General features: G+C 37.8%; 38 protein-coding genes. 19 read left to right on the top strand and 19 right to left on the bottom strand.

Annotation, left to right across the window (positions count from 1 at the left end; translation table 11 throughout):
• Positions 1–50: 50 nt before the first annotated feature.
• Positions 51–284: a hypothetical protein gene (locus CA730_RS24560; protein ID WP_157750003.1), complete on the bottom strand. Its 234-nt coding sequence runs from the start codon at positions 282–284 to the stop codon at positions 51–53.
• 13 nt (positions 285–297) lie between these two features.
• On the opposite strand from CA730_RS24560, the gene CA730_RS16190 reads away from it, so the two are divergent.
• The 7 genes from CA730_RS16190 to CA730_RS16160 all read left to right on the top strand — a co-directional run bounded on the left by CA730_RS16190 (position 298) and on the right by CA730_RS16160 (position 5106).
• A complete protein-coding gene (locus CA730_RS16190; RefSeq protein ID WP_027402869.1) occupies positions 298–510 on the top strand; it encodes a hypothetical protein in 213 nt (70 codons plus the stop codon).
• Positions 511–515: 5 nt separating this feature from the next.
• Positions 516–917, top strand: coding sequence for a pepsin/retropepsin-like aspartic protease family protein (locus CA730_RS16185; protein WP_096668828.1), 402 nt, complete (start codon positions 516–518; stop codon positions 915–917).
• A 305-nt stretch (positions 918–1222) separates the two neighbouring features.
• The gene (gene hisF, locus CA730_RS16180; protein WP_096671580.1) at positions 1223–1996 is read left to right on the top strand and encodes an imidazole glycerol phosphate synthase subunit HisF; all 774 of its coding nucleotides are present in this window, start codon (positions 1223–1225) and stop codon (positions 1994–1996) included.
• A gap of 99 nt (positions 1997–2095) precedes the next feature.
• Entirely contained in the window at positions 2096–2287 is a 192-nt protein-coding gene (locus CA730_RS16175; protein ID WP_096668826.1) for a hypothetical protein, read from the top strand.
• Between the two features lie 129 nt (positions 2288–2416).
• The gene (locus CA730_RS16170) at positions 2417–3103 is read left to right on the top strand and encodes a hypothetical protein (RefSeq protein WP_096668824.1); all 687 of its coding nucleotides are present in this window, start codon (positions 2417–2419) and stop codon (positions 3101–3103) included.
• Between the two features lie 85 nt (positions 3104–3188).
• Positions 3189–3962, top strand: a complete 774-nt coding sequence (locus CA730_RS16165; protein WP_096668822.1) for a DUF1350 family protein — start codon at positions 3189–3191, stop codon at positions 3960–3962.
• Positions 3963–3969: 7 nt separating this feature from the next.
• Positions 3970–5106 carry a PP2C family protein-serine/threonine phosphatase gene (locus CA730_RS16160; protein WP_096668820.1) on the top strand — a complete coding sequence of 379 codons (1137 nt, stop codon included), beginning with the start codon at positions 3970–3972 and terminating at the stop codon, positions 5104–5106.
• On the opposite strand, the gene CA730_RS16155 is transcribed toward CA730_RS16160, so the two are convergent.
• The 3 genes from CA730_RS16155 to CA730_RS16145 form a co-directional block, all read right to left on the bottom strand.
• Positions 5107–5433 (bottom strand): STAS domain-containing protein, encoded by a 327-nt coding sequence (locus tag CA730_RS16155; protein ID WP_096668818.1) that lies wholly within the window; start codon positions 5431–5433, stop codon positions 5107–5109. It lies immediately after the preceding gene.
• A gap of 194 nt (positions 5434–5627) precedes the next feature.
• The gene (grpE, locus tag CA730_RS16150; RefSeq protein ID WP_096668816.1) at positions 5628–6296 is read right to left on the bottom strand and encodes a nucleotide exchange factor GrpE; all 669 of its coding nucleotides are present in this window, start codon (positions 6294–6296) and stop codon (positions 5628–5630) included.
• Between the two features lie 52 nt (positions 6297–6348).
• On the bottom strand, positions 6349–6840 hold the full coding sequence (locus CA730_RS16145) for a Dps family protein (RefSeq protein WP_096668814.1): 492 nt from the start codon (positions 6838–6840) through the stop codon (positions 6349–6351).
• Between the two features lie 553 nt (positions 6841–7393).
• Between CA730_RS16145 and CA730_RS16140 the strand changes: the two genes are divergently transcribed.
• Positions 7394–8971, top strand: coding sequence for a SpoIID/LytB domain-containing protein (locus tag CA730_RS16140; RefSeq protein ID WP_096668812.1), 1578 nt, complete (start codon positions 7394–7396; stop codon positions 8969–8971).
• 75 nt (positions 8972–9046) lie between these two features.
• Here CA730_RS16140 and CA730_RS16135 read toward each other — a convergent pair whose 3' ends face one another.
• From CA730_RS16135 to CA730_RS16110, 6 genes are all read right to left on the bottom strand, one after another.
• Positions 9047–9346: a ferredoxin gene (locus tag CA730_RS16135; protein ID WP_096668810.1), complete on the bottom strand. Its 300-nt coding sequence runs from the start codon at positions 9344–9346 to the stop codon at positions 9047–9049.
• Between the two features lie 291 nt (positions 9347–9637).
• Positions 9638–9946, bottom strand: coding sequence for a 2Fe-2S iron-sulfur cluster-binding protein (locus CA730_RS16130; protein WP_096668808.1), 309 nt, complete (start codon positions 9944–9946; stop codon positions 9638–9640).
• A gap of 236 nt (positions 9947–10182) precedes the next feature.
• Entirely contained in the window at positions 10183–11592 is a 1410-nt protein-coding gene (locus CA730_RS16125; RefSeq protein WP_231939862.1) for an MFS transporter, read from the bottom strand.
• A gap of 409 nt (positions 11593–12001) precedes the next feature.
• Entirely contained in the window at positions 12002–12976 is a 975-nt protein-coding gene (locus CA730_RS16120; RefSeq protein ID WP_096668807.1) for a DMT family transporter, read from the bottom strand.
• A 975-nt stretch (positions 12977–13951) separates the two neighbouring features.
• On the bottom strand, positions 13952–20293 hold the full coding sequence (locus tag CA730_RS16115) for a non-ribosomal peptide synthetase (protein WP_096668805.1): 6342 nt from the start codon (positions 20291–20293) through the stop codon (positions 13952–13954).
• Positions 20294–20509: 216 nt separating this feature from the next.
• Positions 20510–21481, bottom strand: a complete 972-nt coding sequence (locus CA730_RS16110; protein ID WP_096668803.1) for a sterol desaturase family protein — start codon at positions 21479–21481, stop codon at positions 20510–20512.
• Between the two features lie 449 nt (positions 21482–21930).
• On the opposite strand from CA730_RS16110, the gene CA730_RS16105 reads away from it, so the two are divergent.
• A complete protein-coding gene (locus tag CA730_RS16105; protein WP_096668801.1) occupies positions 21931–22929 on the top strand; it encodes a Gfo/Idh/MocA family protein in 999 nt (332 codons plus the stop codon).
• 11 nt (positions 22930–22940) lie between these two features.
• Entirely contained in the window at positions 22941–23711 is a 771-nt protein-coding gene (gene map / locus CA730_RS16100; protein ID WP_096668799.1) for a type I methionyl aminopeptidase, read from the top strand.
• On the opposite strand, the gene CA730_RS25710 is transcribed toward map, so the two are convergent.
• The 3 genes from CA730_RS25710 to CA730_RS16090 form a co-directional block, all read right to left on the bottom strand.
• Complete coding sequence (locus CA730_RS25710) at positions 23642–23863, bottom strand: C1 family peptidase (protein WP_231940133.1); 222 nt, start codon at positions 23861–23863, stop codon at positions 23642–23644. The genes map and CA730_RS25710 overlap by 70 nt on opposite strands.
• A gap of 161 nt (positions 23864–24024) precedes the next feature.
• A complete protein-coding gene (locus tag CA730_RS25705; protein ID WP_231939861.1) occupies positions 24025–24297 on the bottom strand; it encodes a hypothetical protein in 273 nt (90 codons plus the stop codon).
• A 243-nt stretch (positions 24298–24540) separates the two neighbouring features.
• Positions 24541–25854, bottom strand: coding sequence for a pentapeptide repeat-containing protein (locus tag CA730_RS16090; protein WP_096668797.1), 1314 nt, complete (start codon positions 25852–25854; stop codon positions 24541–24543).
• Positions 25855–26520: 666 nt separating this feature from the next.
• On the opposite strand from CA730_RS16090, the gene CA730_RS16085 reads away from it, so the two are divergent.
• The 4 genes from CA730_RS16085 (at position 26521) to CA730_RS16070 (ending at position 29587) form a co-directional block, all read left to right on the top strand.
• A complete protein-coding gene (locus CA730_RS16085) occupies positions 26521–27264 on the top strand; it encodes a tetratricopeptide repeat protein (RefSeq protein WP_096668795.1) in 744 nt (247 codons plus the stop codon).
• A 48-nt stretch (positions 27265–27312) separates the two neighbouring features.
• On the top strand, positions 27313–28026 hold the full coding sequence (locus CA730_RS16080; RefSeq protein ID WP_096668793.1) for a 16S rRNA (uracil(1498)-N(3))-methyltransferase: 714 nt from the start codon (positions 27313–27315) through the stop codon (positions 28024–28026).
• The gene (locus CA730_RS16075; protein ID WP_096668791.1) at positions 28023–28676 is read left to right on the top strand and encodes a TIGR04282 family arsenosugar biosynthesis glycosyltransferase; all 654 of its coding nucleotides are present in this window, start codon (positions 28023–28025) and stop codon (positions 28674–28676) included. The genes CA730_RS16080 and CA730_RS16075 overlap by 4 nt, the downstream gene beginning before the upstream one ends.
• Positions 28677–28834: 158 nt before the next feature.
• On the top strand, positions 28835–29587 hold the full coding sequence (locus CA730_RS16070; RefSeq protein ID WP_096668789.1) for a WecB/TagA/CpsF family glycosyltransferase: 753 nt from the start codon (positions 28835–28837) through the stop codon (positions 29585–29587).
• Positions 29588–29602: 15 nt separating this feature from the next.
• On the opposite strand, the gene menH is transcribed toward CA730_RS16070, so the two are convergent.
• The 3 genes from menH to CA730_RS16055 form a co-directional block, all read right to left on the bottom strand.
• Positions 29603–30418, bottom strand: coding sequence for a 2-succinyl-6-hydroxy-2,4-cyclohexadiene-1-carboxylate synthase (gene menH, locus CA730_RS16065; RefSeq protein WP_096668787.1), 816 nt, complete (start codon positions 30416–30418; stop codon positions 29603–29605).
• Between the two features lie 14 nt (positions 30419–30432).
• Positions 30433–30648: an ATP-binding protein gene (locus CA730_RS16060; protein ID WP_231939860.1), complete on the bottom strand. Its 216-nt coding sequence runs from the start codon at positions 30646–30648 to the stop codon at positions 30433–30435.
• 113 nt (positions 30649–30761) lie between these two features.
• Positions 30762–31145, bottom strand: coding sequence for a metal-sensing transcriptional repressor (locus CA730_RS16055; protein ID WP_096668785.1), 384 nt, complete (start codon positions 31143–31145; stop codon positions 30762–30764).
• Positions 31146–31399: 254 nt separating this feature from the next.
• Between CA730_RS16055 and CA730_RS16050 the strand changes: the two genes are divergently transcribed.
• The 5 genes from CA730_RS16050 (at position 31400) to CA730_RS16025 (ending at position 37902) form a co-directional block, all read left to right on the top strand.
• Positions 31400–32611, top strand: coding sequence for an HhoA/HhoB/HtrA family serine endopeptidase (locus CA730_RS16050; RefSeq protein WP_096668783.1), 1212 nt, complete (start codon positions 31400–31402; stop codon positions 32609–32611).
• A gap of 74 nt (positions 32612–32685) precedes the next feature.
• Positions 32686–34785 carry a hydantoinase/oxoprolinase family protein gene (locus CA730_RS16045; protein WP_096668781.1) on the top strand — a complete coding sequence of 700 codons (2100 nt, stop codon included), beginning with the start codon at positions 32686–32688 and terminating at the stop codon, positions 34783–34785.
• 154 nt (positions 34786–34939) lie between these two features.
• Positions 34940–35620, top strand: a complete 681-nt coding sequence (locus CA730_RS16040; protein ID WP_053537507.1) for a Uma2 family endonuclease — start codon at positions 34940–34942, stop codon at positions 35618–35620.
• A gap of 72 nt (positions 35621–35692) precedes the next feature.
• Positions 35693–37243: a hydantoinase B/oxoprolinase family protein gene (locus CA730_RS16035; RefSeq protein ID WP_096668779.1), complete on the top strand. Its 1551-nt coding sequence runs from the start codon at positions 35693–35695 to the stop codon at positions 37241–37243.
• 395 nt (positions 37244–37638) lie between these two features.
• Positions 37639–37902, top strand: coding sequence for a glutaredoxin family protein (locus CA730_RS16025; RefSeq protein ID WP_053537509.1), 264 nt, complete (start codon positions 37639–37641; stop codon positions 37900–37902).
• A 65-nt stretch (positions 37903–37967) separates the two neighbouring features.
• Here CA730_RS16025 and CA730_RS16020 read toward each other — a convergent pair whose 3' ends face one another.
• The 3 genes from CA730_RS16020 to CA730_RS16005 form a co-directional block, all read right to left on the bottom strand.
• On the bottom strand, positions 37968–39224 hold the full coding sequence (locus CA730_RS16020) for a hypothetical protein (RefSeq protein ID WP_096668777.1): 1257 nt from the start codon (positions 39222–39224) through the stop codon (positions 37968–37970).
• Positions 39225–39489: 265 nt separating this feature from the next.
• Positions 39490–40230, bottom strand: a complete 741-nt coding sequence (locus tag CA730_RS16010) for a hypothetical protein (protein WP_096668775.1) — start codon at positions 40228–40230, stop codon at positions 39490–39492.
• Positions 40227–41136 (bottom strand): trypsin-like peptidase domain-containing protein (locus CA730_RS16005; protein WP_096668773.1); only part of this gene is annotated, 910 nt, incomplete at its 5' end. The genes CA730_RS16010 and CA730_RS16005, both read right to left, overlap by 4 nt.

The following is a 41136-nucleotide window of genomic DNA, read 5'->3' as shown; positions in this document are numbered from 1 at the left end:
AGTGTGACACTTGCGTAAGTCCTAATAATTAAATCAAATTTTAAATAAAATCAGCTAACTGACAAACAAGTGTTTGTGCAATTTTGGAGAGAGCGATCGCTTGTGGTGCGATTTTGGGGAGTGCGATCGCTTGTAGGATGATTCTGGGGAGTGCGATAGCGAAGCGCTCCGTGGGAATCGCTTAGGGGGTGATTTTGGGGAGTGCGATAGCGAAGCGCACCGAAGGTATCGCTATTAGATAAAATAGAATAAGATAATTCTGACTCTACATATCTCAAACACATCCAGTAGGAAAATATGACATTAACCGAGTTACTTCCGTCAATTAAACAACTTTCAGCACCAGAAAAACTCAAATTAATTCGCATCCTTGCAGAAGATTTGGACACTGCTGAAGACATTTCTCCATTAGAACCCTTTAAAACATATCACCTACCAACGCCTTATAATAACTTTGGTGCAGGAGAAATTCTCATGGAAGCACTAAATCAATCAATTTATAATGATTAAATTTTATGCGGTTTAAATATTCAACAAGCCACCCCAGCCAAAACGAATTTGATAGTTTACCAAGAGTTCCATTAGTTTTGCGTCGAGGAGATCAAATAGTAGAAGGACTTGGTTTAGTAGATAGTGGTGCGACTATCAACGTTTTACCTTATGAAATAGGTCTTCAATTAGGTGGAGTATGGGATGAAAGCAAAGCTATTATTCAATTAGCAGGTAATATCAGTCAAGCAGCCATGCCATTTTTCGTAAATGCTGAAATAGGTGAATTTCCCTTAGTTAGATTGGCTTTTGCATGGGTGAGTAAACCAAATGCACCTTTAATTTTGGGACAAACTAACTTTTTTATGGAATTTGATGTTTCTTTCTATCGTTCAAAACTTGAATTTGAAATCAAACCTAAATCTTAACAAAATCTCTCATGTATCGTTATTGGTAGTGTCTCATAGATAAGGCGATCGCTTGTAGGATGATTTTGGGAGTGCGATCGCACTGCGCTTCATTGACCTATCAATATGTACTCAATACTAAGATCCTCTCAAAATTGGTAAGACATCCTCAAGGTATGGTTATTTTATATGTTTCAAAGTATAGTTATTTAATTAGCTTTTCGTCTGGACAAAACCCATTATATATTGATCCTCTCTTGTCATCTATTTCCCAATTACCTTTACAATTAAAATTCCTAGCAATTACCGGGAGTAAAAAAGTCGTTATGTTGTCTAAAAGAATCTTACCTTGTTTAGATGTCAAGGCGGGCAGGGTTGTGAAGGGAATTAACTTTGTGGATCTCAAGGATGCGGGTGATCCTGTAGAACTAGCCAAAGTTTACAATGAAGCCGGTGCAGATGAGTTAGTGTTTCTGGATATTACGGCTACTCATGAAGACAGGGACACAATTATTGATGTGGTTTACCGGACTGCTGAACAGGTCTTTATTCCCCTGACTGTGGGTGGTGGAATTCAAACCTTAGAAAATGTTAAAGGTTTGTTAAGAGCGGGGGCTGATAAGGTTAGTATTAATTCGGCGGCGGTCAGAAACCCAGATTTAATTAATCATGCCAGCGATCGCTTTGGCAATCAGTGTATTGTTGTGGCTATTGATGCTAGACGTAGACTTGATCCTGAGAATCCTGGCTGGGATGTCTACGTTCGCGGTGGCAGAGAAAATACTGGTATTGATGCCCTTCGCTGGGCTGAGGAAGTGACAAAAAGGGGGGCTGGAGAATTGTTGGTGACGAGTATGGATGCTGATGGAACTCAAGCTGGTTATGATTTGGAATTGACAAAAGCGATCGCTAATGCTGTAGAAATCCCCGTCATCGCTTCTGGTGGTGCAGGGAATTGTGAACATATTCACACTGCTTTAACAGAAGGTAAAGCCGAAGCTGCACTTTTAGCGTCTTTGTTACATTTTGGGAAACTAAGCGTAGCACAAATTAAAACTTATTTGCAAGAACGCCATGTTCCTGTCCGTCTTCCTACTTGATATCAAATACAGCGACCAACTGCATCTATTGAAGACAAAACACAGTTATCCAAAACAGTGTTAAGATAATCGTACTTCTATGAAGAAATATTAAGAAATATGTTGATTCCTATTTTAATCTTTGATGTCGCACTTGTAGCATGGTCGCTACACCTAATGGAAAAAGCCTATCAGCATAAAGAATTTTCCTTCATGCTGGCTGGTATACTGGTGGCATTAGCCGCAGCAGCAATGCTAGTAGTTTACTTTTTAATGGGAAACTGTATGAGCTATTTGTTACAAGTAACTTAGTTTGGTAATTGGTAATTGGTCATGGGTAATTGGTAATTGGTAATTGGTAATTGGTAATTGGTAATTGCCATTTTGGAAATCTACTTGTTATATTAGACTAAATCAATAGTAGTTAAGGATTTAGCAACTGTGCGAGATGATTTACAGGGATTGGATATTAGTCATGATCAACTTCAAGATGCGACTAACTTACCTGTTGATAATAAATTAATAATTATTACTGATACTATCCAGCAATTTAGTATAAGGTTGCTAAAAAAAGCTCGAAAAACAGAAATTGCTACTGTGGTTTTCGCGGGAATTACTATTTCTGTTTGTACTTACCTATTAGTAAAACTATCATCTTGGCTATCATTAATTATTTTCATTTTATGGACAAGTGGGAGTATGCAAATATTATTATATTTATTATGGAGAGGTAAAAGTAAGTTTCTCAAGCAGAATATGACCAATTCTTTGCGGATTTTACTAAATGATGTGGAAAGATATAATTCCGTGATTAAAGCTATAGATATTAACGACCAAATTGAGGATGTTGGCAACTTAGGAGTCAGTATCCAAGAAAGAGAAAAAGTATTATTAGCACTCGAATTAACTAGAAATGATTTAATCCGCGCTTTAAAAACAGAGAGAATTTTGCGAGAAAATAAAAGTTTTATTATTACCAATACTGATTTATTTACCAATAATTTAGCCGCTTTGGCATCAATACAAATTACGGAAGAAGCCACAGAACATGGTAAATTATTAAATGAAGCTTTGCAAATTTCCCTAGATGTACAGCGGGAAATGAAAAATTTGCAAAGTCAGAGTTAATACTTAATATATATTTATAGCAGTATGCAATTGAATGAGATAAAATCAGCAAATCGTAAAGTCTTCTATTCTACAAACTTTGGAAATGAACTGGCAAGAAATTAGAGGCAATTGGGTACTTGTTCCCCGTAATCCTATCGGGATTATTCATTTTTTAGGTGGTGCATTTGTCGCCACTTTACCACATTTAACTTATCGTTGGCTACTGGAAAACTTAGCAGATAAAGGATATGTGATTATTGCCACACCTTTTGTGAATACATTAGATCATATAGCGATCGCTAAATCTGTCCTCCGTAAATTTGAATATACCCTAGAAAAGTTACAAGACTCTGGAAAACTCCGTAAAATTTATCTTCCCACCTATGGAGTCGGACATAGCATGGGTTGTAAACTCCATTTACTAATTGGTAGCCTGTTTCCCATCCAAAGGGCTGGTAATATTTTAATATCCTTTAATAACTTTGCCGCCAATGAAGCTATACCATTAGTAGAACAGCTAAATTCCCAGTTCAATTCCCAATTAGACATTGAATTTACACCCACACCCGCACAAACTAACCAAATAGTCCAAGACAGCTATCAGATTCGGCGAAATTTATTAATAAGATTTAATAAAGATAGCCTAGATCAATCAGCAAACTTAACAATAATTCTACAACAACTCTTTCCTGATATGGTGACAACACAAACTTTATCAGGTACTCATACCACACCTTTAGGACAAGATGTTAAATGGCAACCAGGAACTTCCTTTAGTCCCTTTGATGCTTTAGGACAATGGTTAAAGCAAGAAGTTTATCGAGATTTAAATCAATTAAAACAAGTTATATTGTTTTGGTTAAATCCCCTTTCTTAATAATCTCATGTTTGAAATCCTAATTATTGATGATGACCGATCCATCCAAATTTTCCTCAAAAGAATCTTAGAAAAACAAGGTTATCAAGTTATTACCGCGAGTACGGGAGAAGAAGGGATTTTAAGAACGCTGGATTCACCTCCAGCCTTAATTATATGTGATTGGATTATGCCGGGATTAACTGGGATAGAAGTATGTAATGTCATTAAAAAAGATCCCAAATTATCTACCACATTTTTTATTTTATTAACATCTTTAGATTCCGTTGCAGATCGAGTTAAAGGATTAGATGCTGGTGCTGATGATTTTATCTCCAAACCTATCGAACAAAACGAACTCCAAGCAAGAGTTAGAGCCGGTTTACGTTTACATCAATTAAGTCAGGATTTACAAACCCAAAAACTACTTTTAGAAACAGAATTAGCCGAAGCTACAGAATATGTAAAATCCCTTTTACCCCTACCTGTAAATAACCCTCTGAGTATTCAGTTTAAGTTTTTGCCATCCAGGCAACTCGGTGGGGATTGTTTGGACTATAATTGGCTGGATACTGATTCTTTAGCTATTTACCTACTAGATGTTGCTGGTCATGGACTGAAAGCGACTCTCCCTTCAATTTCTGTATTAAATCTGTTACGTTCCCGCGCTCTCAAGGATTTAAATTACTATCAACCTAGCGAGGTATTAGCGGCTTTAAATAATACCTTTCAAATAAATTATCAAAATGATAAATATTTTACGATTTGGTATGGAGTTTATAATCGAGTTAGTCGGCAGTTAACATACTCTAGTGCTGGACATCCACCAGCTATTATCATTTCTGGTAACTCTCCTACTAACACAGAAGTAAAAAGATTAAAAACTCCAGGAATGCCGGTGGGGATGTTTCCTGAAGCTAAATATGTTGATGCTTATTGTCAGATTGAAAAATCTAGTACCCTTTATATTTTCAGTGATGGTGCTTATGAAATCACTCAATCAAATGGGAATCTTTGGAGTTTGGAAGGTTTTACTCAGATTTTAATTAGCTTACAGTATTCTGTTGATAATCAACTTGATTATATACTGGATTACCTAATTAACTTAAACTCTAAAGAGATATTTGAGGATGATTTATCTATTCTTCAAGTTAAATTTGATTGATCAAGTGGCAGAAAGCAAAAGATTTTCAAATGCTTCTTGACTAGGAACAATTGTAAATTTGCTATCCATTCCAGTTAATTCAAATAGCATTCTCACTTGCTCATTAATTGAACAAATTACCATCTTTATACCTGATTCTTGTAAAGCTTTAAATGTTAAAACCAGAGTGCCTAATCCAGAACTATCCATAAAGGTAACATTATGACAATCAACTAACACAATTGACATTCCACTTTCCATTACTTCTGTAATACTTTGTCGAAAGCTTTGAGAGCTATTAGCATTGAAGATCCCACTAATGGCAATCACTTTCACCTGCTGATTCATAATATTCTAATTTTGATTTATTTAAGAAGGTTCTGTTTTTGATTTTATTAGTATATCTTAATGTTAAATTGGATAAAGACATTTTGTACACAAAAACATTGAGCAATTTTTCATAAGGCCTTTATTCCAGTTTCTCATAACACAAAATAGTTATCCTTTAGAGCATTTTTGGTAGATTGAGTCGCAACAAACAATTATATGGGACTGACTCTAGCTCGGTATAAAAGCTGATCGTGTTGCATATAACCTGGATAACGGACTTTAATGATTTCTCCTGGTTGTGCTGTTCCCTCCAATAATTGATGAAGTTGCGGATTATAAGGAATTTGCTCACCGACGGAAGCGATCGCTTGCACATCCCAAGTCTGTAATAATTTTTCTAGGGGTTTATCTACCAAAGGTAGTATTTTTACGGCTGATAACTGGTGATCCTCCCTGGCTCTCTGTGCTGCTGTTGGCCATTGTAATAGTAAGGATTCTAATATTTGTAAACTCGATCGCTGAAATTCCTGTTGTAATACTTCCCGTTGTTCTAACATTGATAATGTTAATCTTTCGTACTCAGATTGTAAATCCGTAATTTGTCTTAATAAGTTTATGTTTTGATCAGAGGAATGAGTGTTGTTGACACTTGAAAATAAACCATCAACACCGAAAGTTTCTACCAACTCAATCCAAGATATCTGTAAAATCTCTGACAGTTTTATCAATACTTCCATCCGCATCTGTCCGATTTTCCCCCTCCGCAACTGCAAAATTTGCCATTGGGAAACGCCAGCGGCACGACTTAAAGCGTTAAAACTATCACAACCAACTTTTTGCATTAAATTTCGCAAATTATCAGTCAAGTCAACTTGCGCCATAAAATCTGGAGTATAATATGTTGTTAGCTATTATACCCCTTTTCCAATTACACTATTCTTCTAGTAAACTTCTGAGCATCCAAGCAGTTTTTTCATGAACCTGCATCCGTTGAGTTAATAAATCGGCACTTGGTTCATCATTGACTGCATCTACTAGGGGAAAAATAGAGCGTGCAGTTCTCGTTACCGCTTCTTGTCCTTCCACAAGCAGCCGGATCATTTCCTTGGCTTTAGGAACTCCAGCGGTTTCGGGAATTGAACTAAGTTTGGCATATTCGCTATAAGTTCCTGGTGCAGGATAACCCAGTGCCCTAATTCTTTCGTCGATGAGATCCACCGCTAAAGCCAATTCTGTATACTGTGTCTCAAACATTAAATGCAAGGTTTGAAACATCGGTCCGGTAACATTCCAATGGAAGTTATGGGTTTTTAGATAAAGTGAATAGGTATCAGCTAATAACCGAGATAAACCATCGGCAATTTTGGCTCTATTGGCATCGTCAATACCGATATTTACATTTTTGATATTTGTTGAAGATAACATAATTTTCTCCTTTGCTCTAGAAAACTAAAAGATTACTGAATAAATCATACTCATAATGAGTTCGATTTGCAAGAGTGCCGAAAATCAAGACGTAATGGTATTATAGAAGCGCATAAGTGAAAAATATATATAGGGTTTGCTGAATAAGTTGTCTCTGAGGGGAGGTGCTACGCCACGGGGACAGGTGACATTGAAAATCGTCGTTATGGCAAGGCAAGAGGCAATCATGCAAGAGGCAAGAGGGTTTGGGCGATTTTACTTTTCTTTACACAGATTGGTTTTATTGTGTTCACCTACTTAAGGGAACACCAAAAAATAAATTACCCAATTTTGTGGGATGGGTATTCTTGCCCGTTCTTGATGATTAGCGGGCAATTCGTCCCGCACTACAAGAAATTTTTGGGTATTTTTTTAATTGGAAGTCCCTAAACTGGTGCAAATGAGTGTTTCTTATCTGTTCCCTGTTCCCTGTTCCCTGTTCCCTTCTTTTGTAAATTGAGTTAATTAATTTAAAACCTCTCCGACAGCATAAGGGCAATTAGAATTAGTTTTCATGAAAATATTTATTTGGCGTTGTTCCTACAGATTAATAACAACCTTGTGCTTATTGGGATTGACTGCCGCATCAGAACCCGTAAGCAAAAACCAGGATGTAAAATTGCAAATTGGTATTGTCCAACGATTTGGGGCTAAACCTACAGACAAGTTAGAATTATCTCCCACCAAAGGCGATCGCTTAACATTAAAATTTGCAGTAGGTAATCAGCAACAAACCCTAGTCACAGACAAACCCATCCAGTTAGTAACAGTCATGCAGCCCTTAACCCAAACAGTGGTTCAGGAAGTATTAGTGCTGGGTGACTTTCGCACCTTTGAAACAGCGGAAGATAACGCTAATCGCTGGCGTTCACTGGGGATAGAGGTGGAAATATCCCAACCAGAACGTTGGCAAGTATGGGCAAAAAGGGACGTTTACAGCACTCCTTTAATTCGCCGCTTGCTATTAAAAAGTATAGAAACATCTGGTGATAAAAATGCTTACTTAGCAACCAATATTTTATCAAAAGTCCCAAAAATTACTTGGATAGTCAATGGTAAAAACTATAGCCCCAATTATCTAGAAGTGACTGCGGGTAAAGAATTGGTCAAAGTCAGTACGGACAAAAAACTTGAATCAAAGCGTGTCTATCCCGGCAAAATAACCTTACAGCCTAACGCCTATGGGCATTATACCTTAGTAAATACCGTCCCCTTGGAAACTTATGTGCGAGGAGTTCTACCCCATGAAATTGGTACAAATGCGCCAATGGCAGCCCTAGAAGCACAGGCGATTATTGCTCGCACCTATGCTTTGCGGAATGTTCGCAGATTTGCGGTAGATAATTATCAGTTATGTGCTGACACTCACTGTCAAGTTTATCAAGGACTGAGCGGAATTGCTAAAAATACAGATCAGGCGATCGCCTCAACCAGAGGTCAGGTACTCACTTATAATAATCAAATAGTTGATGCTTTGTATTCTTCCACAACAGGTGGCGTTACCGCTAACTTTAGTGATATCTGGAATGGAGAAGATCGTCCCTATTTAAAACCGGTCATAGATGCTCCTAATCAAAATCTTTGGAACTTATCACGTCAGAATCTAGCAGATGATCAGAACTTTGAGAAATTCATTAATCTTAAAGCCGGATTTAATGAAAGTAAATGGGATGTCTTCCGTTGGCACAGAGAAACGGACATCAATAAAATTACCAAAGACTTGCAAAAGTTCTTAAAAGCAAAAAAAAGCCCCTATAGCAAGTTCAAAACAATTCAAGCCATGTCCGTCGTTCAACGCAGTTCCAGTGGACGGATTTTAAAACTGGCTGTGAAAACAGATATTGGTGTTTTTACCTTACAAAAAGATGAGGTTCGCAGTGCCTTTGCTGCCCCCATTAGCACGCTTTTCTACATTCAACCATTGAATAAAGGTCAACCCAATCTGTGGGGATATGCTTTTATTGGTGGTGGTTTAGGACATGGAGTGGGTTTAAGTCAAACAGGCGCTCAGAATTTAGCCAAACTGGGTTGGTCTAGTTCCAAGATTCTGGAGTTCTATTATCCGGGGACTAAAATTAAAGGGAATAGGTAATTGGGGAATTGGTACAACTTTTACTCAGTAGCCAATTCCCAATCCCCTTTGTGGAGTGGATTTTTTTACTAAAACTTAGTAAAGGTCTTCTTCTCTGTGGGTTTCGATAGTGACATCAGAAGTAGGATAAGCAACACAAGTCAATACATATCCAGCTTCAACTTGGTCATCATCTAAGAAAGACTGATCAGATTGGTCAATAGTACCGGACTTGATTTTACCAGCACAGGTTGAACAAGCGCCAGCCCGACAGGAGTAGGGCAAGTCAAGTCCAGCTTCTTCTGCTGCATCTAGAATGTAGGTATCTTCGTCAACCTCAATGGTTGTATTAAGACCTTCTGCTTCGTTGATGAGTGTTACTTTGTAAGTAGCCATTTAATTATCCTCTTTTGTGAAATCGGCAGTATAAGTGATGTTTCAGTCAATTTTACAGCTATTTTGATGGGATTAAGCGCTGCTTTTAATTTACTTCAGTTCTGAACCCCAGGAAAAGGTTACAAGGGGTGACAGAAAATTAACTTTGTGAGGTTGGTCTAGTTCCAAGATTTTAGAGTTCTATGATCCAGGAACTAAAGTTCAAGGAAACAGGTAATTGGACAATTGGTAAAAGTCCTACTTAGTCGCCCATTCCTAATCCCCTTTTTGAAGTGGATTTTTTACTAAAACTTAGTAAAGGTCTTCTTCTTTGTGGGTTTGGATGGTGACATCACCAGTAGGGTAAGCAACACAAGTCAATATATACCCAGCTTCAACTTGATCATCATCTAAGAAAGACTGATCAGATTGGTCAGGAGCAGCGCCAGAGACTAGTTTACCTGCACAGGTTGAACAAGCACCAGCCCGACAGGAGTATGGTAAGTCAAGTTCAGCTTCTTCCGCTGCATCTAGAATGTAGGTATCATCGTCGCAGTCAATAGTTGTTGTTGTAGTATTACCTTCTACTTCGCTGATTAGAGTAACTTTGTAAGTAGCCATTTAATTATCCTCTTTTGTGAAATCGGCAGTATAAGTGATGTTTCAGCAAAGATTACAGCTATTCTGATGGGATTAGCCGCTGGTTTAAATTTGCTTCAATTCTGATACTAAGGGAAAAGTTAAAATTTATGACAGAAAATTGACCCCGATTAGTAATGAAATTTAGTTACTTATTACCAATAAGTTTTTGTTATATGAAATACCCGCTGGGATAGATGTCAAAGTGCATCTTGACTTTATGAAATTTCTGGTTCATCAGGAATTGCATCAGGTAGTTCATTTTCTACGCAGCGCAGACGTGGATACAAGTAGGCCATCAAGGTGACGACTAGAGAAAATAGACCCAGGATGATAAACATTAAACCCATGCCGCGACCATGACCAACCCCAATAATCTGGCCAACGCTATTGGCTAAAGCCCCCTCTTTGTCCATGATTGGTTCAAAGAATTGATCAGCTAATGCGCCACAGGTCAGGTAGGCCAGTGGTAAAAACCCCTGAACGGCAGCAGCGCGAAAAGCAAAGACCCTTCCCTGTACTTCTGGTGCGACTTTTTTTTGATAGATGACTTGAATTGACCCATTAATAATGGGAAACATGAGAAATATCAAGAAATTGGCGATCGTAAATATAACTGTTGAAGCCGTCAATCCAGCTAATACATAGGAGATGCCCAAAAATGCCATAGACACAAATATGGTATTGATCTGGCGTTCTAGTCCGCCCCAAATGCTGATCACGGCACTGCCTAGTAATAGTCCAAAACTAGAAATAGAATAGATAGCCCCTAGCGATTGTGCGGAAGCAAAGGAAAGCACTAAGGGTGTAGTTAGAGCTTCTGCGCTACCAACGAGAAAGTTGATAACGGCAATGAACATGACTAATCCGAGTAGTCCAGGACGTACTACTAAGTATTTCCAGCCAAAGGTGATTTCTTGCCAAAATGAATCGGTTTCGGCATCGAGATTTTCTGTGGACGAAATTTCGGGAAATTTAACTACCAGCAAACAGATCAATGCCAAAACCAATGTGGATAAATCAATGATGACAATGCCTGAAAATTCTACAGTTGCTAATAAAGCTGCGGCTAATACAGGGGAGAGAATTTCGGCGATCGCTAATCTAATCTGTGTCATCGAACTGGCACGAGCAAGTTGTTCTTTTGGCACAAGTAATGTAGTCGCTGAGGAATAGGCTAGTCCCTGAAAAGCACTGAAACTGGAACTAATCCCACTGACTAGACACAGACTCCAAACTTCTAAGTGATTACTTATAAATAACCAAGCAATTAGTAAGGTACATAAACCTGCACAGAAATCACTAATAATCATGATCCAGCGCCGAGAAAAGCGATCGACAATCACACCAGCAATGGGGGAGATCAAAATTGTCGGTAGGGTTGTGGAGAGAATCAGCAGTGTAAATTGAATTGTGGAATTCGTATGTTGATAAATCCAAATACTGAGCGCAAAACTGGTTGTCCGTGAGCCAACTAGGGATAAAACTTGACCAAACCAGATCAAGATAAAAACGCTCATGCTTTGAGTTATCTCTCCTTCCTGACTGGAGAAATACTCAGTCCATCTCAATAAAGATGATCCAAATCTGGGTTGTTGTTTCAACTCTGGTGGGCTGTTTTCTAACATGGCAATAGTGATTATCCGTAAGTGGCAAAGCCTATATTTCAATGTAGCATTTATTTCTTATTTTTCCCTTACATAGCACTTGCTGAAAAAGTGCAAGGTTTTTGGGGTGTATAACATTGAACTATACCAACTGGCTAAAACCGTCACCTGTCACCTGCCATCACAAGAAGACTTTTATGGCTTACGCCACGCTTCTATCAGCAAACCCTAACTGAGTGATGATCCGCGAAATTTTGGTAATTCGGATTCAAATAAATTCAGCAGCAAATCAACATTTTCCACCGTGCTGTTATAGCCCTTCATTGCGGTTTTGGCTGACTTTCCATACAGGGTGGAGTGGGTAAACTCATGGTGGATTGGTGATCTAAAAATTAAAATGTTTGCAAAATTTTCTTACATTAATTTTTATTTATGGAGTTTTCTGAATATCAAGATTGGTTTTTTCTTCTATCTTTCCTGATCCAATGCTTAATTTTGCTATATATATACCGATCAAAACGATGATAAAGGCAAAACAGTTGAGAATACTTAACTTTTCTGCAAAAATTAAAAAAGCAAAGAAAGCTGTTAGCAAAGGTTCTAGAAGCATCAAGAGAGTGACAAAACCTGAAGAAAATTGTTTAAGATTATGAGTTAGCAATCCTTGTCCGATAATTTGACATAGAACTGCTAAACAAATTACTGCCACCCAGGTTTCCCAGGAATTTGGAAATAGTTGTGTTTTACTAGTTAATGCAATAAGGAAAGTAAAACATCCACTTAATGGGCAAGTAAACAATAATATAGTGGATGCTGAAAATTTGGAGCGTAATTTTTCCCTGGCTAGATAATTTAAGGCATAAAAAACAGCAGATAGGAGAGCTAAAGAGTCACCATAAAGGGAGTTAACCTCAGCTTGAAAATCTCCACTAGTAATGATAGCTATGCCAACAATTGCTAACATCATTCCTAATAAAAACTTATAGTCAAAACTTTGACCTAAGAACAACCAACCACCTAATACGGCAAAGATAGGGGTGACATTATGGAGCAAATTAGAAGTGGCAACGCTGGTTTGAGTTAATGACAAAGCCCAAAGAAAAACAGCAGCCGTCCCTAAGATTGATGATAAAAGAAAAACTCCCCAGTCTCGTAACTCAATGACTTGATTGGGTTGAGATGGATTGTTGATTCTAGATTGAACTGCTTGCCAAACAAATAAAACTACTGTAGCTATATAATAGCGATTAAAAATAGTTGCTGACGGACTCAGTTCATTTTCTGCCAGTCGAGTGAAAATTGCCGCAAAAGATAAAATGAAAACTCCCAGTAATAATGATAAGAAAGCTAATGGGAATGTATTGTTTTGGGTGGGTTTCAATGCCGTACTAAATTCCTGCACCATATATTTTGCCAGTAGATCCTTTTTTTGTATGAAAGATATGACTTACGCAACTGGCACATTGCTAGTGTGCATCAGAATGGATACCTGCAAATAAGCAGATTATTTATCTCTGACGCACCCTACAACAAATTTTTGGTGTGATACTTGCGTAATCAAAAGACTATATATTAACCACACCTATTCTAAGTAAAAAATTTACTAAAATTTAATTTATCATAAAAATATAGTATTTTGTGCCATTACCCACGACAAACGTGAGAATTTTGAGGTGATACAATGGCAAAAGTTTAAATCTCACCCGTGTTTAGTATATCAGCATCAATATTGAAAGACGAAAATAAAATTTATAAAATCAAGTCTGTTAGTTACTTTTAACGTCAATTCGATGAACCTCACCCCAACCCCTCTCCGACACGGAGAGGGGCATTTTAATCTCTCATTAGAATCTTAAAATTAGGTTTTTAGCCTCTCCAGTATTAAATTTATTCCTTTTCCCTCTCCTCTTAGGCTACGGTGTACACACAAGTCTTAAAATTCCCCCTATGACTTGGTTTCGTTATCTAATTTTAGGCTGTGCGATAGCGTTCGCGTCTCGAAGAAATAGCGCGACCTAGGAATCGCTCTGCAAGTCTTTCATTGCCTTCCCATAGCGTCTCCCACAGAGGAGGAATAACGAAGCGCTCCGTAGGAATCGCAAAAACCACGGGATTATATAATTACTTGCGCTCGTAATGACAATTTCAGGGGTCTATAACGCCTGAAACCCTTGCAGATACCACTTGTGTGTACACCGTAGCCTAAAAGGAGAGGTGCAAAGGAGAGGTTTACCAGAGGGGTTAAAAATTATTGGTAGAACTCACGTTACTTTTAAATAGAGAACAAATTAACGATTGAAAAGAATGTAATCAATCAAAGGCTTTGCCAAAGAAGCGATTAAATTATATCGAGTTCAAAACCATGATGTTTTGAGTTCTATTATTCAAATTCACAAACTTGACTAGTTGGATCTTCAATAAGCTGCTGAAGAATTTGCTGGTAATAGCTAAACAAAACCTCAATGGTTTCATTTGTAAATAACTCCGTGCTGTAGAAAACCTTAATTTCCATCGTAGGATTATTTACTGAGGGTGAAGAAACATAAATTTCTAAAGGAATTTCTCCATCCCACAAGTCGAGATCGCGCTTAATTGATACAAAGTCAACATCTAATATCCAATTATGCCAATTTTGTGGAGGTAGCATAGCCAGGGCTGCCGAGATATTCAATGGTTGTTTGCTGGTAATAGTATCAATGACTGTATGAGAAGCAATCTCTTTATTATTAATGGCTTCTGTGAGAGTTTCTTGGGCTTGTTCAAAAAGAGTCAGTCCAGTTTGTTCAGAGGAAAGATGCGATCGCAAAATGACATCATTGATGAAGCAACCGAGCATTTTTTCAGTTTCAACTGTACTCCGATTACCAATAGTTGTTATTACTAAAATATCGTTCTTACTACTGTATTTGAACAAAAGTATATTTAAAGCAGTGAGAATAATCGCAAAGATGCTGACCTTTTGAGAACGGCAAAGGGCTTCGATTGATGTCACAAGACTTGCTGGCAGAACCACAGAATAAATAGCTGCGCTAGTGCTTTTGTTACTCAACTGTAGCTGATTGCTAGATACCTGATCAGATTCTAGTGAAGTATTAGTTAGTTTTTGTAGCCAGTAAGCAAGTTGCTTTTCTATGACCTTTTCATTAAAGTATTGCCGTTGCCAGAGGGTAAAATCTGCGTACTGAACAGGTAATTCGGGTAGGGGTGAAGGTAAACCATTCATAAAGGCTGCATAGAGGATTCCTAACTCCTCCAACAACAGACCAAATGACCAACCATCTGTGATGATATGGTGCATATTGATTGTCAACCAATGCTCTTCTGGAGTTAGTCGAAATAAACTGGTTTTGATTAGAGGAACTAAAGCCAGATCAAAATGGTGATTATATTGCAATGCGGCTAGTCTTTCTGCTTCATATTTTCGCTCTATCAAGGGTAGGTTTTGTAAGTCTATAATCTCTAATGGGATAGCCAGAAATGGGGTAATTACTTGTACAGGTTGACCTTCTACTATAGTAAAAGCCGTGCGTAATATTTCATGACGACGAATAATTTCATTGAAACTGGACTCCAACGCAATTGCAGAAAGAGAGCCAGTGAAACGTAAAATAAAAAAGCTGTTATAGGCGCAACTTTCAGGAGCTAATTGTTGTAAATACCATATAGACTCTTGTGCAAAAGACAGGGGGATATATCTGTCTCGTGCTTGAGGGACAAGCGGTGGTAAGGTATCAACTGTTATGGCATCCAGTTGATGTGCAGTTATTACTTGACTAAGTTCAGCGATAGTCGGGGCTGTAAATAGAGAACGCAGAGGCAGAACTATGGAAAAATGTTCTTGAATGCGAGATATTACAGATGTGATCAGGAGAGAGTGTCCCCCCAATTCAAAGAAGTTATCATAGATGCCTACCTGCTCTCGATTTAATACTGTACACCAGATTTCGGCTAATTTTGTTTCTAGCTCAGTCCCAGGGGCAAAAAAAGCGGTTTCTAGAGCTAAATTGGTTGTTTCTGGCTTTGGTAAAATCCGCCTGTCAACTTTACCATTAGGAGTCAGAGGTAAGGCTTTGAGCATGACAAAAGCCGCAGGTATCATATATTCAGGCAGATTTCCTTTCAGAAATTGACGTAATTCGCTACTGGTCAATGTTTCTGTTTTGCTAACAATATAAGCCGTTAAATACTTGTTTCCTGGATGATCTTCGCGGACAATGACTACTACCTGCTGAACTTGAGGATGTTGGGTTAATACTGTCTCAATTTCTCCTAGTTCAATCCGAAAACCCCGAATTTTGACTTGATGATCAATGCGTCCCAGAAATTCAATATTTCCGTCTGGTAAATAGCGTCCTAAGTCTCCAGTTTTATAAAGTCGCTCATTTGCCACAAAAGGATTAGCAATAAATCGCTCAGATGTTAAGTCAGGACGATTTAAGTACCCTCTGGCTAAACTGAGTCCACCAATGTAGATTTCTCCATAAATGCCAATCGGTAGGGGTTGAAGATAGCTATCAAGAATGTAAACTTGAGTATTGGCAATAGGACGACCTATAGGTGGAAATTTACTATCTGATGCTTCTTGTAAAATTTGCCCAGAAGTTGTAACTACTGTATTTTCGGTGGGACCATAGTTATTAAAAAACTTAAATGGTAACTGATTTGATGGATAAGAATTAAGTCTATCTCCACCAGTTAACATAGTTCGCAAAGTTGTATTTTCTGACCAGGACAAAACACATAATTGTTCGGCTAAGGATGTGGGGATAAAACTAATAGTAATATTGTGTGATATCAACTTCTCTTGAAGTGTTTTTGCTGATAGCAGAAACTCTGATTCAATTAAATATATACTCGCTCCGACTACTAAATAAGGCCATAATTCCCAAACAGCAGCATCAAAGGCTGTTCCGGCTAAATGTGTAGCTCGATCTGATGATTTTACTTGAAAATTCTTTAAGTGCCAGAATACTAAATTTAATAGTGCTGAATGTTGAATTAGTACACCTTTAGGTCGTCCTGTAGAACCAGAAGTATAGATGACATAAGCTAAATTTTCAGGGGTGAAATTATGAATAGGATTATGAGAACTCTGACTGGCAATAATTTCAAAATCTTGATCCCAACAAATAATTTTAGTTTGGGGTTGCTCTAGGGTTAATGATAAATGTGGGAGTAATAAAGAATGAGTCAAGATGATGGACATTTGTGAATCTGCCACCATATAATTAAGCCTTTCTGGGGGATAGTTAGGATCAAGTGGCACATAAGCACCACCAGCTTTTAAAATCCCCAAAAATCCGACTATCATTTCCAAAGAACGTTCTAAATAAACACCCACTAATATTTCTGTTTCTACACCCAGAAATTGCAAATAATGAGCTAGTTTGTTAGCTTGTAAATTTAATTGTTGGTAGGTTAATTGCTGATCTTCAAATACTAATGCTACTGCATCAGGTGTTTTTTCTACTTGCTCCTCAAATAATTGATGAATGGATTTTTGGGGATAATTAGTTTGCGGATGATGCCATTCAACTAATAACTGATGTTTTTGGGATGCTGTTAGTAAAGGTAATGTCCTAATCCGCTCTTGAGGATCTGCCACAATTGCCTCAACTAAGCTGTGAAAACTCTCTACCATCCTGGCAATAGTATCAGCATTAAACAAATTAGCATTATATTCAAATGCACCTATTAATTCAGTTCCCGATGCTGAATCTTTTTCCTGCATTGATAAGGTTAAATCAAAAGTTGCCCCCGCTGTTGCTCTTGCTAATTCTATTTGTGTAACTTGCAAATCTCGTAATTCCAGTTTTGACACCGGAGAATTTTGCAATACAAACATGACTTGAAATAAAGGACTATGACTGAGATGGCGCTGAGGTTGGAGGGTTTCTACAAGTTGATCAAAGGGGACATCTTGGTGAGCATAAGCATCAAGTGCCATCTGTCGCACCTGTTGGAGTAATTCTATAAATGTGGGATTTCCTTCGAGACGAGTCCGTAAAACTAAGGTATTCACAAAAAAGCCGATTAATGGCTCTAATGCGACACGATTGCGATCGCTAATGGGAGAACCAATGACGATATCTTCTTGACCACTATAGCGAGAAAGTAAGATCACAAAAGTTGTGAGAAGTGTCATAAACAGGGAAGAACCCGATTTTTGACTGAGGTTTTTCAGTTTATGAGTGAGTTGGGAATCAAATTGAAATTTCTGGAGATCACCGTGAAAGGTTTGAATTGCTGTTCGTGATTGATCTGTAGGTAATTCAATCACTGCGGGAATATCTGCTAATTGTTGTTTCCAGTAATCAAGCGCGGGTTGATTTTCCAGCCATTGTCGTTGCCAATAAGCATAGTCGGCATACTGAATTGATAATTTGGGTAAGGGAGAAGGTAAACCCGCTGTCAAGGCTGAATAAATAACCGATAATTCTTGGAGAAAATTCCCTGCTGACCAGGCATCAGAAATGATGTGGTGCATGATTATTAATAACTGATGGGATTCTGCCGCTAATTGGATTAATGTCACTCTTAAGAGAGATGATTCCTTTAAATCAAAAGGGCGCAGATATTCATTAGTAATTAATCTTTGTGCTTCGGCATTTTTATCATCTTCTGCTAATTTCTTTAAATCTATTACAGGTAAGGTAAATGCTAATTTATCAGCAATAATTTGGATGGGTTTACCATCAGCAATCCCGAAACTTGTTCGCAGGGTTTCATGACGATTAATAATTGTAGCGATCGCCTGTTCAAGTGCTGTAAAGTTAAGCAGTCCTTGTAAATTGAGAACTCTGACAATATTGTAAGCAGGATTTGCCCCTTCCATTTGATCAAGAAACCAAAAACGCTGCTGGGTTAATGAAAGTGGTAATTCGCTATTTCGAGAAACTGGTTCTAAGGTTGGCAGTAAATTCTGGGCAGAAGATCCAATTTGTTCACTAAATGTGGCAATTGTTGGCGCAGCAAATAAACTGGCAATTGATAATTCTAGGGATAGTGCCTCCCGCAATCTTGATATAACTAAACTTGCTAATAGAGAATGTCCACCCAATTCTAAAAAATTATCATGGATACCAATTGTTTCGATACGTAAAACTTCTGACCAGATGTTAGCAATGATTTCTTGTGTAGGTGTTTGCGGAGGGACAAATTTATTTTGAATTGCTGATATATCAATTTCAGGTAAACTGTTACGGTCTAATTTACCATTAGGTAAAATTGGTAATTTTTCCATAACCATTAAGGTATATGGAATCATATAATCTGGGAGTTTACTAGCCAGAAAATTGCGTAATTCTCCCGAATTAAAATCTTGGTTATTGACTACGATATAAGCAACTAACCGCTGACCACCGGATACATATTCTTTGGCAGAAACCACAGCTTCTCGAATACTGGGATGGAGTTTAATTACTGCTTCAATTTCTTCCAGTTCAACCCGCATTCCTCGGATATTTACCTGAAAATCAATCCGACCAATAATTTCTAAATTTTGATTACTTGCATAACGAGCAACATCCCCAGTTTTAAAGAGTCTTTGTTGAGGATTAAAAGGATTAATAATGAATTTATCAACATTTGCCTCGGTGCGATTCAGATAGCCTCGTGCTAAGGTAGATCCCGCAATATGTACTTCTCCAGATTCACCAATTTTTACTGGTTCAAGTTGGGAGTTGAGTAAATAAATCTGCTGAATATCTGGGAGAGGATAACCAACTGGTACATATCCTTCTTCAAGGTTGCAGTCGTCGGGAATAGGATAAAAACCATGTCCAATACTTTCTGTTTGACCAAGAATATTAAAAAACTGGGGAGGTTTTTTAAACAGGTTGCGTAACTTTTTAATTAGTTGATAGGGTAGTAATTCGCCACCAAATACTATTAATCTTAATTTTGATTCACTCAAGGCTTTTGTATATTGTGGCTCTAAACTCTCTAAAGCAATTAGTCCATAACGCCATACAGAGGGTACACCGTCAGAAATGGTAACACCTCGTTTTTGAATTAATTCAAATAGGCTTAAAGGAGTTCTAGTTTGTTCACGAGTGGCAAGAATACTGGTTGCACCTTGGGATAAAGGTAAAAATAATTGTCTGACTGAAGCCGTAAAAGAAAAAGATGCTGTATGGAGATAAATATCGTGATGATTAACTGGTAATATTTTAGCGATCGCCTCCAGATAATTACAAATACTCCCATGAGGCATTTGCACTCCTTTTGGCTTACCAGTAGAACCAGAAGTATATATTAGGTAAGCAAGGTTTTCTGATTGGACTTCACTAATTGGATTTACTTGACTTTGTTTTTCAATCTCGTGCCAATCTGCATCTAAACAAATGACTGAAGCACTAATCACTGGCAGAATTTCTAGCCATTCTCCTTTAGTTAAAAGAATTGGTAAACTGGCATCTTCTAACATAAATGCTAGGCGTTCTTGAGGATAGGCAGGGTCTAAAGGAACATAAGCTGCACCCGCTTTGAGAATACCCAGAATGCCTATAATTAATTCGATAGAGCGCTCTACACATAGACCCACTAATACCTCTGATCCTACCCCCATCCCTTGCAAGTGATGTGCTAGTTGATTAGCTTTTGCATTCAATTCTCTGTAGGTCAATTGCTGGTTTTCAAATATTACTGCTACTGCGTCAGGTGTTTTTTCTACCTGCTTGGCAAAAAGGTGATGAATACACTTAGGTTGAGAGTATCTCATGTTGTTATATTTGAAAATCTTGATTTTATAAATCTGCTTTAGCTGAATTAGGAAAACTCGTAGTATAACCACACATTGGGTTATATGTAAGTTCCTTGCTTAATTGCTGGCATAATCAATTTTTATCGGCACTAACGCCTGGAGAACAACCATCCTTGATCAAATTTGGCAATTTTAGATAATTCATGATCAGTGTTTTTTCCGGGTTAATTTTTCCTAAGATATCACTTTTTTGCTAATTCTCTGCCCAATTGCTCTCAAAGGCTGTAACAACATATTGGTGACACTATTAAACAAATTCGATTCTCCATTTGCTAAACCAAAGCTGAGTTTTTCATAGTTCCTTGGTACATATAAAGTCCCAAATATCCAGTCCCAAAAAGACAGAATGTAACCAAAGTTCTTATCATAATGCTTTGGTTCAACACTATGATGAATGTGATGTTGGGCAGGACTCATCAACACATGACTAACCGCATAAGGGTAATTTAACCAAATATGAGAATGTCGTAAGTTAGCACCAGTTAAATAAAAGAGAAATATCTGCCAATCAACTCCATAAATGGATAAAGGGGAGACTTGATTACCAAATAAATAAACCCACATCCCTGTAGCAAAACCCAGCATTACCGTTCCTATGCTCATACTTAAAAGCAAATCAAAGGGATGAGAGCGATAAACAGTCATCGGAGTCAGTACATCCGCAGAATGATGGACTTTATGAAATTCCCAAAAAAATGAACTCCTATGAGCTAAATAATGGTAACAATAATAAGCGAAATCTCCAGCTAAAGCCACAAAAATACTCAATATAACATAATGATACCACTGAGGATGAGTAATTAAAAACGGTGTTGTTAGGTACGTAATTTCCGTTAAGTAATGACAAATGATATTTGCTAGATTTGGTAGAGATAATATAACTGGCAATATTACAAATATTTCCAAAAGTGAAGATAAAAAATAATACTTGTATTCAGCGATCGCTGAAGGATGTAAATAAACTGCTTTTGGCAAAAGATACTGTCTTAAATTTATCTGTTCGTCTTGTTGAGATAACCCTAATTTATATATAATCAAAGCTAGTAACAAAGCCGAAAGTATATATAACCAATAAATTTCCGATGAACTTATAAATGGCACTAGAAATGGATAAAAAATCCGCAGATTTTGTATTTGTGTCATCATCTTAGATATTAGGAAAACAGAAATCTGGTAGATACTTGCGAAAATTATCCAGGAATTTGATATTTAAAGGAGAAAATGCCCACATCTTATACACAAGATGTACAATTTATTGTTGGTGTTTTCTCATCTATGTACCATATCATATAAAACCCATAACATAACCTAATTATTTACAAATCCTAATTAATCAGAAATTAAGATAAAAATTCGTAAAAATCAGGATAAAACAGATATTAAAATTCAAAATCGTTTAATTACTTCTTTATCCTCAGCTTAATACCGCTTCTTACGCTGTATTACATTTATGGTATTGTTTCCAAAATCACCGCAATCTCAATAAAATTTTCCTTTCAGCGGTACTAGAGGTGTTAAATCCTAGTGTCGGCTTATTGATAAAATACTAATGGCATTAAACCCAAACAGTCTAACAATTGGTGATTAATAAATTCATGAACAATAACGAACTACCTTTATCCAAAAAGAGTCTGAGGGTGGGTTTAGTGGGAACAGGTTATGCAGCTAAACTCAGGGCTGAGGCATTGCAACAAGATCCCCGAACTGATTTAATAGCGATAGCCGGTAATCCCGAAAGGACGGCGGTTTTAGCCCAAGAATATGCAACTGTGGGGATGAATTCTTGGCAACAATTAGTAGAACGAGACGATTTAGATATGGTGGTCATCTGCACCATTAATCGAGATCATGGTAGAATTGCTCGTGCAGCTTTAGAATCGGGCAAACACGTTATTGTTGAATATCCCTTATCTGTGAATGTCAAAGAAGCGGAAGAACTGATTGCTTTAGCCAAAAGATTAAACAAGCTTTTGCACGTCGAACACATTGAATTATTGGGGGGTTGGCATCAAACTTTAAAACAACACTTAGACCAAATTGGTGATTTGTTTTATGTCCGCTATAGCACCCTAAATCCCCAGCATCCAGCCCCGCGGAAATGGACTTATAATCATGAGATGTTTGGCTTTCCCCTGATTGGGGCATTATCTCGGTTAAATCGGCTGATTGATTTGTTTGGTGAAGTATTGACTGTCAATTGTCACCAACGATATTGGCAAACGGAACCTAATTATTACCAAACCTGTTTATGTTCCGCCCAATTATGCTTTGAAAGTGGACTACTGGCACAGGTAATTTATGGCAAAGGTGAAACTTTGTGGCAATCAGAACGCAAATTAGAAGTCCAAGGTGAAAAAGGGGAGATAATTCTCGATACTGATACGGGAATGCTGGTGTCAGCAGCAGGCACAAAGTTGATTGAAGTGGGTACTCGTCGGGGTTTATTTGCTAAAGATACGACTATGGTATTAGATTATCTATGCGATGGTAGTCCTTTATATATCACCCCAGAACAAAGCTTGTATACTCTAAAGGTGGCCGATGCTGCAAGCAGGGCAGCGACAACTGGATTAACTATATTTTTAAAAGAGTAGATAGAAAATTGATGAAAACCGAAACCATAGTCATTTTATCCCAGCGAGAAATCGAAAAAATGCGCCGTGCTGGCAGTTTAGCGGCTAAGTTGTTACAACATTTAGAACCTTTAGTTAAACCGGGAGTTAGCACTCTGCAATTGAATGATGAAGCGGAAAGATGGACTCAAAAGCATGGAGCGAAAAGCGCTCCTTTAGGTTATAAAGGTTATCCTAAGTCTATTTGTACAAGTGTGAATGAGGTGATCTGTCACGGTATCCCCAATGCTAAACAAATTCTCAAGGATGGGGACATTATTAATATAGATGTTACACCGATTGTTGACGGTTATCATGGTGATACATCAAAAACATTTCTAGTGGGTAATCCTTCCCCCACAGCCCAAAAGTTAGTGGAAGTAACTCAAGAGTGTCTGCGGTTGGGAATTGCAGAGGTTAAACCAGGGGCAAAAATTGGGGATATTGGAGCAGCAATTCAAGAGTATGCAGAGTCTTTCGGCTTTTCTGTGGTGCGGGATTTTGTGGGGCATGGAATTAGTAATATTTTCCATACTGCACCGGATATTCCCCATTATGGCATTAGGGGGAGAGGTAAGAAACTCAGAGCCGGGATGGTATTTACCATTGAACCGATGATTAATGAAGGCACTCATGAAGCCCAAATGCTTGGAGATGGTTGGACTGCGGTAACAAGCGATCGCCTCCTGTCTGCTCAATTTGAGCATACCATTGCTGTCACCGAAGATGGTGTAGAAATTCTGACTTTACCAGACAACTTATAGAAGGAGTCAGGAGGAAGAAGAAGGAGGAGGGGAAAACGGGTAGCAAATGCCCAACAACTACCGCAACCTCCTTGGTTACGTACTGGGGTAACTTTATTGAAAGTCCGCCAGTCAAAGGATTTGGCTGAGGCAAAACAGCCACGAGCTTTAATTAATTGTAATTCAGGAATTACGCCGGGATTGATACGTTCAAATTTGTCACGTTCGGCGGAATCAAGATTTAAGATTTGTGCAGCAACGGCGTTTTGGATGTTAGCCTGTGTTGGTAAATCATCTGGTGCTTGAGTGGCGGCTAGTTGCTCTAGTTTATAATCTAAGGCTGTGTGTAACCTACCTGAAAAGTTAGATTTTTTGACTGGATATCGCGGCGTAATTCCAGTAGTTGATTTTTAATGATTAGGGGAGCTTTTTGTTCGCGCTCCAGATACAGGGGACTGATTTTTATTTGTGATAAGTTTTTATCTACAGTTTGAGATGCAGGGATTCTGATTTGGTTTTTAATTGGTTGAGCAAGAGCTATGTTTTGGAAGATTCCTAAACTCAATAAAGCCGTAGCAGATATTTGCAGAAATTTGGAACTTTTCATCAAGTTAAATGCTCCTTAAACTTGTTAGTTCTGTTTTAGTTCTGTTTTTTAAAGATTTTTTTACCCATTACAGGGTATTGCTGTTGACCTGTGGTTTATAGGTTTAGTTCCAAGATTTTTGAGTAATTGGTAATTGGGAAGAACCATGTTTTATTGATATTCTTACCCATTGCCTGTTCCCTGTTCCCTGTTCCCTGTTCCCTGTTCCCTGTTCCCTGTTCCCTGTTCCCTGTTCCCTAATTCTTATCTCCCTAATTTATTGGGAATTCCTTCACAACCACCGGGAACTGTGTGTCTGGTTTTTTCTCCACACCAACTACAGCAATAGTAACGGCTGGATTCAGACATTCTTTGGGCGTTGGTGAAGTCGGCATTTTCGATAACTGCGCCGGTGTGTTCTCCTGTTTCGTAGTTGGGTGGTTCGGTACGACTGCGGGGGGATGCCTGTTCAGGTAAACCATAAAATAGGCGTACTCCATTTAAGTCGGCGTTGCTCAAGTTGGCATCGTATAAGATTGTGCGGGCAAGGTTGGCTTTGACTAAATCGCAATTGCTCAGATTAGCACGAATCAGGTTAGCTTCACTTAAATCTGTCCAGCGCAAATCATTGTCAGCTAAATCTGCACCTGCTAACATGACACCTAAATCAATGACGCGCACTCCTTCTAAACGATCTTCGGCATAACCACCACTACCATCTAGAATAGCTCTTCCTAGTCGGCGATCGCGCTGGAGGGGAGAGAGTAATTTGGAACGGGAGAGAAATCGCAGGATTTTGGCTTTACCACTGCCATCTACACTACTAAATATAGCGGCAGTACGTCCTTCGGCGATCGCTCTTTCTTGTGGCCAATCTTCTAATAATCCTTCTTCATCTAATACTAGGTCGGAAATTCCTTGAAAGTAGGAATCTATGGTTTGCTGTTGGGTAATTATGTTCTGCTGTACAGTTAGCAGGTTTTGTTGAATGGTTAAATCTTTGGAAATTACATATTGTCGCCATGCTACATAAACGGCAATAATGGCAATGGCAATTTGTCCTAATGCTCCAAACCATTCTGCTAAAGTCCCAGAAGCATCCCAGTTAACTCTTTTTCCCCAACGCAATAAGCCACTACCCAAATTAGTAAATCTGAATAAGCCAATTATTGCTACTATTACTCCTATTAAGCCAATAAATACATTTCTATCTTGAGGTGAAAACCATTCTTGAATGACATTTTGCAGCCACGGAAGCAGGATTAACAGTGATAAAATCAATGTGGCTAAAGTTCCCACAATCCCCAGAAATGAGTTATTAATGACAATACTAATGATAGTTGTGGCGATCGCCAAACTGGTAAATAATAAAATTCTTGGGGTAATAGCAGTTTGCAAACTGGAGTTGCTTTCCACAAGAAACTCAGCCCCTTTGGTCATGTTCGCCTTGAATGCAGATTGTCCAAATATTTGTTTTTTCCCTAATCCTTCTGTTAGTAATGAGTGATCACTACCATCAATTGCTAATTCATCTGCTTGATTTATTTCTGAGTTAGATGAGTCAGGTTCAATAGTCATAGTTTTTAATTTCCTCCCATCGTCTCATTATCAATTTAACCGCTGTAAAAACACTTGGATTCACAGTATTATATAATTTTTATTCTCAATCTCAAATCAATCTGGATAAAATCAGATTTATCTGAATAATTGACCGCAGATAAACGCAAATAAACGCAGACAAATACGGATAATTATGATGCTGTGCAGTCGTAGATGAAATTTTTTGTCTCCACAAGCAACAAGCAGGTAATTTTATCACGAATCATTTATAATTTTTATGTGGGATGATTCTTTTTTTTTGACAATTCACCAAGTCAGAAGCGGAAGTGAGAAGAATATGACTCCACCACAATAGCTATAATCAAACCAGATTCCTATAGATTAGCTGAGTCTATATAGCAATTCTCAATGATTCATGAATACTTCTGTTCCCTGTTCCCTGCCAATGACTTACGTCACGCTACGCTATCACCGATAAGTTCTTAACTCAAATAGGATTGCTATACGTAGAGAAAAAAGTTGATCACAGATATGGTATGATATTCATAGTTTAAGAAAACTTACCCAAATCTTCATCTTTAGTTTACATAAACAAAAAACAATTAATAATAATTAGTTGATTTCGATACGACTTTAAATGTTCCATCAGTTTTAGGATAATTATATGATTTTTGTAGGTGCAATATGGTAGTTTGGCGACAATTAATTGCCTCTAGTTTAATTAGTTTTCTGGCGATTGGCTGTAGTGATTTGGCAAATTCTTCACCGGATAATACTAAACAAGTTGTCCAGGAAAGCAATGTTAATCAACTAATTACAGAGGTGCAAGATAGTCAAAAAGCTGAAAATTTATTACTACAAGGTAATGGTTTGTTGGATACCCATCGTTATCGAGAAGCTTTAAATGTATATAATCAGGTCATAGCTATTAAAACTGATAGTGCGGAGACTTGGGTAAATCGTGGTAATGCTTTAATTGCTTTGCAACAGTATCCAGAAGCGGTAGAATCTTATAATAAGGCGATCGCTATTCGCCCAAATAAAGATGAGGCTTGGTATAATCGTGGCAATGCTTTAACGGCTTTACGAAATTATGAAGAGGCTGTTATATCTTATGATGAAGCGATCGCTATTCACTCCAATAAACATGAAGCTTGGATTAACCGAGGCATTGCTCTGACTAAATTACAACGCTATAAAGAAGCCTTAGCATCTTACAATCAAGCAATTACTATTCAGCCCAATTTGCATCAAGCATATTATAACAAGGCTTGTAATTATGCCTTGCAAAATAATCTCGAACTAGCAATTGACAACCTCAAAAAAGCTATTCAACTTGTACCCAAAAAATATCAAGATCTAGCGAAAAGCGACCCAGATTTTGCTAAAATTCGCGGTGAACAGCGGTTTCAGCAATTGTTACAATAGTAGCAAGTAGTCCGACAAAATTTTTACCGCACTGACAAGTCAGCCCTTATGCTATCACTTTCCCAACTTCAGCGCATTACTATTCATTCCCAGCAAATTCAAGAAACCCATCTGCTATTAACACCTCAACAACAACATTATTTGCTGCGGGTATTGCGCTTGCGAGATAGCGATAAATTCATTGTTATGGATGGTATGGGGAAATGGTGGTTAGCGCAGTTAGCAGGGGAACAGGGAGAGGTTTTAGAACCGCTGGAGGTAAAAACTGAATTACCTGTAGCTATTACCTTGATGATGGCATTACCCAAAGGCAATGGATTTGATGAAATTGTCCGGTATTGTACGGAGTTGGGAGTAACTTGTATAGCACCTATTTTGAGCGATCGCACCCTATTAAATCCCAGTCCCCAAAAACTAGAACGTTGGCAGCGTATAGCCTCAGAAGCCGCTGAACAGTCAGAACGGGCTGTAGTTCCCACTATCCTCCAACCAGTAGCTTTCAACACCGCAATCAAAGAAAATATTGCCACTCATCGTTATATCTGTGAAGCTCGTGGAAATTACCCTCATTTACAGCAGATAATCAATAAAACCGCAAATGACATAATTATTGCCATTGGACCAGAAGGAGGTTGGACAAATCAAGAAATAGAAATAGCCAAAGAATCAGGATTTCAGCCCATTTCCTTGGGTCGTCGGATTCTTCGCGCAGTCACCGCACCCATAGTTGCCATATCTTTAATAGCCGCGAATTTTGAATGATATCTTGGAAACCATCAAAACAACACCTGATTATTTTTACCCGCTACCCAGAACCAGGGAAAACAAAAACCCGGTTAATACCTGCATTGGGTGATATTGGCGCTGCTAACTTGCACAAACAAATGACCGAACATACTATTTTTCAGGTCAAAGAACTGCAAAAGATCACCATAGTAACCGTAGAAGTGCGGTTCACAGGTGGTAATTTGGAAAAAATGCAAAATTGGTTAGGAAATGATTTAAGATATGAATCTCAGGGCGAAGGAGATTTAGGAGCAAGAATGGAGCGATCGCTCATCAATGCGTTTAATCAAAAAGCAGAAAAAGTTATCATCATTGGTACAGACTGTCCTAATTTAAACTCGCAAATTTTAACAATCGCTTTCGAGCAATTAGATGTTTTTAATCTTGTCCTGGGTCCTGCTCTAGACGGTGGTTATTATTTAATTGGATTACAACAACCAATAGCAGAACTATTCACAAATATTTCCTGGGGAACCGCTCAAGTATTCGCAAAAACAGTAGAAATTGCCCAGAAATTAAACTTATCAATGGGTTATCTGCAAACTTTAGCAGATATTGATCGCCCAGAGGATCTTACACCAGTTTCTGATGTTATGAGGTACAGTTTTTTATCGCAAAATCCGTAGGGGTGCAGTCCCTGCGCCCTCCATTGTATTTTCTGAAACCGATAATTGCTTTCACATCTAAACTGTTTGCCTTTACAAATTCTTGTTATTCATGCAGGAAAAAATTTGATACACTAACGTTCATCAAACCTCCTGCTAAAGTCTGATTTTAAAAAACTATGTTTAAATTCCCGCAAGCATTTCCCGTATTAGGTTTACCAGTGCATATCATCAGTAATTATCCAAACTGGTTATTAGATTGCTTAAAAGCAGGTAAAGGGACTCACGTAGTCACCCTCAACGCCGAAATGACTATGCAAGCAGAGCGCAATCTTCCATTGGCAAAAATCATTAAAAACGCTGAGTTAGTGATTCCCGACGGCGCAGGAGTAGTTCTCTATTTACAATATTTATTAGGACAAAAAGTGCAACGGTTTCCCGGAATTGAATTAGCCGAAAAACTTTTACAAACAATAGCTCAGGAACAAACATCTGCCTCAATATTTTTCTATGGAGGCGCACCAGGAATAGCCGACAAAGCCGCAGATTTATGGCAAAAACAACTTCCCACTCTCAAAATATCCGGCACACATTCTGGTTATCATTCCCCAGCAGAAGAAGAACAGTTATTGCAAACCCTCACCCAAATCCAGCCACAAGTAATATTTGTTGGTTTGGGAGTACCACGTCAAGAATTATGGATTGCTGAACACCGTCATTTATGCCCCCACTGCATTTGGATAGGTGTTGGCGGTAGTTTTGATATTTGGTCAGGCGAAAAAACTCGCGCCCCCCGTTGGTTGGCTAATAATAATCTAGAATGGCTATATAGACTATATCAAGAACCTTGGCGGTGGCAAAGAATGTTAGCCTTACCAGAGTTCGCCTTTAAATCTTTAATTTATCGTTGGACTAATAAATATGTCAAATGATGCGTTACGCTGTCGCTAACACACCCTACTAAGAAATTTTTGCATATTTTGCACAAATTCTACAGTGTTTTCTAGATGAATATTATGTCCAACCTGGGGAATTATTTGTAATTTAGCTAAGTTACATTTTTCAGTCATGGCAATATTAATATATATAAATTTTTCGTCTTTTTCACCAACTAATAATAATATAGGAGTGGTGTTTTGAGTGAGCAATTCCCATAAACTAGGTTGAGAACCTGTTCCCATAAATTGCAATGACTTAACTAGATTTAGAGGCTGATTTGCTAATCTACTGACTACCATAGATTGGTATTGGGGATAATTTTTGATGTCACCAAAAATTGGCTGTTGATACCAATTGTTGAGGAAATTATCAAAATCATCTTCATGAATTATTCTAGATAGTTTTCTGGCTATTTGAGCATCACTTTTAATTCTAGCTAACCTTGCGGTTTCTGTTGCTAACCCAGGGGAAGCAGATTCTAAGATGACTTTAATAAACTTGTGGGGAAAATGCAGAGTCAGATATAAAGCCAATCTTCCTCCCATTGAGTAACCAATTAAATAACATTGATAAATTTTTAACTCATCTAATAATTGGATAATCGCTGCGGCTGTAGATGCCATTGTATAACATTCATCGTCTAAAACTTGGGTTTCTCCATGTCCAGGTAAATCAATGGTGAGATGGGAAAAATCATTAAATAGTAATTCAATTACTTGATCAAATTCATGAAGATTACCCAGGAAACCATGTAAAAATAGAATTATTGGTTTTTCTTTATTAAGTTTAAGGGAGTAATTAAATTTATATTTTTTGAGATTCATGTTTTTATCTGGAACTAAGGATTAACCTGGGTAGGAATCTCTATTTGCAATTTTGTACCTGTTTCAGGATGAGAAAAACAACGGATTTTACCTTTATGTTCTTCAACAACAATTTGATAACTAATAGATAATCCTAACCCAGTTCCCTTACCTACAGGTGTTGTTGTGAAAAAGCGGATCAAATATTCAAATAAATGTGTCCGCAAGATTTGTTTGAATTTGGCTATCATGATTTAAATTTTAAAAATAAATGCTCGAAGATATAGAAATCAAAACAATATTTCCCATCCCAATGGTTTGATATATTCAGTTGATTTCTTGACTATTGATTTCTTTGAGTCTGCTAAGGTAAAAATCTATCTAAGGCGGCTTTTAATTGTTCAATTTCTGATTCTATATTACCTGCTTGAGCGGCTCTACCAATACACTCAGTTAAATGTTCGTCTAGGACGATTCGTGCTACTTTGTCTAATGCTCCACGCACAGCGGCAATTTGTAATAATACATCAGGACATGGGGTATTTTGCTGTACCATTGTTTTAATTCCGCGAACATGACCTTCTATGCGTGATAGTCGGTTAATAATCTTTCGTAAGGAATCTTCACTGTGGACATGAGGATGAGCAGAATCAATGTGTGTATGATCCGTATGGCTGTGATTGTGGATATGTTCTCCTGGTTCTGATACAGGTGAGGAGTCGTTTGTGATGGGGGTTGCTCCATTCATGAGTTATTCTATAAGGTATTGGTTTTGGCATTTTGGCTCTAATAAATATTTTAGCCCAGAGAGATAGGAATTTTTTATGTTGTTTAACTGCTGCTACTGAGTTAGTGACAGGTGGGAAATATTCATGTTTGAGCCAAGATTTGGCAAAATCCCAGAAACTTAAATTTGAGCGAAAATGTCAATAAACTAGAATGAGATGTAGATAGATTTATCAAGAAACAGCAAAAACTAGACTTGTAGATTAGGTTGTGATTATGCGATTTTTCCCAATGTCCCGGTCTATCCGACAACTCAGTAGCCATCTGTTAGCAATTTTCATGGGAGTGATGCTGACTGTCAGTTCTCTGCGGGTGTTACCTTCAGCAGCAGAACCGGGTCCGAATCCTGTCACTGAGTCATTCACAAAAGTTGCTCAAAAGCCTTCTCCCGCTGCGGCTGTGATTGGTAGTCATAGTTTTGTGACAGCAGCGGTAAATCGTGTAGGTTCGGCAGTAGTAAGAATTGATACTGAACGGACGATTACTCGCCGCAATGATCCGATGCTGGAAGATCCGTTTTTTCGGCGGTTTTTTGGTGATAGCTTTCCTCAACAATCACCGACTGAACAGTTACGGGGTTTAGGTTCGGGTTTTATTCTTGACAAAAGTGGCGTAATTCTCACTAATGCTCACGTAGTTGATAAGGCGGATAAGGTTACAGTTCGTCTGAAAGATGGTCGCACTTTTGAGGGTAAGGTGAAAGGCATTGATGAAGTTACGGATTTGGCTGTAGTGAAGATTAATGCTGGTAAGGATTTACCGGTTGCACCTTTAGGTTCTTCTAATAATGTTCAGGTGGGAGATTGGGCGATCGCGGTGGGTAATCCGTTAGGATTTGATAATACTGTGACTTTGGGGATTGTCAGCACCCTGAAACGTTCGAGCGCTCAAGTAGGAATCAGTGATAAACGGTTAGATTTCATCCAAACTGACGCAGCTATTAACCCCGGTAACTCTGGTGGACCGTTATTAAATGGTTTAGGAGAGGTGATTGGAATTAATACCGCCATTCGTGCAGATGCGATGGGGATTGGGTTTGCGATTCCTATTGATAAGGCCAAGGCGATCGCTGTACAATTGCAACGAGATGGCAAAGTTGCTCACCCCTATTTAGGTGTGCAAATGGTGACACTAACACCGGAATTAGCAAAACAAAATAACAATGACCCTAACTCCATGTTTGCAATTCCTGAAGTTAAAGGTGTTTTGGTCATGCGAGTTGTTCCTAATTCTCCGGCTGCAAGTGCAGGTATCCGGCGTGGTGATGTGATTTTGCAAATTGATAATAAAGCCATTACCAGTGCTGAACAATTGCAAGATGTTGTAGAAAACAGTACCCTGGGTCAAGCGTTGCAGGTAAAAGTGCAAAGAGGGAATCAAACACAGATACTTTCAGTCCGCACCGCTGAATTGAAAGACCTTTCTTAATTAGTTTTGAACAACAAGATCCCCGACTTCTTCAAGAAGTCGGGAATCTGACTTATTGTTGAGGAAATTGAATAATGTTAAAAGTATTTGCAGACAGAGGTGGCACATTTACAGATATAGTTGCTATTACCAATAATCAAACCATAATCAATAGACTTTCAAAACATCAAGAACGTTTTTTAATTGTTCCTCTCCCTAATAAACAATGGATTATAGTCTATAAATTACTATCAGAAAATCCTGAACAATATCAAGATGCAGCTATTCAAGGTATTCGAGATATTCTGGGTATTTCCAGCCAAGAAACTATCCCGACTGAAGCCATAGAAACAGTCAAAATGGGGACAACAGTAGCCACAAATGCCCTATTAGAAAGAAAAGGAGATCGGGTAGTTTTAGCTATTACTAAAGGCTTTAAAGATGCGTTGAGAATTGGTTATCAAAATCGTCCCAATATCTTTGCTAGGAAGATAATTTTACCTACCATGCTGTATGAGCAGGTAATTGAAATAGAGGAACGTTATGATGCTCATGGTCAGGAATTAATAGCCGTCAATATTGAAAAAACTAAACATGATTTACAAGCGGCTTATCACACAGGGATTCGCAGTTGTGCCATTGTTTTCATGCACAGCGATCGCTATCTATACCACGAACAACAAGTAGCACAAATAGCTCAGGAAATTGGCTTTACACAAATTTCTATATCCCATCAAGTTAGTCCATTAATGAGATTAGTTAGCCGAGGAGATACAACCGTAGTAGATGCTTATCTAACTCCGATTTTGCGGCACTACATTAACCAAGTAGCCAATCAACTACCTGGAGTAAAATTAATGTTTATGAAATCTGATGGCGGCTTAACCGACGCACAACAATTTCAAGGAAAAGATAGTATTCTAAGCGGTCCGGCTGGCGGTATTGTCGGTGCAATTCAAACCAGTAAAAGAGCAGGGTTTGAATTAGTAATTACCTTTGATATGGGCGGAACAAGTACAGATGTTGCCCACTTTAAAGGAGAATATGAACGCCAATTAGACTCAGAAATTGCTGGTGCAAGAATGCGAGTTCCCGTATTAGCAATTAATACCATTGCGGCTGGAGGCGGTTCAATTTTATATTTTGATGGTTCTAGTTATCGTGTCGGACCCCAATCTGCGGGAGCAAATCCAGGACCGGCTTGTTACCGTCGTGGGGGACAGTTAACCGTCACAGATGCTAATGTCATGTTAGGAAAAATTCACCCTCAATATTTCCCCTCTGTCTTGGGAATTACAGGCAATTTACCTTTAGATAAAGATATCGTCAAAAAACAATTTATCCAACTATCCCAGGCGATAGTAGCCGCCACAGGCAACAATTCTAGACCGGAACAAGTAGCAGCAGGATTTATAGCGATCGCTGTGGAAAATATGGCAAATGCCATCAAAAAAATCAGTTTACAAAAAGGTTATGATGTCACCGAATATGTCCTTTGTTGTTTTGGTGGTGCAGGAGGACAAGTTGCTTGTTTAATTGCTGATACTTTAGGAATGAAAAAGATATTTCTTCACCCCTATGCAGGAGTTCTTTCTGCTTATGGTATGGGATTAGCTGATATTCGCTCAATTAAAGAAACAGGCGTAGAAAAACCCTTGAATCAAACATTGATTCCACAACTAAAGCAATTGATAGCATCTTTGGAAACCCAAGCAAGAACTACTATTAACTCCGATAAAACAAGTAGAGAAGAAATAGTTCAAAAAATTAACTTAAAATATGATGGGACTAACTCTACATTAAACATTGATTTCGCAGATGATGTGGCATTAATGCGAAAAGAATTTGAAACTGAGCATAAAAATAGATATGGTTTCATTCAAACCGAGAAAACCTTAATTGTCGAATCAGTTTCAGTAGAAGTAATTCAAAAAATGGATACTCCTCAAGAACCATTAATTACTCGTAATCGTCCTTTCGATCAAAATCCCACACCTGTGGAAATAGTAAAAATGTTTACGGCTGATAAATGGCATGATACTCCTGTTTATTACCGGGATAATTTACAACCAGAAGATAGTATAATCGGACCTGCTATCATTGTCGAAAAAATCAGCACAATTGTCGTTGAACCTCACTGGGAAGCAACATTAACGAAACAAAATCACTTAATTTTACAACGCCATTTTTCGTAGGTTGGGTTGAGCCTTTGCGAAACCCAACATTTCCAAAGAAAATAAGATTTTCAGAATATTTGAACGCAGATAAACACAGATAAGACCTTGAATGGATTAATTATCAATTGGTAATTAATGTTAGAATAAACAAATAACTACTTGGTATCATATCATGATGATTACTCAAGAAATAGCATCTGAAAAAATCATCTCTCCAGATGTTATTTTTCCTCCCAGTGACCTATATAGTGATGAACCTCCCGTGGAAACAGAACTACACCTACGACAAATAATCCTACTTTTCAAATGTTTGGAATGGTTATGGAAAGACAGAACTGATTTCTATGCTGCGGGAAATCTGAGTATTTATTATAGTCCACATCAGAAGAAAACAGAAAATTTTCGTGGGCCTGATTTTTTTGTAGTCTTAGGAACTGACAGAAAAACTCGTAAAAGTTGGGTAGTGTGGGAAGAAAACGGTAAATATCCTCATGTAATTGTCGAAATTCTCTCACCAACAACAGCCAAAATAGATAGAGAATCAAAAAAAGAACTTTATCAAGAAACTTTCCGCACACCTGACTATTTTTGGTTTGATCCTTATACATTAGAATTTGCAGGATTTCATATCACAGACGGAAAATATCAACCTATAAAAGCCACCGAAAAAGGGCATTTATGGAGTCAACAATTAGGTTTATATTTAGGAATTCATGAAGGTTTATTGCGTTATTTCACATCAGAAGGCAATTTAGTCCCCACACCTGAAGAAACCGCAGAACAGGAAGCAAGAAAAGCAGAACGTTTGGCCACAAAACTGCGGGAATTAAATATAGATCCAGATACAATTTAATAAAAAATGTAGGTTGGGTTGACGCAAGGAAACCCAACATATTGTTTATCTTGAAATTAATTAAGTGAAAAAATGTATACCATATCTCAACCAGATCCCATTCGTTTAGAAATATTCAAAAACCTCTATCAATTCATCGCCGAACAAATGGGAATTGTGCTGCAAAATACCGCAACATCAGTTAATATTAAAGAACGGCTAGATTTTTCCTGTGCTATTTTTGATGCTTCCGGTTCATTAGTTGCAAATGCACCTCATATTCCTGTACACTTAGGCTCAATGAGTGAAAGTGTCATCAGTTTAATTAATGATCGAGGTGACAATATTAAACCGGGAAATGTTTATTTATCAAATAACCCCTATAATGGGGGAACACATTTACCTGATGTCACAGCCATTACCCCAATTTTTGATATAGAAAAAACACAAATTATCTTTTATGTTGCTTCTCGTGGACATCAAGCAGATATCGGTGGTATTACTCCTGGTTCTATGCCCCCTCACAGTACCACAGTAGCAGAAGAAGGAATTATATTTGATAATTTTCTCTTAGTTGAACAGGGAGACTTTCAAGAAACAGCCGTGAGAAATTATCTCTTAAATCATCCCTATCCTAGTCGCAATCCTGATCAAAATATTGCCGATTTTAAAGCTCAAATAGCTGCTAATGAAAGGGGAGTCCAAGAACTTGATAAAATGGTCAATCAATATGGACTAACAACAGTACAAACTTATATGCAGTTTGTCCAAAATAATGCTGAAGAATCCGTCAGACGAGCAATTGATGTTTTGAAAAATGGTGCATTTATTTATGAAATGGATAGCGGTGCAAAAATTCAGGTTGCAGTGACAATTAACCGAGAAAATCGGAGTGCTAAAATTGATTTTACGGGAACATCTGCACAACTAAATAGTAATTTTAATGCTCCCAAAGCTGTAACACAAGCAGCCGTTTTATATGTGTTCCGTACTTTAGTTGATGATAATATTCCTCTCAATACTGGGTGTCTTAAACCTTTAGAAATTATAATTCCTCAAGGCTGTATGTTAAACCCAATCTATCCCGCAGCAGTGGTAGCAGGAAATGTAGAAACTTCACAAACAATTGTTGATGCTTTATATGGTGCTTTAGGTGTCATGGCTGCTTCTCAAGGAACAATGAATAATTTTACCTTTGGGAATGAAAAATATCAATATTATGAAACCATTTGTGGTGGTTCAGGTGCGGGGATAAATTATCATGGTACTGATGCGATTCATACTCACATGACTAACTCCCGTTTAACTGATCCAGAAGTTTTAGAAACTCGTTATCCTGTACAAGTAGAAAGCTTTAGTTTGCGTTCTGATAGTGGTGGTAAAGGCACATATTCAGGTGGAAATGGCGTAATTCGTCGGATTAAATTTCTCGAACCAATGACAGCTAATATTCTTTCTAGTCATCGGTTAATTCCTCCCTTTGGTTTGCATGGTGGAGGAAGCGGAAAAGTAGGAAGAAACTGGATAAAACGTGAGAATGGAACTGAGGAAAATTTAGGTAATACAGCTACAGTAGAGATGAATTCAGGGGATATTTTTATCATAGAAACTCCTGGAGGTGGAGGATTTGGTAAGGTTTTGTGAATGTCAGTATTATTGTAGGGTGCATTACGTTGATATTAATTTTGTAACAGATGATGATTTACAGCAAATTGTCATCAAACCTGGAACAAGAACCCCACCCCCAACCCCCTCCAGTATCAAAAGCTTATCCTTTTCTTCCCCCCGCTGCGGGGGGATTTAGGGGGGTGCGATGAGGGGGCTAGGATGTACCTTATATGATTGGAAATCGCTGTAATTGGCTGTAATTGGGGTTTTTATTTATCACCATTAATTATCATCTATTTTTTCATCCTGTTAATCTTGTAATCCTGAATATCCTGATATGGCTTACGCCACGCTATCAGATATTTTTCTATAAAATTGTATTTTTAGTTAAAATAAGTATAAAACACATTTTCATTGTTTAGTCTCAACTCATGCAATTAATTCTCTACAGCAAACCCGGTTGTCATCTTTGTGAAGGTTTACAGGAAAAACTCGAACAAATCAAAAATCTCAGTTTTGAGTTGGAAGTACGGGATATTACCACTCGTGATGATTGGTTTGCAGCATATCAATATGAAATTCCGGTACTACATTTACTCATTGGTGACGGTAAAGAAAAACTGATACCCCGTCCTTCTCCTCGTCTGAGTGTGGAACGGTTGGAAAAAATGTTAAGTGATTATGTGAAAACTTGAAACTCTAATACCCAGATTCCCAACTTTTTCAAAAAGTCGGGTATCTTATCTATTTCACAAATATATTATGGTTTGCGGGAATTGGTATTACTAAATAACCAAGAAAGAAGATTAGCCACGGTAGCAGCACCAAAGGAAAATAGGGCAATAATGGCATCACGAGGTAGCACCCCATCTAACCAACTACCTTGGATACTAGAAACAGGAAAATCTTGATCTAGTCCAATTTGAATTTGTTTGGTTTTACCAGAAAAACGTGCTTCTATACCTTTTTTATCAGATATTATTTGCAGATTGCGGATAAGTTGAATATTTAACGGTTTATTAGTGTCTTCTCCCATCAGAAACTGATTTTCTTTAATTTCTCTATCCTGTTCTGCCATGCGGATTTTACCTTCGAGAATAGTAGATATTTCTAAATCATCTCTGAGGTTGCCACCATTTTTATCTACATGAGTAAATGTGACATCTTTAGTTTTTATTTTGCCTCTAAACCATTGTTCTGATTCATATTTTGGTGGTTTTGATAAAGTGAGATAAATATTAGTATTTTCTTGAATGTTAAAAGTAAATTCTTTATTATTGGGGTTGACAATAAACTCTAATTGTGCTTGATCATCCTGTGACTTCGGTAAATTTAAACTGGGTATTTTATAACCTTCTATAATAACTTTGATAGGCTGTTCACCTAAATAGATTTCTAAGGGGTTGGGATTATTTTGAGAATTGGGAAGAAGAGAAAAAGCTAGTTGCTGACGATAAAAATCATAATTTAGTCTAGCTATTCTTGTTTGTGGTTGTAGTCGTAATTCCTTGAGATTAATTTCGCTTTCTGTCTGAGAATTGGCTGGAGTAATAATTATTTTACTTTCCCGTTCTGTAAGTTGGATTTCTAAGGAATTTAATTTATTAATTTCTGGTAAAGATTCACTTTGAAAACTGCCAGTAAAAGTTAATATTTGCTTACCTTCGGTTTCTAGTTTTTTAATGTTTTTAATATTGCCGAGAAACAGTTTAGGTTGATTATCATCATGAGTAAAACTCATTTCTTGAAAAATAAGATTACCTTCAAATATATGAGTTCCAGGGACAATAGCCGCAATAGTAATAATACATAAAACCACAAGCAATATTATCACCAAAATAGATGATTTTTGCTGGATTAGATATTGTTTTAGATTTGGCAATTGCTGGAGAAAATTATGATTAATATTATTAAATTTTGTCCGAATTAAGCCAGACCTAGTAATAATAAAGTTCTTAATCTTACTAAATCTGGAATTTTGAGAAGATTTCTGTCTAACTTTTTGCCGAAATGCCATGATTTATTTTAACCAGGTTGGGTTATGTTCAAATACGATGCGTCGTTCAATTCTATCGCTTGGTTCATTACTGCGTTCAATATTAGCGATATAGTGAAGTTGATAGCGTCCTGCTGGAGATTTACTTCCATCCCAGGTGAAACTAATTTCACCACTATTGGGGGTAGTGCGAGATGTCTTATATACTGGCTGTTGATCTTTTTGATCTGTGAGAGGGACGATTTTTACACTGGTAAATTTGACTCGATCTTGAGAATAAAATGATTTATTTTAACCAGGTTGGGTTATGTTCAAATACGATGCGTCGTTCAATTCTATCGCTTGGTTCATTACTGCGTTCAATATTAGCGATATAGTGAAGTTGATAGCGTCCTGCTGGAGATTTACTTCCATCCCAGGTGAAACTAATTTCACCACTATTGGGGGTAGTGCGAGATGTCCTATATACTGGCTGTTGATCTTTTTGATCTGTGAGAGGGACGATTTTTACACTGGTAAATTTGACTCGATCTTGAGAATAAAAAACAAACTCGTATTTACCAGAAGTTTTTCCCAATGTAACGGGAACATAAACATTTTGAGAACCCAGGCTATAAGCTGCTACAGCGCGGAGTTTATTTGCAGGAATGTTGGCTTTTTTAAGAACGTAAGTATCCCAGCTAAAGCCGAAATTTGCACCATTGTTAGATAATAGCAAATCATCTAATTGATAGTGATAATTATCATCTAATGATTTGACTATCACTTGAGGATTTTTACCATCTTTAATGCGGGGAACTTGTAAGGTTATGGTATTACCATAACTGGCAATGTTGCGGGTAGCAATGGAAATTAAACTCAAGCTATTGCCGCTTAAAGGTTCGAGTTTGATGCCTTCACAACGGTTGGGTGGTTGCCGACGGATATAATCTGTAGAACGGGCATTTCCTTTAGGACAAGAGGCAACAGCAGAGAGAGGATTAATGCCGAGGATTAATAAGCTGGCCAGTAGAATTTTATAACTCATGGTTTCGTTAAAGTAATTTTCCAGATGGACAATTGTTTTTTAACTACAGATATAGGATAGGCAAAATTTTTGGTTTCACCCGTTTTTCGGGCATAAACTATGCCTATGAGCCGATTTTTTGAGTCTATCACAGGACTGCCAGAATAACCAGGTTTAAGTGCGGTTGCAGATATTTGTAATTGTTGGTTCTGAACAATGATTTTTCCTGATTGGACAGACCATGATTTATCTTTACCTCTTTGGGCATCATGACCGATAACTTGAATAGGCATTGCGGGGTTGATGGTAGTAGACGTTGATAAAGGTTGGATGTCTTCTGGTAGTTTACCGCTAACTTCCAAAACAGCTAAATCGAGTTCATCTGTAGGAGTCTTTTGGAATAATTTGGCATTCCTCCTCATTCTGACTTTACCTGTTGGTGGAGAACTGAAAAACTCCACTTGAATATTTTCACCCTGTTCATTGCCATCAAAAATCACATGACGATTGGTGAGAATTAATGTCCGGTTGGCATCTTGCTGGATAACTACACCAGTACCAACCTCAATTCCTTGACGTTGACTGTTAGAAAACTTGGCAGTAATGAGAACGACAGAACGCTTAACAGTTAAGTTGGGATCATTTTTGGGCAAAAATCCCATATCGTTTTCTACACTGGCTAGTTTATTTTGTTTTTCAGTCCATAATTTTCGTGCTTCTATATTATTGTTACGAGCATATATATAATCGGGGTCAAGTTCTTCGGCTTTGTCGAAATGTTTTATAGCTTCTTCAAACTTTTCTTGGTCTTGCAATACTAAACCTAAACCATTATTTGCAAGAGTATGGGCAGTTGTTGGAGTTACCAAAGTATCTTCTGGTAATGATAGAGCTTTTTGGTAAGCAGCAACAGCCTCATCTAATTTC

Source organism: Dolichospermum compactum NIES-806 (assembly GCF_002368115.1).
Lineage (GTDB): Bacteria > Cyanobacteriota > Cyanobacteriia > Cyanobacteriales > Nostocaceae > Dolichospermum > Dolichospermum compactum.
Note: the sequence above shows the minus strand (reverse complement) of the source record. Positions and strands in the feature narration are given on the sequence as shown.

Excerpts from the sequence above, each read along its gene's own strand:
- CA730_RS24560 (WP_157750003.1), bottom strand. The coding sequence starts at position 284 with ATGTGTTTGAGATATGTAGAGTCAGAATTATCTTATTCTATTTTATCT.
- CA730_RS16190 (WP_027402869.1), top strand. The coding sequence starts at position 298 with ATGACATTAACCGAGTTACTTCCGTCAATTAAACAACTTTCAGCACCA.
- CA730_RS16185 (WP_096668828.1), top strand. The coding sequence starts at position 516 with ATGCGGTTTAAATATTCAACAAGCCACCCCAGCCAAAACGAATTTGAT.
- hisF (WP_096671580.1), top strand. The coding sequence starts at position 1,223 with ATGTTGTCTAAAAGAATCTTACCTTGTTTAGATGTCAAGGCGGGCAGG.
- CA730_RS16175 (WP_096668826.1), top strand. The coding sequence starts at position 2,096 with ATGTTGATTCCTATTTTAATCTTTGATGTCGCACTTGTAGCATGGTCG.
- CA730_RS16165 (WP_096668822.1), top strand. The coding sequence starts at position 3,189 with ATGAACTGGCAAGAAATTAGAGGCAATTGGGTACTTGTTCCCCGTAAT.
- CA730_RS16160 (WP_096668820.1), top strand. The coding sequence starts at position 3,970 with ATGTTTGAAATCCTAATTATTGATGATGACCGATCCATCCAAATTTTC.
- CA730_RS16155 (WP_096668818.1), bottom strand. The coding sequence starts at position 5,433 with ATGAATCAGCAGGTGAAAGTGATTGCCATTAGTGGGATCTTCAATGCT.
- grpE (WP_096668816.1), bottom strand. The coding sequence starts at position 6,296 with ATGGCGCAAGTTGACTTGACTGATAATTTGCGAAATTTAATGCAAAAA.
- CA730_RS16145 (WP_096668814.1), bottom strand. The coding sequence starts at position 6,840 with ATGTTATCTTCAACAAATATCAAAAATGTAAATATCGGTATTGACGAT.
- CA730_RS16140 (WP_096668812.1), top strand. The coding sequence starts at position 7,394 with ATGAAAATATTTATTTGGCGTTGTTCCTACAGATTAATAACAACCTTG.
- CA730_RS16135 (WP_096668810.1), bottom strand. The coding sequence starts at position 9,346 with ATGGCTACTTACAAAGTAACACTCATCAACGAAGCAGAAGGTCTTAAT.
- CA730_RS16130 (WP_096668808.1), bottom strand. The coding sequence starts at position 9,946 with ATGGCTACTTACAAAGTTACTCTAATCAGCGAAGTAGAAGGTAATACT.
- CA730_RS16125 (WP_231939862.1), bottom strand. The coding sequence starts at position 11,592 with ATGTTAGAAAACAGCCCACCAGAGTTGAAACAACAACCCAGATTTGGA.
- CA730_RS16120 (WP_096668807.1), bottom strand. The coding sequence starts at position 12,976 with ATGGTGCAGGAATTTAGTACGGCATTGAAACCCACCCAAAACAATACA.
- CA730_RS16115 (WP_096668805.1), bottom strand. The coding sequence starts at position 20,293 with ATGAGATACTCTCAACCTAAGTGTATTCATCACCTTTTTGCCAAGCAG.
- CA730_RS16110 (WP_096668803.1), bottom strand. The coding sequence starts at position 21,481 with ATGATGACACAAATACAAAATCTGCGGATTTTTTATCCATTTCTAGTG.
- CA730_RS16105 (WP_096668801.1), top strand. The coding sequence starts at position 21,931 with ATGAACAATAACGAACTACCTTTATCCAAAAAGAGTCTGAGGGTGGGT.
- map (WP_096668799.1), top strand. The coding sequence starts at position 22,941 with ATGAAAACCGAAACCATAGTCATTTTATCCCAGCGAGAAATCGAAAAA.
- CA730_RS25705 (WP_231939861.1), bottom strand. The coding sequence starts at position 24,297 with ATGAAAAGTTCCAAATTTCTGCAAATATCTGCTACGGCTTTATTGAGT.
- CA730_RS16090 (WP_096668797.1), bottom strand. The coding sequence starts at position 25,854 with ATGACTATTGAACCTGACTCATCTAACTCAGAAATAAATCAAGCAGAT.
- CA730_RS16085 (WP_096668795.1), top strand. The coding sequence starts at position 26,521 with ATGGTAGTTTGGCGACAATTAATTGCCTCTAGTTTAATTAGTTTTCTG.
- CA730_RS16080 (WP_096668793.1), top strand. The coding sequence starts at position 27,313 with ATGCTATCACTTTCCCAACTTCAGCGCATTACTATTCATTCCCAGCAA.
- CA730_RS16075 (WP_096668791.1), top strand. The coding sequence starts at position 28,023 with ATGATATCTTGGAAACCATCAAAACAACACCTGATTATTTTTACCCGC.
- CA730_RS16070 (WP_096668789.1), top strand. The coding sequence starts at position 28,835 with ATGTTTAAATTCCCGCAAGCATTTCCCGTATTAGGTTTACCAGTGCAT.
- menH (WP_096668787.1), bottom strand. The coding sequence starts at position 30,418 with ATGAATCTCAAAAAATATAAATTTAATTACTCCCTTAAACTTAATAAA.
- CA730_RS16060 (WP_231939860.1), bottom strand. The coding sequence starts at position 30,648 with ATGATAGCCAAATTCAAACAAATCTTGCGGACACATTTATTTGAATAT.
- CA730_RS16055 (WP_096668785.1), bottom strand. The coding sequence starts at position 31,145 with ATGAATGGAGCAACCCCCATCACAAACGACTCCTCACCTGTATCAGAA.
- CA730_RS16050 (WP_096668783.1), top strand. The coding sequence starts at position 31,400 with ATGCGATTTTTCCCAATGTCCCGGTCTATCCGACAACTCAGTAGCCAT.
- CA730_RS16045 (WP_096668781.1), top strand. The coding sequence starts at position 32,686 with ATGTTAAAAGTATTTGCAGACAGAGGTGGCACATTTACAGATATAGTT.
- CA730_RS16040 (WP_053537507.1), top strand. The coding sequence starts at position 34,940 with ATGATGATTACTCAAGAAATAGCATCTGAAAAAATCATCTCTCCAGAT.
- CA730_RS16035 (WP_096668779.1), top strand. The coding sequence starts at position 35,693 with ATGTATACCATATCTCAACCAGATCCCATTCGTTTAGAAATATTCAAA.
- CA730_RS16025 (WP_053537509.1), top strand. The coding sequence starts at position 37,639 with ATGCAATTAATTCTCTACAGCAAACCCGGTTGTCATCTTTGTGAAGGT.
- CA730_RS16020 (WP_096668777.1), bottom strand. The coding sequence starts at position 39,224 with ATGGCATTTCGGCAAAAAGTTAGACAGAAATCTTCTCAAAATTCCAGA.
- CA730_RS16010 (WP_096668775.1), bottom strand. The coding sequence starts at position 40,230 with ATGAGTTATAAAATTCTACTGGCCAGCTTATTAATCCTCGGCATTAAT.